The organism is Massilia eburnea (assembly GCF_050709955.1).
Lineage (GTDB): Bacteria > Pseudomonadota > Gammaproteobacteria > Burkholderiales > Burkholderiaceae_D > Rugamonas > Rugamonas eburnea_A.
The window spans coordinates 1-56,575 of the sequence record NZ_JBNZFX010000036.1 but is presented as its reverse complement, the minus strand read 5'-3'; the positions used below and the strand labels follow the sequence as shown (position 1 = coordinate 56,575).

General features: G+C 60.9%; 49 protein-coding genes and 5 pseudogenes (1 of these 54 cut by a window edge). 22 read left to right on the top strand and 32 right to left on the bottom strand.

The window, feature by feature from the left end:
- The 3 genes in view from ACQ4MM_RS22460 to ACQ4MM_RS22450 are tightly spaced (at most 49 nt apart) and all read right to left on the bottom strand, a layout consistent with a single transcriptional unit that may run on beyond the window.
- Positions 1–1,235, bottom strand: the 5' portion of a protein-coding gene (locus tag ACQ4MM_RS22460; protein ID WP_431479443.1) for an aspartate aminotransferase family protein. It extends 148 nt beyond the left edge of the window; 1,235 of the gene's 1,383 nt are visible here — the first part of the coding sequence; it begins with the start codon at positions 1,233–1,235; the stop codon falls past the left edge of the window.
- 10 nt (positions 1,236–1,245) lie between these two features.
- Positions 1,246–2,616, bottom strand: a complete 1,371-nt coding sequence (locus ACQ4MM_RS22455; RefSeq protein WP_431479442.1) for a glutamine synthetase family protein — start codon at positions 2,614–2,616, stop codon at positions 1,246–1,248.
- 49 nt (positions 2,617–2,665) lie between these two features.
- Positions 2,666–3,421: a gamma-glutamyl-gamma-aminobutyrate hydrolase family protein gene (locus ACQ4MM_RS22450; RefSeq protein ID WP_431479441.1), complete on the bottom strand. Its 756-nt coding sequence runs from the start codon at positions 3,419–3,421 to the stop codon at positions 2,666–2,668.
- Positions 3,422–3,536: 115 nt separating this feature from the next.
- Here ACQ4MM_RS22450 and gabD point away from each other — a divergent pair, with 115 nt between their 5' ends.
- Positions 3,537–4,991: an NADP-dependent succinate-semialdehyde dehydrogenase gene (gene gabD, locus ACQ4MM_RS22445; protein ID WP_431479440.1), complete on the top strand. Its 1,455-nt coding sequence runs from the start codon at positions 3,537–3,539 to the stop codon at positions 4,989–4,991.
- 12 nt (positions 4,992–5,003) lie between these two features.
- Here the strand turns inward: gabD and ACQ4MM_RS22440 are convergent, their stop codons facing one another.
- The 12 genes and pseudogenes from ACQ4MM_RS22440 to ACQ4MM_RS22385 form a co-directional block, all read right to left on the bottom strand.
- On the bottom strand, positions 5,004–5,570 hold the full coding sequence (locus tag ACQ4MM_RS22440) for a hypothetical protein (protein ID WP_431479439.1): 567 nt from the start codon (positions 5,568–5,570) through the stop codon (positions 5,004–5,006).
- Between the two features lie 53 nt (positions 5,571–5,623).
- Complete coding sequence (locus tag ACQ4MM_RS22435; RefSeq protein ID WP_431479438.1) at positions 5,624–7,162, bottom strand: FAD-dependent monooxygenase; 1,539 nt, start codon at positions 7,160–7,162, stop codon at positions 5,624–5,626.
- A gap of 223 nt (positions 7,163–7,385) precedes the next feature.
- A complete protein-coding gene (locus ACQ4MM_RS22430) occupies positions 7,386–7,757 on the bottom strand; it encodes an Imm10 family immunity protein (RefSeq protein ID WP_431479437.1) in 372 nt (123 codons plus the stop codon).
- A 5-nt stretch (positions 7,758–7,762) separates the two neighbouring features.
- Positions 7,763–8,626 carry a hypothetical protein gene (locus tag ACQ4MM_RS22425; RefSeq protein ID WP_431479436.1) on the bottom strand — a complete coding sequence of 288 codons (864 nt, stop codon included), beginning with the start codon at positions 8,624–8,626 and terminating at the stop codon, positions 7,763–7,765.
- 81 nt (positions 8,627–8,707) lie between these two features.
- Positions 8,708–11,393: pseudogene (locus ACQ4MM_RS22420) on the bottom strand (molybdopterin-dependent oxidoreductase).
- A 4-nt stretch (positions 11,394–11,397) separates the two neighbouring features.
- Positions 11,398–12,615: pseudogene (locus ACQ4MM_RS22415) on the bottom strand (NAD(P)/FAD-dependent oxidoreductase).
- Positions 12,612–12,964 (bottom strand): annotated as a pseudogene (nirD, locus tag ACQ4MM_RS22410) (nitrite reductase small subunit NirD). The pseudogenes ACQ4MM_RS22415 and nirD overlap by 4 nt, the downstream one beginning before the upstream one ends.
- 27 nt (positions 12,965–12,991) lie before the next feature.
- Positions 12,992–15,504: pseudogene (nirB, locus tag ACQ4MM_RS22405) on the bottom strand (nitrite reductase large subunit NirB); the annotation flags it as partial.
- On the bottom strand, positions 15,501–16,802 hold the full coding sequence (locus ACQ4MM_RS22400; protein ID WP_431479435.1) for an MFS transporter: 1,302 nt from the start codon (positions 16,800–16,802) through the stop codon (positions 15,501–15,503). The pseudogene nirB and the gene ACQ4MM_RS22400, both read right to left, overlap by 4 nt.
- A 230-nt stretch (positions 16,803–17,032) precedes the next feature.
- Positions 17,033–18,157: a CmpA/NrtA family ABC transporter substrate-binding protein gene (locus tag ACQ4MM_RS22395; protein ID WP_431479434.1), complete on the bottom strand. Its 1,125-nt coding sequence runs from the start codon at positions 18,155–18,157 to the stop codon at positions 17,033–17,035.
- 36 nt (positions 18,158–18,193) lie between these two features.
- Positions 18,194–18,787 (bottom strand): ANTAR domain-containing response regulator, encoded by a 594-nt coding sequence (locus tag ACQ4MM_RS22390; RefSeq protein WP_431479433.1) that lies wholly within the window; start codon positions 18,785–18,787, stop codon positions 18,194–18,196.
- 30 nt (positions 18,788–18,817) lie between these two features.
- A complete protein-coding gene (locus ACQ4MM_RS22385; RefSeq protein WP_431479432.1) occupies positions 18,818–19,372 on the bottom strand; it encodes a TauD/TfdA dioxygenase family protein in 555 nt (184 codons plus the stop codon).
- 85 nt (positions 19,373–19,457) lie between these two features.
- On the opposite strand from ACQ4MM_RS22385, the gene ACQ4MM_RS22380 reads away from it, so the two are divergent.
- Positions 19,458–20,069, top strand: coding sequence for a DUF2238 domain-containing protein (locus ACQ4MM_RS22380; protein ID WP_431479431.1), 612 nt, complete (start codon positions 19,458–19,460; stop codon positions 20,067–20,069).
- 1 nt (position 20,070) lies between these two features.
- Positions 20,071–20,976: an AEC family transporter gene (locus ACQ4MM_RS22375; RefSeq protein ID WP_431479430.1), complete on the top strand. Its 906-nt coding sequence runs from the start codon at positions 20,071–20,073 to the stop codon at positions 20,974–20,976.
- A 19-nt stretch (positions 20,977–20,995) separates the two neighbouring features.
- Here ACQ4MM_RS22375 and ACQ4MM_RS22370 read toward each other — a convergent pair whose 3' ends face one another.
- A complete protein-coding gene (locus tag ACQ4MM_RS22370; RefSeq protein WP_431479429.1) occupies positions 20,996–22,450 on the bottom strand; it encodes a flavin-containing monooxygenase in 1,455 nt (484 codons plus the stop codon).
- Between the two features lie 69 nt (positions 22,451–22,519).
- On the opposite strand from ACQ4MM_RS22370, the gene ACQ4MM_RS22365 reads away from it, so the two are divergent.
- Positions 22,520–23,446, top strand: a complete 927-nt coding sequence (locus tag ACQ4MM_RS22365) for an alpha/beta fold hydrolase (protein ID WP_431479428.1) — start codon at positions 22,520–22,522, stop codon at positions 23,444–23,446.
- On the opposite strand, the gene ACQ4MM_RS22360 is transcribed toward ACQ4MM_RS22365, so the two are convergent.
- The 8 genes from ACQ4MM_RS22360 to ACQ4MM_RS22325 form a co-directional block, all read right to left on the bottom strand.
- Positions 23,403–24,020, bottom strand: a complete 618-nt coding sequence (locus tag ACQ4MM_RS22360; RefSeq protein WP_431479427.1) for a tetratricopeptide repeat protein — start codon at positions 24,018–24,020, stop codon at positions 23,403–23,405. The genes ACQ4MM_RS22365 and ACQ4MM_RS22360 overlap by 44 nt on opposite strands.
- Before the next feature lie 194 nt (positions 24,021–24,214).
- A complete protein-coding gene (locus ACQ4MM_RS22355) occupies positions 24,215–24,871 on the bottom strand; it encodes a carbonic anhydrase (RefSeq protein ID WP_431479426.1) in 657 nt (218 codons plus the stop codon).
- A gap of 4 nt (positions 24,872–24,875) precedes the next feature.
- On the bottom strand, positions 24,876–26,000 hold the full coding sequence (gene dnaJ / locus ACQ4MM_RS22350) for a molecular chaperone DnaJ (RefSeq protein ID WP_431479425.1): 1,125 nt from the start codon (positions 25,998–26,000) through the stop codon (positions 24,876–24,878).
- A gap of 85 nt (positions 26,001–26,085) precedes the next feature.
- Entirely contained in the window at positions 26,086–28,026 is a 1,941-nt protein-coding gene (gene dnaK / locus ACQ4MM_RS22345; protein ID WP_431479424.1) for a molecular chaperone DnaK, read from the bottom strand.
- Positions 28,027–28,096: 70 nt separating this feature from the next.
- Positions 28,097–28,642 carry a nucleotide exchange factor GrpE gene (grpE, locus tag ACQ4MM_RS22340; protein WP_431479423.1) on the bottom strand — a complete coding sequence of 182 codons (546 nt, stop codon included), beginning with the start codon at positions 28,640–28,642 and terminating at the stop codon, positions 28,097–28,099.
- Between the two features lie 385 nt (positions 28,643–29,027).
- Complete coding sequence (gene hemH, locus ACQ4MM_RS22335; RefSeq protein WP_431479422.1) at positions 29,028–30,080, bottom strand: ferrochelatase; 1,053 nt, start codon at positions 30,078–30,080, stop codon at positions 29,028–29,030.
- A gap of 208 nt (positions 30,081–30,288) precedes the next feature.
- A complete protein-coding gene (gene recN / locus ACQ4MM_RS22330; RefSeq protein WP_431479421.1) occupies positions 30,289–31,935 on the bottom strand; it encodes a DNA repair protein RecN in 1,647 nt (548 codons plus the stop codon).
- Positions 31,935–32,834: an NAD kinase gene (locus ACQ4MM_RS22325; protein ID WP_431479420.1), complete on the bottom strand. Its 900-nt coding sequence runs from the start codon at positions 32,832–32,834 to the stop codon at positions 31,935–31,937. The genes recN and ACQ4MM_RS22325 overlap by 1 nt, the downstream gene beginning before the upstream one ends.
- A gap of 139 nt (positions 32,835–32,973) precedes the next feature.
- Here ACQ4MM_RS22325 and ACQ4MM_RS22320 point away from each other — a divergent pair, with 139 nt between their 5' ends.
- The 4 genes from ACQ4MM_RS22320 (at position 32,974) to ACQ4MM_RS22305 (ending at position 35,048) form a co-directional block, all read left to right on the top strand.
- Positions 32,974–33,351 carry a VOC family protein gene (locus ACQ4MM_RS22320; protein ID WP_431479419.1) on the top strand — a complete coding sequence of 126 codons (378 nt, stop codon included), beginning with the start codon at positions 32,974–32,976 and terminating at the stop codon, positions 33,349–33,351.
- 179 nt (positions 33,352–33,530) lie between these two features.
- Positions 33,531–33,965, top strand: coding sequence for a hypothetical protein (locus ACQ4MM_RS22315; protein ID WP_431479418.1), 435 nt, complete (start codon positions 33,531–33,533; stop codon positions 33,963–33,965).
- Between the two features lie 9 nt (positions 33,966–33,974).
- Entirely contained in the window at positions 33,975–34,313 is a 339-nt protein-coding gene (locus ACQ4MM_RS22310) for a hypothetical protein (RefSeq protein ID WP_431479417.1), read from the top strand.
- A 60-nt stretch (positions 34,314–34,373) separates the two neighbouring features.
- A complete protein-coding gene (locus tag ACQ4MM_RS22305; RefSeq protein ID WP_431479416.1) occupies positions 34,374–35,048 on the top strand; it encodes an alpha/beta fold hydrolase in 675 nt (224 codons plus the stop codon).
- Here ACQ4MM_RS22305 and ACQ4MM_RS22300 read toward each other — a convergent pair.
- On the bottom strand, positions 35,032–35,889 hold the full coding sequence (locus ACQ4MM_RS22300; protein ID WP_431479415.1) for a DUF3667 domain-containing protein: 858 nt from the start codon (positions 35,887–35,889) through the stop codon (positions 35,032–35,034). The genes ACQ4MM_RS22305 and ACQ4MM_RS22300 overlap by 17 nt on opposite strands.
- A gap of 89 nt (positions 35,890–35,978) precedes the next feature.
- Between ACQ4MM_RS22300 and ACQ4MM_RS22295 the strand changes: the two genes are divergently transcribed.
- Genes ACQ4MM_RS22295 through gloA form a run of 3 tightly spaced genes read left to right on the top strand, consistent with a single transcriptional unit; the run spans position 35,979 to position 37,981 of the window.
- A complete protein-coding gene (locus ACQ4MM_RS22295; RefSeq protein ID WP_431479414.1) occupies positions 35,979–36,239 on the top strand; it encodes a hypothetical protein in 261 nt (86 codons plus the stop codon).
- An 8-nt stretch (positions 36,240–36,247) separates the two neighbouring features.
- On the top strand, positions 36,248–37,549 hold the full coding sequence (locus ACQ4MM_RS22290) for a PQQ-dependent sugar dehydrogenase (RefSeq protein ID WP_431479413.1): 1,302 nt from the start codon (positions 36,248–36,250) through the stop codon (positions 37,547–37,549).
- A gap of 21 nt (positions 37,550–37,570) precedes the next feature.
- Entirely contained in the window at positions 37,571–37,981 is a 411-nt protein-coding gene (gloA, locus tag ACQ4MM_RS22285; RefSeq protein ID WP_431479412.1) for a lactoylglutathione lyase, read from the top strand.
- A gap of 46 nt (positions 37,982–38,027) precedes the next feature.
- Here gloA and ACQ4MM_RS22280 read toward each other — a convergent pair whose 3' ends face one another.
- From ACQ4MM_RS22280 to ACQ4MM_RS22265, 4 genes are all read right to left on the bottom strand, one after another.
- Positions 38,028–39,335, bottom strand: coding sequence for a TolC family outer membrane protein (locus tag ACQ4MM_RS22280; protein ID WP_431479411.1), 1,308 nt, complete (start codon positions 39,333–39,335; stop codon positions 38,028–38,030).
- A gap of 43 nt (positions 39,336–39,378) precedes the next feature.
- Complete coding sequence (locus tag ACQ4MM_RS22275; RefSeq protein WP_431479410.1) at positions 39,379–39,702, bottom strand: rhodanese-like domain-containing protein; 324 nt, start codon at positions 39,700–39,702, stop codon at positions 39,379–39,381.
- A 10-nt stretch (positions 39,703–39,712) separates the two neighbouring features.
- Entirely contained in the window at positions 39,713–40,366 is a 654-nt protein-coding gene (locus ACQ4MM_RS22270; RefSeq protein WP_431479409.1) for a protein-L-isoaspartate O-methyltransferase family protein, read from the bottom strand.
- Positions 40,367–40,510: 144 nt separating this feature from the next.
- Positions 40,511–41,161 carry a TetR/AcrR family transcriptional regulator gene (locus ACQ4MM_RS22265; RefSeq protein ID WP_431479408.1) on the bottom strand — a complete coding sequence of 217 codons (651 nt, stop codon included), beginning with the start codon at positions 41,159–41,161 and terminating at the stop codon, positions 40,511–40,513.
- Between the two features lie 377 nt (positions 41,162–41,538).
- Here ACQ4MM_RS22265 and ACQ4MM_RS22260 point away from each other — a divergent pair, with 377 nt between their 5' ends.
- The 6 genes and pseudogenes from ACQ4MM_RS22260 (at position 41,539) to ACQ4MM_RS22235 (ending at position 48,248) form a co-directional block, all read left to right on the top strand.
- Complete coding sequence (locus ACQ4MM_RS22260; RefSeq protein WP_431479407.1) at positions 41,539–43,329, top strand: type VI secretion system Vgr family protein; 1,791 nt, start codon at positions 41,539–41,541, stop codon at positions 43,327–43,329.
- A 34-nt stretch (positions 43,330–43,363) separates the two neighbouring features.
- Positions 43,364–43,462, top strand: a pseudogene (locus ACQ4MM_RS22255) (hypothetical protein); the annotation flags it as partial.
- Between the two features lie 15 nt (positions 43,463–43,477).
- Entirely contained in the window at positions 43,478–44,278 is an 801-nt protein-coding gene (locus ACQ4MM_RS22250; RefSeq protein ID WP_431479406.1) for a DUF2345 domain-containing protein, read from the top strand.
- A 33-nt stretch (positions 44,279–44,311) separates the two neighbouring features.
- Entirely contained in the window at positions 44,312–46,486 is a 2,175-nt protein-coding gene (locus ACQ4MM_RS22245; RefSeq protein WP_431479405.1) for a T6SS effector phospholipase Tle3 domain-containing protein, read from the top strand.
- Complete coding sequence (locus ACQ4MM_RS22240; RefSeq protein ID WP_431479404.1) at positions 46,483–47,961, top strand: virulence factor; 1,479 nt, start codon at positions 46,483–46,485, stop codon at positions 47,959–47,961. The genes ACQ4MM_RS22245 and ACQ4MM_RS22240 overlap by 4 nt, the downstream gene beginning before the upstream one ends.
- A gap of 23 nt (positions 47,962–47,984) precedes the next feature.
- Entirely contained in the window at positions 47,985–48,248 is a 264-nt protein-coding gene (locus ACQ4MM_RS22235; RefSeq protein WP_431479403.1) for a PAAR domain-containing protein, read from the top strand.
- A 178-nt stretch (positions 48,249–48,426) separates the two neighbouring features.
- On the opposite strand, the gene ACQ4MM_RS22230 is transcribed toward ACQ4MM_RS22235, so the two are convergent.
- Complete coding sequence (locus tag ACQ4MM_RS22230) at positions 48,427–48,651, bottom strand: GNAT family N-acetyltransferase (protein WP_431479549.1); 225 nt, start codon at positions 48,649–48,651, stop codon at positions 48,427–48,429.
- A 567-nt stretch (positions 48,652–49,218) separates the two neighbouring features.
- Positions 49,219–50,202, bottom strand: a complete 984-nt coding sequence (locus ACQ4MM_RS22225) for a M28 family peptidase (protein ID WP_431479402.1) — start codon at positions 50,200–50,202, stop codon at positions 49,219–49,221.
- A 251-nt stretch (positions 50,203–50,453) separates the two neighbouring features.
- Here ACQ4MM_RS22225 and ACQ4MM_RS22220 point away from each other — a divergent pair, with 251 nt between their 5' ends.
- From ACQ4MM_RS22220 to ACQ4MM_RS22200, 5 genes are all read left to right on the top strand, one after another.
- Positions 50,454–51,320, top strand: a complete 867-nt coding sequence (locus ACQ4MM_RS22220; protein ID WP_431479401.1) for a hypothetical protein — start codon at positions 50,454–50,456, stop codon at positions 51,318–51,320.
- Between the two features lie 36 nt (positions 51,321–51,356).
- Positions 51,357–52,667: an NAD(P)/FAD-dependent oxidoreductase gene (locus ACQ4MM_RS22215; RefSeq protein ID WP_431479400.1), complete on the top strand. Its 1,311-nt coding sequence runs from the start codon at positions 51,357–51,359 to the stop codon at positions 52,665–52,667.
- Between the two features lie 73 nt (positions 52,668–52,740).
- Positions 52,741–53,643, top strand: a complete 903-nt coding sequence (locus tag ACQ4MM_RS22210) for a hypothetical protein (RefSeq protein WP_431479399.1) — start codon at positions 52,741–52,743, stop codon at positions 53,641–53,643.
- Positions 53,633–54,751, top strand: coding sequence for a pyridoxal phosphate-dependent aminotransferase (locus ACQ4MM_RS22205; protein ID WP_431479398.1), 1,119 nt, complete (start codon positions 53,633–53,635; stop codon positions 54,749–54,751). The genes ACQ4MM_RS22210 and ACQ4MM_RS22205 overlap by 11 nt, the downstream gene beginning before the upstream one ends.
- The gene (locus ACQ4MM_RS22200; RefSeq protein WP_431479397.1) at positions 54,751–55,725 is read left to right on the top strand and encodes a PDR/VanB family oxidoreductase; all 975 of its coding nucleotides are present in this window, start codon (positions 54,751–54,753) and stop codon (positions 55,723–55,725) included. Before ACQ4MM_RS22205 ends, ACQ4MM_RS22200 begins: the two co-directional genes overlap by 1 nt.
- A gap of 68 nt (positions 55,726–55,793) precedes the next feature.
- Here ACQ4MM_RS22200 and ACQ4MM_RS22195 read toward each other — a convergent pair whose 3' ends face one another.
- Positions 55,794–56,396: an SDR family oxidoreductase gene (locus ACQ4MM_RS22195; protein ID WP_431479396.1), complete on the bottom strand. Its 603-nt coding sequence runs from the start codon at positions 56,394–56,396 to the stop codon at positions 55,794–55,796.
- Between the last annotated feature and the right edge of the window lie 179 nt (positions 56,397–56,575).

Sequence of the window (56,575 nt, the reverse complement as noted above, 5' to 3'; positions counted from 1 at the left end):
TTGTTGAACATATAGCCGCGGCACACCATGCCGACTTCCAGTTTCGGATCAAAGTACTCGTGGCCATGGATGGTAGGGCCCTTGCGCCGCACAAGATTCAGGCCCGCGACGAAGCCGCAGCTATTGGCATAGCCGACCAGCGGGTGTTCGCCCAGCGTGGCGAGGCGTTGCGCCAGGTAGGGCCCGGTGTCTTCCGCCACGCGCTGCACCAGCTTTTCGTCCTCAATGATCCGGATCGTCTCCAGCGCCGCCGCGCAAGCGACTGGATGGCCGGAATACGTGAAGCCGTGCGCGAACTCACCGCCCTGCCCGATCAGCACCTCCGCCACACGTTCGCCAACCAACACGCCGCCAAGCGGGATATAACCCGACGTGACGCCCTTGGCGAAAGTGATCAAGTCCGGTTTGAAGTCGAAGTACTCGCAGGCGAACATGCGCCCGGTGCGGCCAAAGCCGGTGATCACCTCATCCGCGATCAGGAGAATGCCGTACTTGTCGCAAATGCGCTGGATCTCCGGCCAGTAGGTGCGAGGCGGGATCACAACGCCGCCCGCGCCCTGGATCGGCTCGCCGATGAAGGCCGCCACCTTCTCGGGGCCAACATCGAGGATCTTCTGTTCCAGCCACGACGCAGCCTCGATGCCGAATTCGTCCTCCGTCATGCCGCGCCCGGATTCGAGGTAATTCGGTTGGCGGATATGCACGATGCCCGGAATCGGCAAGCCGCCCTGCGCGTGCATGCCTTCCATGCCGCCCAGCGAAGCCCCCGCTATGGTGCTGCCGTGGTAAGCGTTGAAGCGGCTGATGATGGTGTGCCGCTGCGGCTGGCCTTTCAAGTCCCAATAACGGCGCACCATGCGCACATTGGTGTCGTTCGCCTCCGAGCCGGAGCCGGTGAAGAACACATGCTTGAAACCCGGCGGGGCAATCTCCGCCAGCTTGGCGGCCAGCGTCACCGCCGGCACGTTGGTCGTGTTGAAGAAGCTGTTGTAGAAAGGCAGCGTCTCCATCTGGTCGTACACCGCCTTCGAGATGCTGTGCCGGCCGTAGCCGACATTCACGCACCACAAACCGGACATGCCATCCAAAATCTTCTTGCCTTCCGAATCCCACAGGTAGATGCCTTCGCCGCGCACCATCACGCGCACGCCGCGTTCGCCAAGTGCCTTGTGGTCGGTGAAGGGGTGCATGTAATGCGCATGATCGCGCGCCTGGATCGTCCTGGTATCGTCCATGATCGCCTCCTCATACGTGCAGCAGCAGGTGCTCGCGCTCCCACGGACTGATGACGGTCATGAACTCCTGGTGTTCCAGGTCCTTGATGGCGGCGTACACGTCGATAAAGCGTTCGCCCAACACAACGCGCAGCTTGTCCTCAGCGCGCAGGATGCCCAGCGCTTCCGGCAAGCCTTGCGGCAGCTCATACTTCATTTCATAAGCGCTGCCCATGGTCGGCGCAGTCGGCTCCAGCTGTTCGGTCATGCCGAGGTAGCCGCAGGCCAGCGTCACTGCCAGTGCAAGGTATGGATTGGCATCGGCACCGATAATGCGGTTCTCAACGCGCCGGTCCTGTACACCCGATTCCGGCACTCGGAAGCCGACGGTCCGGTTATCCATCCCCCACTGGATGTTGATCGGCGCAGCCGTGTGGCGCACCAGACGGCGATACGAGTTCACGTACGGTGCGACAATCGCCAAGGCGCTTGGCATATAACGCTGCAAGCCGCCTATGTAGGCCTTGAAAAGCTGCGAGGGCGAACCATCCTGATTGCTGAAAATATTCCAGCCGGTGCGCGCATCGATCACGCTCTGGTGGATGTGCATCGCCGATCCCGGCTCGCCCGCCATCGGTTTGGCCATGAAGGTGGCGTACATATGGTGCTTCAATGCCGCCTCGCGCAAGGTACGCTTGAAGAAAAACACTTTGTCGGCCAGGCCAAGCGGTTCACCGTGAAGGAAGTTGATCTCCATCTGGCCGGCGCCGATTTCGTGGATCAAGGTATCCACGTCGAGGCCCATCAGGTCGCAGTAATCGTAAATATCTTCGAACAGCGGATCGAACTCGTTCACCGCATCGATGCTGTACACCTGGCGGCTGGTCTCGGCGCGGCCGCTGCGTCCAATGGGCGCCTTCAACGGCAGGTCGGGATCGGAATTCTTGTCCGTCAGGTAGAACTCCAGTTCCGGTGCAACCACCGGCTTCCAGCCTTTGTCGTCAAACAGCTTCAACACGCGGCGCAGCACGGAGCGCGGCGCGAAATCGACCAGGCGGCCGTCGCTGAAGTAGCAGTCGTGGATCACTTGCGCCGTCGGGTCGGCAGCCCAGGGCACCATGGTGATGGTGGTGGGGTCGGCCTTCAGGATCATGTCGCGGTCGGTGCTCGAAATGGCACGGTCATAGGCATCATCCTCGGTCGGATAATTGCCGGTGACGGTCATGCCAAGCACCGCTTCAGGAATGCGCATGCCGCGCTCCTGGGTGAACTTGCCACGCGGGAGAATCTTCCCCCGAGCGACACCGGTCAGGTCCGGGACCAGGCATTCGATCTCGGTGACTCGCTTTTCATTGAGCCACTCGTCCATGTCGGTATAACTGAAATTTTCGCGGATTGCCATTGCTTCCTCTCAGGTAGTTTAGAAAACAGCACTACTGAAGGAAAGCCACCTAAGGAATGCGATCCCTATGCACCCGGCACGCAAGGCCGAATGCGCTGAACATGCGCATGGAGTCGTGGTTCTCTTCGACGCGCCATTCGGGATGCCATTGCACCGCCAGCGCAAACGCAGGAGAAGCCGCGATGGAAAAAGCTTCGATCAAGCCATCGTCGGAACGGGCTTCGACTTGCAAGCCGGGCGCCAGGCGATCAATGCCTTGCCCGTGCAGCGAATTCACTTGTATTTCGCTAGCACCATCGAGGATATGCGCCAGCAAGCCGCCTTTTTCAAGCTTGATGCGATGTGCCGCCGCGTATTGCTGCTCCAGCGATTGGGTCTTGTCTTCGCGATGGTCAATGTAGCCCGGCACGGTGTGCACGGCCTGGTGCAGCGTGCCGCCCAGCGCCACGTTCAACTCCTGGAAACCGCGGCAAATCGCCAAAACCGGAATGCCGTGCATTAGCGCAGCACGGATCAAAGGCAAAGTGGTTGCATCGCGCGCGGGATCCAGCGGAAGCGAGGGATCGAGCGTTTCCTGCCCATACAGGCTTGCCTGCACATTGGAGGCAGCGCCGGTCAGCATAACGCCATTGGCGATGCCGAGCAGGCTTTCAATATCGGTGTTGTCTCCCAACGGAGGGATCAACAACGGCTGGCAGCGCGCTCCCACAGCCACCGCATCAACATATTTGTTTTGAGCGGCGTAGCTGGGATGGGGGCCTTTACTATGGCTGCAGGCGGGGACCAGTACGATGGGGCGGCGCATGTTTAGTTTGTTAGGTAACTATCAGTGTGCAGCTTGATCTTATTCCCAATTTTGAGTTGTGGCAACCGTACAGTGTGATACCCGGTATACTGGATTTTTGCTTTGGAGGTGAATCATGCTGACCCTGAAAGATCCCAGCCTTCTGCGCCAACAGTGTTATATCGCTGGCCAATGGTGCGATGCCGACGGGGGGGCAACGATCAGCGTCACTAATCCTGCCACTGGCGAAACGCTTGGCAGCGTACCGAAAATGGGCGCTGCCGAGACGCGCCGCGCCATCGAAGCCGCCAATGCCGCATGGCCTGAATGGCGCAAGAAGCCGGCCAAAACGCGCGCAGCCATCCTGCGCAAGTGGAATGACCTGATCCTCGCCAATGCCGACGACCTGGCGGCATTGATGACAGCGGAGCAAGGCAAGCCGTTGAGCGAATCAAAAGGCGAAATCACCTATGCCGCATCGTTCATCGAATGGTTCGGCGAAGAGGCAAAGCGCATAGCCGGAGAAACCCTGGCATCGCCATGGCCCGACAAGCGCGTGGTGGTGACGCGCGAACCGATTGGCGTCAGCGCTGCGATCACCCCGTGGAACTTCCCTTCCGCGATGATTACGCGCAAGGCCGGTCCCGCGTTGGCAGCAGGCTGCCCGATGGTGGTCAAGCCGGCCGAACTCACGCCCTTCTCGGCATTGGCTTTGGCCGTGCTGGCGGAGCGTGCCGGCATTCCTCCAGGCGTTTTCAGTGTGATCACCGGAGCCTCGCGCGAGATCGGCGGCGAGATGACCTCCAACCCTATCGTGCGCAAGCTTAGCTTCACCGGATCGACTGCCGTCGGCCGGCTGCTGATGGAACAAAGCGCGCCAACGATCAAGAAGCTGTCGCTGGAACTAGGCGGCAATGCGCCCTTCATCGTATTCGACGATGCAGACCTGGACGCAGCAGTGGAAGGCGCTATCGCCTCCAAATACCGCAACGCCGGCCAGACTTGCGTGTGCGCGAACCGCATCTATGTGCAGGACGGCGTATATAACTCGTTCGCATCGAAGCTGGTCGAAGCGGTACGCAAGCTCAAAGTCGGCAACGGCGCCGATGACGGCGTGACGCAAGGCCCGCTGATCGAAGAGAAGGCCGTCCTCAAAGTAGAAGAACATATCGCCGATGCACTCGGCAAGGGTGCGCGCCTGCTGCTAGGCGGCAAGCGGCACGAGCTGGGCCACAGTTTCTTCCAGCCCACCGTGCTGGCAGACGTAGGCGCCGACATGCTGGTGGCACGCGAAGAAACCTTCGGTCCCCTGGCGCCACTGTTCCGCTTCAAGACCGATGAAGAAGCTGTGGCGCTGGCCAACGATACAGAGTTCGGCTTGGCGGCATACTTCTACTCGCGCGATATCGGACGCATCTGGCGCGTGGCGGAAGGACTGGAGAGCGGCATGGTAGGCGTGAACACCGGCTTGATCTCGACCGAGATTGCACCGTTCGGTGGCGTCAAACAATCAGGCCTGGGCCGCGAAGGCTCGACGCATGGCATCGACGATTACCTCGTGATCAAATACATCTGCATGGGTGGCATCTAGTAGTTCCTGGACTTACGTTGACCATGCAACGCACTGCAGAAGCTTTCGCACAGCAACTTCCGCCTCGCCACCCTGCTCCGCAGATGACGTACTGCGTACTTTGAACGTTCTCGAGTCGAAAAATACTATCAATAATTGAGAGCTAAGCTTCTGCGGGTTTTCTGCAATGCGGTCAGTGAATTCAAACGTGATTAATGTTGCGTCGTAAGCCTTACCGTTCGCTTCAAGCTTGATGGCGCGTCGATTCACGATCTGCGCGTCTTTATGCGCATTCCGCACCTCCGAGACTTCGGCTCGTAGCTGAGCGGAAGAATCCTCCTTGCGAGGATAGAAGAACAATGTGACGGTATTTCGAAGCATGCTTCCGAAACTCTGGTATGTGACTGAGTAGTCGGCGAGCGCTGGCGCATAGGCCCTGACCGTGCTACGGCGATACCCCGCACACTCTGCGGGGAATTTTTCCCATTTCTGGAAATCAGCAATTTCTGCGGGGTACTTGGTGGATTCCTGCGCGGCTACCGCCAATGAAGCAGTGACCAAGCTGAAACACACCAATAAGCGGACGAACTGTTTATGCATATGAATCTATTTCTCGGAACGTCAAAAAGTCCAAGGAAAAAATTGGCAATATATCATGGAGGTGTGGACAGAGGTTTGCCAAACCACTTGGATGCGCTGTTGGCCGCATCGATCTCGCAGCACGCCGAATCGCTGGCCCAGGCAATGACTCCGTCGGGACGTATCAGCAATGCGCTCAAACCTAATCGGTCCTTCACTTCGATCGCCAAGTAGCGAATGCGGTCACCCCAGTGAGCGGCAACCGAATTTAACGATTCGCACCCATCGAAGTCGAGCAGTAGTCCATGTCCGGTTCGAAGGTGCAGGTTAAGCCTCGTTCCGTCGATCAGTTCGAAATTCGGTGCGCTGCGACCCACCAGTGGGTGGGCGTCGCCGAGATCGTAGCGGGACTCGACACCCCAAACGCGGCCGGCAAAATATGTGGCGCCATCACGCGTCTGGAGCAGATCGCGGATGATCGCTTCCAGCGCGCGCGAACTTGGGCTGGGGCGCATCAATGCCACCTGCGCGCGGGACCAGTCAAGGATCCGTGCGCCTTCCGGATGCCGCTCGCGTTCATAGCTATCGAGCAGGTCTTCGGGAGCGGTGCCGCGTATCGTCGCTGCGATCTTCCAACCCAGATTCATTGCGTCGCCTAGACCGAGGTTCAGGCCTTGCCCGCCAAGCGGTGAGTGGACATGTGCAGCATCGCCAGCCAATAGCACGCGGCCCTTCTTGTACGCAGTCGCCTGAAATGCTCGGTCGGTCCAGGTCGTCGCGAATTCAAGCTCCGCTACCGCGACTTCAGTGCCGGAGATTTTGCGTAGCACCGCCTCGATATGCTCGCGCGTGATGGGATCGGTTCGATGAAATGCGCCGCCGTCAAAATCAACCATCCCTATCGTGCCGGGCGCTGAGTAAATGTACATTCCCGTCGCCGTGTAATGGCGACCGGGTTTGAGCACACCAGGATCCGCAAGCCGGACCTGGGCTGAATAACCGGTGAACTCGGGATCGGTGCCGCTGAAGCCTATTCCCGCCGCCTTGCGCACGGTGCTGCGCCCGCCGTCGCAGCCGACAAGCCATTGTCCCTGGAACTCCTGGCCGCCAGCGAAGACTGTTACTCCGCGCTCCGATTGCTCGATACTCTCGACGCCGCATCCGCGTAAAATCTCCACACCTGATGTCTCCGCACGCGCCGCGAGGACAGCCTCGATACTCGCCATGTCTGCGGCGACACTGCTGACTGCTCCGGGCAGGCGGTGCGACCACTGAGTATTGTCTATCTGGTCATGGAAGAACTGGATGCCGGCGAAATGGCCTGCCGGACGGCGCGTTTGTTGCATCCAGTGCGCGCTTGCTGGCGAACTGCGAGAGACTGCCCGCTCCTCGATTGGGCGCAGCAGGTCGCGACGGTCAAGGCTCTCGATGCTCGGTACTGAAAGGCCGCGCAGGCCGAACGGCAGTTCTTTGAGCGGATTGTGAGGATCATTGGCCTGCTCGAGTACAAGCACTGAGCAGCCGGCGAGCCGCAACTCACAGGCGAGCAACAACCCTACAGGGCCGGCGCCGGCGATCAATACGTCATGGGAATTGGTATGGGGGATATGCATGTCCAGGCTCCTTAGTCGATGTTCGACCGGAGCGTTCCCAAGCCTGGATTCCGCGCGGACGAACAATTGAACGCCAAATGGCGTCAAGTATTCGTCGTGGGGATCTACTGCAAGGGCCAAAGACCAGAGCTTTCGTTACCGAAAGGACTTGGGCTTACCAAACCAAGTCTGCCTTTTCCGACAGGCGGACTATAGCATCGCCGCAAAAAAGCAGTCAAGAAGCTTAAAGCACCTCGACACGACCATGCTCGACGATGTGCGCCAAGGCCTCCGACATCGCACCCAATGCCGGTTTGCTAAGCGTGAACGATACGACAATCTCCGATATGCCAATTCGATCCGCTCCAGCCTCGGAAAGGCGAAACCGCACGGCGTCGCGCAGTATCTGGATCCGTTCGATGCCGCCATAACAAGCTTTCGACTGGTCTTGAAACTCAACGTAATGGATATTGAGGCCGCTCTGCCCCATTACATTGTCGACGTCGCGCTGAACCAGTAAATAGATTTCCTGCGACGGGTCGGAAAAGCCTAAGGTCCAAATGCCGTCCACTGGAGTTGAAGAAATCTCAGAGGCGAAAAAGTTAAAGTTCGTCATAGGATTCAATCAGGAGTGGCCTCAAGGCGCAGACGGATGCGGCGATCCAGGCCCAGTGCTTTCATATCAGCGCCGAATGCCTCGTCAATCAGGCGGGCCTTAAGGCCCGATGCTTCGGCTTCCCTTAACGCGCGTTCGATGACGGCCCGGTAGCTGGCGGCTGATGCCGCCAGATAGAAACCGAAGTCGGCTCGATAATCGACCAACAAGTGCTGCTCCACTGCCAGCTCGGGATGCAAGCGAGCCTCTTCCTGCGCCTCGATCACACCGCGTGGCAGATAATCAACGTGACGGTTCCCTGCGGCTACCATCGCATAAATTGTGCCCCACGGCGCGGTGTGCTCGTAGAGCGGAAGGCCCGTCACACGCCACACCGTCACATCACCCCAGCCAGCACCGAAGCCTGCGATCATCCTGGTGCGCTTCAAATCGCCGACGGAGTGGATACGTGCAAAGACTTCCGTATCGGATCTTCGGATCAAAAACACACGCTGTCCGATCAGGCCATTTGTCAACGCATTACGCACCCGAACGATCTGTTCGTTGCCATCCTTCTCTTTCGATTGCATGCCGTAGAAAAGATTGATGTCGCCTTTGTTCAGCATCCGCCACATGCGGCGCGCGGGAACGTCCTTGGCGTAATGGATACGATACGGCTGGTGAATCAATTTCAATGACTCTTCCAGCAGGCGGATGAAGTAAGCGGCATGCCCATCGGACGACACGGCAATCCGCAATTCGAGCGGTTCGGCATTAGACGAAGGCAAAGGAGCCGAAGCGTGGGCGGCAGACTCCGCACCTGCTACCGCAGGGGACGACACCAATAAAGCGCAAACGAAAAAATGGATGAAGCGCGGCATGAGAGCCATTTCGCGACTCCAGCAAAGGTGGTGTCCTGTACCTTACCACAGGTTCAGATGGACCCAGCGGTAGCACGATTCGAGCATGCGCTACGCGGTTTCCTCCACCCTGATCTCGCTCAGAAGCTTCTTGAGTTCCGGCACACAGGAGCCGCAATTGCCGCCTGCTTTCACGCAGGCGGTGATTTGCGCCGGCGTGGTCAGGTTCTGCTCGCGGATGGCTTTGCAGATGGTGTTGCGGCCGACGCCGAAGCAGGAGCAGACCGTCGGGCCGGTGTCGGAGCCTGCTGCGATCGGACGACCGGCCAGCAAGGCTGCGCGGTCGGCCACGTCCAGTTGCGTTTTGTCGAACAGGCTGGCCAGCCATTGGCGCGCCGGCAGGTCCGGGCGGGCCGAGATGAAGATGCATTGTGCGATGCGGTCGTCAACCAGGTGCACCGCGCGGAAAACGCCGGACGTGCGGTCGGCGTACTCGAGCCAGTCGGCGTCATCGTCGCTGATTGCCGAGCAGCTGGCGTGCCCACGCACCAAAGTCTTCAATGGCATTGCGGCCGGCCAGTTCGTAGCGCTGGAAGTCTTTGCCTTGCACCTTGGTCCAGTAGGCTAGCGCGTCGAGTTGCAGCGCGTCGCGGCTCAGGATGAAACCATGCCATTTGACCGGGAAGCGGTCGATCATCACTGGCGTGTGCTTGAATTCCGGTTCGCCGGATACCGGGTCGACCACCGGATTTACCACGGCGCCAATGCGCGCATCGGAGGCGGTCTGGTTGTTCCAGTGGATAGGCACGAAAGCGCTACCGCGCGCGATGCCGCCGCCATGCTGGACGCGGGCGATCATGCTGCCCCATTGGCTGCTGACGCGCGCCAGCTCGCCCTCCTTCACGCCGCACAGCAGGGCGTCCTGCGGGTGCATGTCGATGAAGGATTCGGAAACGTGGTCGGCCAGCTTCGGTGCGCGGCCGGTGCGGGTCATGGTGTGCCAATGGTCGCGCACGCGGCCCGTGTTGAGGGCGATCGGGAATTCACCGTCGGGCAGGTTGGCCGGGGGCGCGCGGCACGGTGGCGACGAAACGCGCGCGGCCATCGGCGTGGAAGAAGCGGCCATCGGCGAACGGGCGTTCTGAAGGCGCCGCATCGGCGGCCACGATTGCCGGCCATTGCGTCGGCTGCAGCGCGTCGTAGGCGGATTCGCCCAGCGTGGCGAGAGCGCCGATGTTGAAGGCGCGCGGCAACTCTTCGGCGTTGTTGCGCCAGGCGCTCAGGCTGGCGTGTTCGGTGAAGATCTCTGCGGCGCTGGCGTAGCCGAAGCCGTCGTAGCCCATGCGCAGCGCGAACTGCGACAGGATCAGCCAATCCGCCCTCGCCTCCCCCGGCGCCGGCAAGAAGGCAACGCTGGCGCGAGATGCGGCGCTCTGAGTTGGTGACCGTGCCGTCCTTTTCGCCCCATGCCAGCGCGGGCAGCAGGACGTCGGCATAGGCGTTGGTGTCGGTGTCGCGCACCACGTCGGATACGACAACCAGCTCACAGCGCTCGAGCGCGCGGCGCACCTGGTCGGCGTTCGGCAGGCTGACGACCGGATTGGTCGCGATCACCCAAACGGCTTTCACACGGCCGGCCTCGATGGCTTCGAACAGGTCAACCGCCTTCAGGCCGGGGACGGGATGCGATGCGCGGCGACTCCCAGAACGTTTGCACGGCGTCGCGGTGCGCGGCGTTGTCCAGGTCCATGTGCGCGGCCAGCATGTTGGCCAAGCCGCCTACTTCACGGCCACCCATGGCGTTAGGCTGGCCGGTAATCGAAAACGGGCCCATGCCCTGCTTGCCGATACGGCCGCCGATCAGGTGGCAGTTGATGATGCTGTTCACCTTGTCGGTGCCGGTGCTGGACTGGTTGACGCCCATCGAGAAGCCGGTAATGACCTTCGCAGTGGCAGCGAAGGATTCGTAAAACTCCATCAGGTCCTGCAAGTTCAGGCGGCAGGCGCGCGCGACTTCTTCCGGTGTCAACGTGGCCACCGCCAATGCGTCTTCCAGGCCGCTGGTATGCGCGGAGACGAAGTCCGGATCGACTGCACCGATGCGAGACAGGTAGCCAAGCAAGCCGTTGAACAGCCAGACGTCGGTGCCGGGCTTGATCGGCAGGTGCAGGTCGGCCAGCTCGCAGGTGGCGGTGCGGCGCGGATCGACCACCACGATCTTCATGTTGGGACGTGCTTCCTTGGCGCGTGTCAGGCGCTGGAACAGGATCGGGTGGCACCAGGCCAGGTTGGAGCCGACCAGCACCACCATGTCGGCGTGGTCGAAGTCGTCATAATTGACCGGCACCACGTCTTCGCCGAACGCGCGCTTGTGGCCGGCAACGGCGGACGACATACACAGGCGTGAATTTGTGTCGATATTGGCGCTGCCGATATAGCCTTTCATCAGCTTGTTGGCGACGTAGTAGTCCTCGGTCAGCAACTGGCCGGAAACGTAGAAAGCCACGGCATCCGGGCCGTGTTGGTCGATGATGGCGCGCCATCTGTCCGCCACGTGGTCTAGCGCTTCGCCCCAGGCTACACGGTGCAGCGCGTCGTCGCCGCGCTCACGCATCATCGGGTACAGCAGGCGGCCTTCCAGGCCGATCGTTTCGCCCAGTGCGGAACCCTTCACGCACAAGCGCCCCTGGTTGGCAGGATGCGCGGCATCGCCGGCAATATCGAACCCGCCACCTTCACGCGGCGTCGCCGTGACACCGCAACCAACACCACAATAGGCGCACGTCGTCTTAATCATGAATTCACGCAGCCTGCGCGCAAAGCGCCTGGCCAAACAAGAGATGGTTGCGCATCGACGAAATGTCGGTGCGGTTCTGGATCAGGTCGAAGTACCACGGACCGTCCTGCACGTCGCCATACAGCACCGCGCCGGTGATGCGGCCGCCGTCCAGCACCAGGCGCTTGTAGACACCGCGGCGCGGGTCGCGCAGCACCAGGTCTTCGCTGCCTTCGCCGCCGATGAAGTCGCCCACCGAATACAGGTCGACGCCGGTCACCTTGAGGCGTGTCGGGGTTACCTGCTGCACGTAACGTCGGTGACCGTTGCCTGCCAGATGGGCGGCGCAGACGCGCGCCTGTTCCCAGATCGGCGCCACCAGGCCGAAGGTGGCGCGGCGATGCTGCACGCATTCGCCAACTGCGTAGATGCGCGGATCGAAGCTTTGCAAGGTGTCATCCACCACGATGGCGCGTTCGCAATGCAGGCCGCTGCGTCGCGCCAGTTCGATATTCGGGCGCACGCCGGCAGTCATCACCACCAGGTCGGCCGGGATTTCGCTGCCGTCGGCAAAGCGCACGGCGCTCACGCGTTCGGTACCGACGATTTCGCTGGTCTGGGCTTCCAGGCGGAAGACCAGGCCTTTCGCTTCTAGCGCCTTTTGCAGCAGCTGCGCGGCGGGTTTGTCCCAGTTGCTGGTTCATCAGCGCATCGGTCACGTGCACCACGGTGACGTGCATGCCCTGGCGCTGCAGGCCGTTGGCGGCTTCCAATCCGAGCAGGCCGCCGCCGATCACCACGGCGTGGACGATGGTTGCGTGCCGCGTCCAGCATCGATTCCACGTCCTGGATATCGCGGAAGGCCAGAACGCCGGGCAGTTCGTGGCCGGGCACAGGGATGATGAAAGGACGCGAACCGGTGGCCAGCAGCAGGCGGTCATAGCGTACTTCCAGGCCGCAGCGGGCGCGCACCAGGCGACGCTTGCGGTCGATGAATTCAACCGGATCGCCGGTGTGCAGGGTAATGCGATTTCTGCTGGTACCACTCGCGCGTGTTCAACATGATGTCGTCGACCGTCTTCTCGCCCGCCAATACCGGCGACAGCAGGATACGGTTGTAATTGCCATGCGGCTCGGCGCCGAAGACGGTGATGTCGTACATGTCCGGCGCCAGTTTGAGCAGCTCCTCGACCGTGCGCATGCCGGCCATGCCGTTGCCGACAACGACCAGGGCGGGCTTCATGCCCCGACCCAGACCTTTCCGCCTTCGATGCGTGCCGGCCAGGTAGGCACGGAGTGTTCCGGCGCTTCCAGGCATTCGCCGGTTTGCAGGTCGAAGTGGTGCTTGTAGATAGGCGAGGCGACGACCAGGCGTTCGCCCAGGTTGCCGACCAGGCCGCGCGACAGCACGGAGGCTTCCGAATTGGGGGTCCGTAGTTGCCAATGGCGAAAACGCGGCTGTCGTCGCCGTCGTTCATGCGGAAGACGGCGACTTGCTGGCCTTGCAGCAGTGCGCAGACGCCGGTGTGGGAACGATTTTCTTCCACGCCGCAAACGGCGGTCCAGGCGGAGGCTTGGGTATCACGATGCATGGTTTTCTCCTCAGGCGATGGGCTTTGAATCGGGATCAGCTTGCGTTCTTCCACGGTGGCCGGGGCGGATCTGGCCGCGTTCCTCCATTGAAGACCACGTTGCTGTCAGCGTCCGGGCTGTTGACGAAATGGCGGAACCGAGCGCGTGTTTCAGGGTTGTTGACGGCTTCCTTCCACTCGCAGGCGTAGGTATCGACCACGCGCTGCATGTCTGCTTCCATTTCTGCGTTGATACCACAGCTTGTCCTTGATGATCACGTCCTTCAGGTAATCCAGGCCCGCCTTCCAGGTTTTCGCGCCAGGTGCTGGTTCGCTGCAGGCGGTCGGCGGTGCGGCTGTAGAACATCAGGAAGCGGTCGATGTAGGCCACCAGGGTTGCCTTGTCGAGGTCGGACGCAATCAGCTCGGCGTGGCGCGGCTTCATGCCGCCGTTGCCGCACACATACAGGTTCCAACCCTTCTCGGTGGCGATGATGCCGACGTCCTTGCCCTGCGCTTCGGCGCACTCGCGGGTGCAGCCGGACACACCGAACTTGATCTTGTGCGGGGTACGCAGGCCCTTGTAGCGGTTTTCCAGTTCGATGGCCAGGCCGACTGAATCGTCCACGCCATAGCGGCACCAGGTGGAGCCGACGCAGGACTTCACGGTACGCAGCGACTTGCCGTAGGCGTGGCCGGTCTCAAAACCAGCAGCAATCAGCTCTTCCCAGATAGCCGGCAGCTGTTCGACGCGGGCGCCGAACAGGTCGACTCGCTGGCCGCCGGTGATCTTGGTGTACAGGCCGTACTTCCTGGCGACCTGGCCGACCGCAATCAGCCCTTCCGGCGTCACTTCGCCGCCCGGCATGCGCGGCACCACCGAGTAGGTGCCATCTTTCTGGATATTACCCAGGAAATAGTCGTTCGAATCCTGCAGGCTGGCGTGTTCCTTCTTCAACACGAAGTCGTTCCAGCAGGTGGCGAAGATGCTTGCCGCCAGCGGTTTGCAAACGTCGCAGCCAAGTCCCTTGCCGTGGCGTTCCAGCAGGTCTTCAAAGGACTTGATCTGGCCGACGCGAATCAGGTGGAAAAGTTCCTGGCGCGAATGCGGGAAGTGTTCGCAGACGTGGTTGTTCACATCCATGCCCAGCTTCTTCATTTCCGCCTTCATGATCTGCGTTACCAGTGGCACGCAGCCGCCGCAGGAAGTGCCTGCGCCGCAGCATTTCTTGATGGCGCCGATGCTGGTGGCGCCGCCGGCGACGGCGTCGCAGATCGCGCCTTTCGAAACATCATTGCAGGAGCAGATCTGCGCGCCGGCCGGCAGTGCTTCCACACCGAGGCCTGGCTTGGACGCCCCATCGGATTGCGGCAGGATCAGGAATTCCGGCGCCTCCGGCAGTTCGATCTTGTTCAGCATCATTTGCAGCAAGGTGCCGTATTCGCCGGCATCGCCCACCATTACGCCGCCCAGCAGGAACTTGCCGCAGTCGGACACCACAATCTTCTTGTACACCTGCTTGCGTTCGTCGGTGAACTGGTAGCTGCGCGCGCCTTCAGCCTTGGCATGCGGGTCGCCGATGCTGGCCACGTCCACGCCCATCAGCTTCAATTTGGTGCTCATGTCGGCGCCGGTGAATTCGGCGCTGCTGTCACCGGAGATATGGCGGGGCAGTGACGCGGGCCATGTCGTAGCCAGGCGCCACCAGGCCAAAGACCTGGCCGTTCCACAGCGCGCATTCGCCGATAGCGTACACGTCCGGGTCGCTGGTCTGGCATTGGTTGTTGATGGCGATGCCGCCGCGTGGCCCCACTTCCAGGCCGCATTCGCGGGCCAGGTAGTCGCGTGGGCGGATGCCGGCGGAAAACACGATCATGTCGGCGTCCAGGGAAGTGCCGTCGGCGAACTGCATGCGATGAGTGCCGCTTTCACCGGCTACGATGGCGGTGGTGTTCTTGCCGGTATGGACGGTCACGCCCAGGTCTTCGATCTTCTGGCGCAGCACGCGGCCGCCGCCGTCGTCAACCTGCACGGCCATCAGGCGCGGTGCAAATTCGACCACGTGGGTTTCAAGGCCCAGGTCTTTCAGCGCCTTGGCGCATTCCAGGCCGAGCAGGCCGCCTCCGATCACCACGCCGGTCTTGGAGCGCGCGCCGCATTCCTGCATGGCTTCCAGGTCTTCGATGGTGCGGTAGACGAAGCAATCCTTGCGGTCCTTGCCGTCGATCTGCGGCACGAACGGGAAGGAGCCGGTGGCGATCACCAGCTTGTCATAAGGGAGCACCTCGCCGCTGTTGGTGGTGACGGTGTGCGCTGCGCGGTCGATCGCCACGGCGCGGCCATTCAGCTTGAGCACCATGTCGTCACGGTCGAAGAAGCCTTCCTCCACCAGCGATAGCTCCTCGGCGCTCTTACCGCTGAAAAATTCCGACAGGTGCACGCGGTCGTAGGCCGGGCGCGCTTCTTCGCACAGGATGGTGACCTGGGCAGCGCCAGCAGGCAGCGATTTCAGGAACTGGTGGCCAACCATGCCGTGGCCGATGACGACGATCTTCTTCATGCTGCTGCTCCTGCGATTGCATTTTCTTTGACGGTGGATTCGCTGAAGCGTGCGGCGAGTGCGCACAGGGCGGAGACGGCGACGAACATACCAAGGATCCACAGGGTTTGCTGAGTATTGCCGATGCCTTTCAACAGGAAGCCCGCCGCGACCGCGCCGACATTGCCGCCAGCGCCGATGATGCCAGCCACACCGCCCAGGGCGCGTTTGTCGACGAAAGGCACCAGGGCGTAAGTCGCGCCGCAGGCCATGTGGGTGAACAGGCCAAACACCAGCATGGCGATCACCGCGAGGGTTACGCTGTCCGCCTTGGCGAAGAACATCAGGCCGATGCCTTCGCCGATCATCATGGCGAACAGCAGGGTGACGCGGCTATTCAGGCTGCCGCGTGCGGCGGCCTTGTCCGAGACATAGCCGCCCAGGGCACGGGCAAACAGCGCCAGCAAACCGAAGCTACCGGCTGCAAGACCGGCCTGCGGCAGCGTGAGCTTGAAGGTATCGACGTAATAAATAGCGGCGATGTTGTGAATGAAGATCTCCACACCGAAGCAGGCGCCGTAGGTCACGAACAGCAGCCACACGCGGTAGTTGACAGCAGCCAGCTTGAAGCTCGACCAGCCGCCTTTCTTGCCGCCTTCCAGCTCGATGCCGGCGGCGCGCAGGTCGGCGTAGTTGCCATCCGGGCAGTCCTGGGTGTAGCGATAGTAAACATAGGCCATGACCAGCATCAGCACGCCCGGCACCACCAGGGCGGCGCGCCAGCCCATGGTTTCGCTTACGCCCAGCATGACCATGGCAGCCATGATCATCGGCATGGTGGATTGCACCACGCCGCCTCCCGCATTGCCCCAGCCGGCGGCGGCCGCGTTGGCGGTGCCGACCACGTTCGGCGCGAACATGACCGAGGTGTGGTACTGGGTGATCACGAAGCTGGCGCCGACCGCGCCGATCAAGAGGCGGAAGAACAGGAAGCTTTCATACGTCTGCGCGGCAGCTACGCCCAGCACCGGGATGGCACCCAGGAGCAGCAGGCCGGTATATGCCTTGCGTGGGCCGTAACGGTCGCACAGCGGGCCAATCACCAGGCGCACGATGATGGTGATGGCTACCGCGGCGATATTGATGTTGGCGATCTGCGCCGGGGTCAGGCCGAATTCGCCTTTAATGACCGGCATCAGTGGCGCGCAGGCGAACCACGCGAAGAAGCAGACGAAGAAGGCCATCCAGGTGAGATGGAAGGCTCGCATCTGCGGCGTTGAGAACGAAAACAGTTTGATGCTGGTCGCTTTGCTTGCCATGGTTTTGTCCCTGAAAACAAAAAGGCGTCCGTGCAGCGCCCGCCATCGGTGGCAGTGCTGCACGGACGCCGTTGTCCGGTTAGCCGATCCTCCGTTAGACCAGCGCTTTACCTATGCTGTGCAAGACCTGTGCCAGCCGCTTTAAGGGGGGGAAACTACGCTCAGGAGGGGCTTTTCGCCATCTGGCGGTGCACCGCGCCCAACTATGGTGCACCGCAATAGGGCGTTGGCTACATATGGATGTCGAAAGATGCCGCGTAGCGCTCGGGATCGCGGCCGTCCCAGGCGACGCCGTCCATCAGCACGGAGCTGCGCAGCGGATTGGCCGGAATTGCGGTCTCCGTGAGTTCTGCCGCCTCTTTATAGAGGGCGACCTGCTGCACCTTGAGGGCCACGCCAAGGTAGTCGGGCGATGCCTTGAGCAAGCCCCAGCGCTTTTGCTGGGTCATGAACCACATGCCGTCCGACAGGTAGGGGAAGTTGGCCGCACCTTCCTGGTGGAAGCGCATGCTGTGCGCATCTTCCCAGCTGCGTCCCATGCCGTCTTCGTAGCGGCCGAGGATGCGCTGCCAGATCACGTCCTTGCCGGTATTGACGTATTGGACGGCGGAGATGATCTCGGCCATCGCCATGCGGTTGGCCGGGCTGGCGTCGATCCAGCGGCTGGCCTCCAGCACGGCGGCGACCAGGGCGCGCGCGGTATTGGGATGGTGGCGCGCGAAGTCGGCGGTCGTGGCCAGCACTTTCTCCGGATGGTCGGGCCAGATCTGCTGGCTGGTGGCGATGGTGACGCCGACGCCGTCCATCACGGCCCGGTGGTTCCACGGCTCGCCGGCGCAGAAACCGTCCATATGGCCGGCGGCCAGGTTGGTCGCCATTTGCGATGGCGGCACCGTGATCACGCGCGCCTCGCGCAAGGGATGCACGCCATGTGCGGCCAGCCAGTAATACAACCACATGGCGTGAGTCCCGGTCGGGAAGGTCTGGGCCCAGCGCAGTTCACGCTGGTGTGAAAGGGCGGCAACCGCGGCGCCATCGCGCACGCCTTCGTCGACCCAACGGCGCGACAGCGTAATGGCCTGGCCGTTGCGATTCAAATTCATCAAGATGGCCAGATCGCGCCGCACTGAACCCACGCCGAGATGGGTTGCATAGACAAGCCCATACAGCGCGTGCGCGGCATCGAGTTCGCCGGTCAGCAGTTTGTCGCGCACGCCTGCCCACGACGTCTCCTTGCTCAATACGATGCGGATGCCATGCTTGCGGTCCAGCCCAAGCACGGATGCCATTACCAGCGACGCGCAATCGGTCAGCGGGTTGAAGCCAATCCTGACGATGTCTTTTTCAATCTGCATGCTTCACTCCTGCCCGGAATGCACCACGACGGTGCATCATCCGAGCAAATCCTCTGCGTCCAGGATGCGCTGCGCCAACTCGGCCAGCTTCAGGTTCTTGTTCATGGCCATGCTGCGCAGCTTCTGGAAAGCCTGCTCTTCGGTCAGGCCCTGGCGTGCCATCAGGATCCCTTTGGCGCGGTCAATCAGCTTGCGCTCGGCCAGTTTGAGTCGGGTGCCTTCCAGCTCGTCCAGCAGCTTCTGTTCGCGCTTGAAGCGCACCAGCGCAACGTCCAGCACGGGCTTGATGCGTTCGGGCTGCAAACCCGCCACCACATAGGCGGAAACCCCCGCCGCCATTGCCGCTTCCATGGAATCGGCCTTGTCGTCTTCGGTGAACATGACGATGGGACGCCGCTCGTCGCGGGTGGCAATGACGATGTGTTCGAGCACGTCGCGCGCGTCCGATTCGGCGTCGACGATGATCATGTCGGGCTGCAGGCGGGCGATGTGTTCGGGCAGGTGGAAGTCGGCCGGCAGCGAGGCGATCAGGTCGTACCCGGCCTCCGCCAGCCCGGAATGCAGGGCATGCGCGCGTGCCTCACTTTCGTGCGGCGGGTGGATCAAAACGATGCGTAGATTGCGGCTCATGCCTCCTATGTTGCAAGAACCGCGCCAGCCTTACGTCGACGCTACCGGCATCAGGCTGTGTTGATCCCAGAATAACAGGTCGCCCGGCAGCCATTCATGCTGGTACAAGTGCTGGGCGCGGGTGGCGTGGGCATGCAATTCCTGCAGCAATTCCGCGCTTTCAGCGGCGCTGGCCCCGACCACGCGCGTGGTTTCCGGGTCGGCCACCAGGATCGCGCGTCGGCCGGTTTCGGGATGCAGTCGCACCAGGGGCAGCGCGCCTGAAGCGCCTTCCTGTGCTGCGCGCGCGTTGTGGACCAGGCGCCGCAAGCCGAGTGGTAGTGTGTCGTAGGCCATCTGCAGGTTGGAGAACAAGACCGTCTCGCCGGTGGGCGCCATGGATTGGGCGGCAAGGCGGTGACCAGCCTCGTGTTGCACACGCGAGGTGATGCGCTGGGCGCGGAATACCAGGAGGTGGTGGTCGCGCAGAGCCGATTGCAGGCGGACGGTGTTGTTGTCGTCCTGCTCATGCCCGAGGTTATAGCCGATGACTTCTGCGCCAAGCGGCGCGTCAAGGATGCGGATGTCGAAATGCTGCCAGTTCATTCGAGCAGTCTATGCGCCGCAGTTTGCGTTGGAAACGAATCGTTTTTGATATTAATATGCGCTTTTCGCAAAGCACAGGATCGGCATGAACACGACTACCTCCAGATTCCATCTCGCCCTGGCCGCCTTGGTACTGGCCGTGCTGGCATGGTCCGGCATCGCCCCTTATGACCGCACCACCTGGTGGATGGAAGTGGCGCCGGCGCTGATCGCCCTGCCGCTGATGGCAGCGACTTACCGCAGCTACCGCCTGACCGACCTGCTGTATGTGCTGATCACGGTGCATTGCGTGATCCTGATGGTGGGCGGCGCTTACACCTATGCGCGGGTGCCTTTCGGCTTCGACCTGCAGCACTGGTTCGGCCTGTCTCGCAATCCTTACGACAAAATCGGCCATTTCGCGCAGGGCTTCGTGCCGGTCATGGTGGCACGAGAAATCCTGCTGCGCGGCCGCTATCTCCCGTCCGGCAAGATGCTGGCCTTTATCGTGATCTCTATCGTGCTGGCTATCAGCGCGGCATATGAGCTGATCGAATGGGGCGCTGCCGTGGCCCTGGGCCAGGGCGCCGATGAATTCCTCGGCACCCAGGGCGACCCGTGGGATACGCAGTCCGACATGTTCATGGCCCTGATCGGCGGCGTCGCTGCGCTCTTGACGCTAACCCGCCTGCACGACCGCCAACTGGCCGCTCGCTAGAATGCTTGGCTCGATCATTCCGGTTTTCCTGCTGATCATGCTGGGAGTGGCGATCCGCCAGTCCCGCTGGATGCCGGATGACTTTTTCCCTTCGGTAGAGAAATTCTCGTATTTCATCGCCTTCCCGGCATTGCTGTTCACCGGGATTGCGCGGCTCGACTTCCATGGCCGGATGGTGGGGGAACTGGCACTGGCGACGCTGCTGCCGACTTTTATCGTAGTCGGCCTCGCCCTGCTGGTCTTGCTGTTCTGGCGCGGGCTGCCCGACCCAAGTCGCTCCTCGGTCGTGCAGGGTGCGATGCGGCCGAACAGCTATTTCGGGATTGCGGTGTCGGCGTTGTTCTTCCCGCCGCAGACCGCGGCCCTGGTGATGCTGGCGCTGGCCCTGTGCCTGCCGGTGGTGAACGTGGTTTCGATCCTGGCGCTGTCGTGGTGGAGCGGCAGCAAAGCCAACCTGGCCAAGGTCGCGAAGACGCTGGCGACCAACCCCATCATCCTGGCCACGCTGACGGGGATGATATTCAGCCTTGGCGGGCTGGCTTTGCCGGCGCCGCTGATGAACACCCTGGACATTATCGGCAAGTCTGCACTGGCCCTCGGCTTGATCAGCGTCGGCAGCGGCCTGGTGTTCTCACTGGAAGGTTTGCGGCCGGCCGCGCTGGCCTTTACCTCCGTGCTCAAGCTGCTCGTGCTACCTTTCGTCGCTGCCCGCGTGTGCGTGATGTTCGGCGTCTCCGAGCCCGTAACGCTGGCGGCCTGCTTCTACTGCGCGCTGCCAACAGCCCCCAACGCCTACATCATGGCGCGCCAGCTTGGCGGAGATGCGCGCCTGATGGCTTCCCTTATTACGCTGCAAACGCTGCTGGCGGCGGTCACGATTCCGCTCAGCCGGATGCTCTCGACCTAATTCAGAGGGGCGCTTGGCGTCAGGCCGAGTGGCGCACGACGTAGCTGTCGATATCGAAACGCCGGGTGATGTGGCGGTAGTGGAAGGTGAAGCCCGGCCATATCACCAGGTTGCGGCCGCGCGAATCGAGGTACCAGCTCTTGCAACCGCTGTGCCATACCGTTCCCTTGAGCTTCTGCTGCAGCCTGCGGTTGTAAGCGCCCTGCACTGCCGGTTGCACGTCGACGGAGTGCAGGCCTTCGCGCAGTACGCGGCGCACGCCATCCACGGCATAGCGCACGCCGGATTCAATCATGTAGATCATCGAGTTGTGTCCCAGCAGGGTGTTCGGCCCGGTGATCATGAAGAAGTTGGGGAAACCTCCCACGGTGGCGCCCTTGTAGGCGCCTGCGCCGTCCTCCAGCGCCTGGGCGAAGCTGCAGCCGCCGCGGCCGCGCAAGTCGATCGGGCCATAGGCGTGTTCGACGTCGAAGCCGGTGGCATAGATGATCACGTCGACCGGGCGTTCTTCGCCGCTGCCGGTGACGATACTATGCTCACGCACCTCGCGGATGCCGTCTTTCAGCACTGCCACGTTGGGCCGCGATAGCGCGGGATAGTAATCGTTGGTCAGCAGCACGCGCTTGCAGCCCAGCGTGTAATCCGGCACCAGCTTGGCGCGCAATTGCGGGTCGGCGACCTGGCGCTTCAGGAGGCGCAAGGCTTGCCACTGCATCACCTTGGCGAGCACCGGCAGGAAGATGAACAACACCACGCGAGACTCGAACTGCACATAGTGCTTGGCGCGATACAGCAGTTGCAGGGGACGCGCGTGGTCCAGCAGCCATCGCTCGACGCGCGTAACGGCACGGTCTGGACGCGGCAGCACCCAATGCGCGGTGCGCTGGTAGTGGTCCAGCTGCCGGACCTGCGGCTGGATCTCCGGCACGAACTGCACTGCACTGGCGCCACTGCCGATCACCGCCACGCGCTTGCCGCTTAAATCTATGCTGTGGTCCCACTGCGCGGAATGGAAGCTCTGGCCGCGAAAGCGCTCCGCGCCGGGAAAGTGCGGGACGCTCGGTCGCCCCAGCAGGCCGATTGCGAAGATCACCGTGCGCGCCGTCATTTCGCCCTTGCTGGTGGCGAGACGCCATCTGCCTGTCGCCTCGTCGAACTTCGCCGAGCGTAGCGCCGTGCCGAGGCACAGGTGCCGCTCCAGGTCGAATTCGCGCACCACGCGCTGGGTATATTCGAGCAGTTCGTCCTGGCGCGGGAACAGGCGGCTCCAATGCGCGTTCTGCGCGAAAGAGAATGAATACAGGTGGCTGGGAATATCGCAGGCTGCCCCGGGATAGGTGTTGACGCGCCAAGTGCCGCCGAACACTTCATCCTTCTCCAGCATGACGAAATGGTCGATGCCTGCTTCCTTGAGCTTGATTGCACTGCATATGCCGCCAAAGCCGCTGCCCACGATCACTACGTCGTAATCCATTGCCGCCCCCCAGGATGGTTTGGCAGACTATAATTTTGCATTAATAACAAGTCAATATGGAGACCGTATATGTTCTTCCTTTACGCCTTGGGCGGCGCAGCATTGGCACTGTTTGCTGCAGACCGGCTACTGCCAGCCCCGCTGGCACGGGCATCGCTCGCGCTGGAGCGCAAGCGTTCGGGGCTCACCCTGCGCCACGCTTCCCTGCCCTACCTCGATAGCGGCACGGGCAAGGAGGTTCTGGTGCTGGTGCACGGCTTTGCCGGCGACAAGGACAACTTCACGCGCATCGCGCGCTTGCTGGCGCCGCACTACCGCGTGATCATTCCCGACCTGCCGGGCTTTGGCGATGCGCGGCGCGATCCCGACGCAAAGCACGACATCGCGACGCAAGTCGAAAACCTGCGCGCCTTCATGGGGGAGCTGGGCGTGCAGCGTTTCCACATGGGAGGCAATTCGATGGGAGGCTTCATTGCCGCCGAATACGCGGCGCGCCACCCGGAGCAGGTTGCGAGCCTTTGGCTGCTGGCGCCCGCAGGTACCGACGCCGCGTACGACAACCCCACTTTCCATACCTATCTGGCAGGCGGTGGCATGCCGCTGCTGGTGCCCGGCCCGCGCGACTTCGAGACGCTGATGGCGAGCTGCATGGCGAAGCCGCCGTTCTTCCCCTATTCGCTGAAACACGTGATGGCCAGGCGTGCGGTGGCGGATTACGGGCTGCACTGCGCAATCATGCGCGAACTGCTCGACTCGCCGATGCTGCGCGTCGCTATCGAAACGCCTGCGCTGATCGTGTGGGGCACCGAAGACCGCATCCTCAGCCCCAAAGGTGCCGCCGCGACCAGGGCGCTGATGCCGGATGCGCGGTTGATCATGATGGAAGGTATTGGGCATCTGCCCATGCTGGAAGCGACGCGCCGCACAGCACGCGACTTCCTGGACTTCCAGCTTACGCTGGACGGCCAGTCAGGGCAAAAGCGCGAGTGCGCTTGAGGAACTCGTTAAACTGGGTGGCGTGCTCGGGGAAACGTTCCTGGCCCTCGGTGAAGATTGCCGCAGCCTCGTCGAGATGCCCCAGCTTCATCAGGCATTCACCCTTGCAGAAGAAGGCTGACATGCCTTCCGGATTAAGGTAGAGGGATTCGTCCAGGTCGCGCAGCGCCTTTTCATACAAGCCTAGTTCCATGAAGGAGAAGGCACGCTTGTCCAGCGCATCGGTGTAAGCGGGATAGAGTTCGATGGCCTTGCCATATTCGTTGATCGCTTCGATGCTGCGGCCTTCGGCGGCATGCACGCCGGCGCGCTCGAAATGTTCGGTGGCGGTGCGCATGATGGTGTCGACATCCTGTCCGGTCAGGCGCACGTATAGTTCGAAGTCCATGTACTTCAGGCCTTGCAACTCGCGCGCAGTAGCGGGCTGGTTGCCGGCCAGCTCCCAGCCCTCGGCGAGCGACGCCGCGGCACGCGGCGCATGCGCCATGCGCACAGCGGCCTGCGCCAGTGATTCCAGCGAGGGCTTGCGGGCCGTTGCATCGTAGGTCAGGCAATGGCGCAGTCGAACCTTCAACGGCGAACACCTTGAGGGCGCACCAGGATTTGCCGTCGGCGGCAGGCTGGACGAGCACATCTCCCGCCGTTACGACGAGTTGCTGGTTGGGCTGGAAATTTCCCGCCGCCCTGGCGCGCGGGGCGCCGAGGGAAGCGAAGAAGGCAGTGATGGTTTTAAGCATGCACAGGAGTGTACATGCTTTTTTGGCAGGATTACTGCTGGGCGTAGGCCGCCAGTCGGGCCTCAGTGCAAGGCTGCAGGTCGGCCTGGGAGCTGATGTTCATGCCCAGGTCGTTCAACAGGCCGTCCTTCAGGCCGTAGACGAAACCGTGCACGGTCAATTCCTGGCCGCGCTCCCACGCGTCCTGCACGATGGTGGTCGCGCAGACGTTGGTCACCTGCTCCACCACATTCAGCTCGCACAGGCGCTCGCTCTGCTTGCCGATATCGGCCAGCGCAGCGCCGAGGTAACGCTCGTGCTTTTGCGCGACGTCCTGCACATGGCGCAGCCAGTTGTCGACCAGGCCGACACGGCCGCCGGTCAGCGCGGTATGCACGCCCTTGCAGCCATAGTGGCCCACGATAATGACGTGCTTCACCTTCAGCACTTCGATAGCGAACTGCAGCACCGACAGGGAATTCAAGTCCGAATGGACCACCACGTTGGCGATATTACGATGCACGAACACTTTTCCAGGCGGCAGGCCAAGCAGTTCGTTTGCCGGTACGCGGGAATCGGAACAGCCGATCCACAGGTATTCCGGCGCTACCATCGACAGGTCGCGGAAGTAGTCAGGGTCTTGGGTGACCTTTTTCTCCGCCCATTGGCGGTTGTTTTCCAGCAGGTGCTTCAGTACGTCGTCGCTCATATACTCACTCGAAGAAGTCTTTGACCTTGTCCATGAAGGACTTGGTCTGTGGGCTATGCTTCGCACCACCTTCGTTGGTGGAACGCTCGAATTCGCGCAGCAGGTCTTTCTGCTTGTCGGTCAGCTTGACCGGGGTCTCAACGGCGACATGGCAGAACAGGTCGCCCGGATAACCGGAACGCACGCCCTTGATGCCCTTGCCCTTGAGGCGGAAGGTCTTGCCGGACTGGGTACCGTCCGGAATGGTGAACGATACTTTACCATCCAGCGTCGGCACTTCGATCTCGCCGCCCAGCGCCGCCTTGGCGAAGCTGATCGGCATCTCGCAATGCAGGTCGTCGCCTTCGCGCTGGAACACCGCGTGCGGCTTGATGTGGATCTCCACATACAGGTCGCCCGGCGGACCGCCGTTGGTGCCCGGCTCGCCGTTGCCGGTGGAGCGGATGCGCATGCCGTTGTCGATGCCGACCGGGATCTTCACTTCCAGCGTCTTGTTGCGCTTGATGCGGCCTGCGCCGGAGCACGATGGGCACGGCTCAGGAATGACCTTGCCGGTGCCGTGGCACTTAGGGCAGGTCTGCTGGATGCTGAAGAAGCCCTGCTGCATGCGCACTTGGCCGTGGCCGCCGCAGGTGCCGCAGGTGACCGGCTGGGTGCCAGGCTTGGCGCCGGAACCGTGGCAGGTGTCGCATTTGTCCCAGCTCGGCACGCGGATCGTGGTGTCGAAGCCGTGGGCGGCCTGCTCCAGGGTGATCTCCAGGTTGTAGCGCAGGTCGGCGCCGCGATACACCTGCGGGCCGGAAGAGCGGCCGCGGCCACCGCCGCCGAAGATATCGCCGAAGATGTCGCCAAAGGCGTCGCCAAAGCCGCCGAAGCCGCCACCGCCGCCCGCCCCCATATTCGGGTCAACGCCAGCGTGACCGTAACGGTCGTACGCTTCGCGCTTCTCCGGATTGGTGAGCATCTCGTAGGCCTCTTTGACCTCCTTGAACTTCTCTTCGGCCTCTTTATTATCCGGATTGCGGTCCGGATGATATTTCATCGCGAGTTTGCGATAGGCCTTCTTGATCTCGTCGTCGGACGAGTTCTTAGCGACCCCGAGGATCTCGTAAAAATCACGCTTTGCCATGGTGTACCAATTTATGCGAAAAAGCCGAGCGAGCCCCTGTTGGATGCTCGGCTCGGCAGGTCATCGAGTTGACCGGATGTGAAGCTTACTTGCTGTCTTTGACTTCCTTGAAGTCAGCGTCGACCACGTCGTCCTGTGCCGGCTTGGATTCAGCCTGTGCACCGGCGCCAGCGCCTTCAGCACCGGCCGCGCCCTGCTGCGCCTGCATGTCAGCGTACATCTTTTCGCCCAGCTTCTGCGAAGCCTCGGACAGTGCTGCCACTTTGGCGTCGATCGCTGCCTTGTCGCCATCCTTGATGGTGGCTTCCAGGGCGGTGATCGCAGCTTCGATCTTCTCTTTCTCGCCGGCGTCCAGCTTGTCGCCGTACTCGGTCAGGGATTTCTTGGTCGAGTGCACCAGTGCGTCGGCCTGGTTGCGCGATTCGGCCAGTTCCTTCAGCTTCTTGTCTTCTTCCGCGTTCAGTTCCGCGTCCTTCACCATCTTCTGGATTTCCTCTTCGGACAGGCCGGAGTTCGCCTTGATGGTGATCTTGTTTTCCTTGCCGGTGGCCTTGTCTTTCGCGCCGACGTGCAGGATGCCGTTAGCGTCGATGTCGAAGGTCACTTCGATCTGCGGAGTGCCGCGTGCTGCTGGCGGGATGCCTTCCAGGTTGAACTCGCCCAGGCCCTTGTTGCCGGCAGCGATTTCACGTTCGCCCTGGTACACCTTGATGGTCACGGCCGGCTGGTTGTCGTCGGCGGTCGAGAACACTTGCGAGAACTTGGTAGGAATCGTGGTGTTCTTGTGGATCATCTTGGTCATCACGCCACCCAGGGTTTCGATACCCAGGGACAGCGGGGTCACGTCCAGCAGCAGCAGGTCTTTACGGTCGCCCGACAGAACTGCACCCTGGATCGCGGCGCCGACGGCCACTGCTTCGTCAGGGTTCACGTCTTTACGTGGCTCCTTGCCGAAGAACTCTTTCACTTTTTCCTGCACCTTAGGCATACGGGTCATGCCGCCGACCAGGATGATGTCGTCGATGTCGGACACTTTCACGCCAGCGTCCTTGATCGCGGTGCGGCAAGGCTCGATGGTGGCGGTGATCAGTTCCTCAACCAGGGACTCCAGCTTGGCGCGGGTCATCTTCAGGTTCAGGTGGACCGGGGCGCCGTTCGCCATGGCGATGTAAGGCTCGTTGATTTCGGTCTGCTGCGAGGACGACAGTTCGATCTTCGCGCGCTCGGCCGATGCCTTGATACGCTGCAGGGCGATTGGATCCTTTTTCAGGTCCAGGCCGTTGATCTTCTTGAATTCTTCGATGATGTAGTCGATCACGCGCTGGTCGAAGTCTTCGCCGCCCAGGAAGGTGTCGCCGTTGGTCGACAGCACTTCGAACTGCTTTTCGCCGTCCACGTCAGCGATCTCGATGATCGACACGTCAAAGGTGCCGCCGCCCAAGTCATACACGGCGATCTTGCGGTCGCCCTTGTCGGTCTTGTCCAGGCCGAAGGCCAGTGCGGCTGCGGTAGGTTCGTTGATGATGCGCTTGACTTCCAGGCCAGCGATACGGCCGGCATCTTTGGTTGCCTGGCGTTGCGAGTCGTTGAAGTACGCTGGCACGGTGATGACCGCTTCGGTCACTTCTTCACCCAGGTAGTCTTCAGCGGTCTTCTTCATCTTGCGCAGGACTTCTGCGGAGATTTGCGGAGGAGCCAGTTTCTTGTCGCGCACGCCGATCCATGCATCGCCGTTGTCGGCCTTCATGATCTCGTAAGGCATCAGGGAGATGTCCTTCTGGACTTCCTTTTCCTGGAACTTACGGCCGATCAGGCGCTTGACCGCGAACAGGGTGTTCTTCGGGTTGGTGACGGCCTGGCGTTTGGCAGGTGCGCCAACCAGGATTTCGCCGTCTTCTTGGTAGGCGATGATGGAAGGGGTGGTACGCGCGCCTTCCGCATTCTCGATGACCTTCGGCGCGCCATTTTCCATGATGGCGACGCAGGAGTTGGTGGTGCCCAGGTCAATACCGATGATTTTGCCCATGATTTGTTCTTCCTTGTGTACTAAGTTTAATTACTTCTTATATGTGGAATTTGTGTTTCTTTTCAAGTGCTTACTTTGGCTGGGCAGCCGTCACGATGGCGGGACGCAGCAGGCGGTCCGCAATCATGTAACCCTTTTGCAGCACGGTCACGACAGTGTTCGCTTCCTGCTCGGAAGGCACCATGGCTACGGCCTGGTGCTTGTTCGGGTCCAGCTTTTCGCCGGCCGCCGGCATCACTTCGATCAGGCGGTTGCGCTCGAAGGCGGAATTCAGCTGTTTCAGGGTCATTTCGACGCCTTCCCTCAGCGATTCCAGGGTCGGGTTGTCGACTTTCAGCGCCATTTCAAGGCTGTCTTTCACCGGCACCATGGCTTCGGCGAAGCTTTCAACGGCAAATTTGTGGGCCTTGGCCACGTCTTCCTGGGCGCGGCGGCGGATGTTTTCGCCTTCCGCCTTGGCGCGCATGAATGCGTCATGCATTTCAGCCAGTTTTGCCTCGGTCGCGGAGAGCTGCGCTTCCAGGTCGGACATCGCAGGGGCTTCAACTGGAGTCGTTTGCTCTTCTGCCTGCTCCACTTCCGGGTTCTGGCTTGGCTGGTTTTCCTGGTCTTGCATCTAAAAGACTCCTACAAAATCATGTTTATCTGACAGTTGCTGCTTGGTGCACGAGCAAGAAATGGGGCTTGCCCCTATCTTTTCAAGGGGTATTCTGCCCTTCCGTGCAAAGGCCCGGCGCACGCCGGTGGGGTTGCTGTAACTGTAGAGTTACAAATTTTACAAAGCTCAGAGATACGTAAACCGGGGGTTTTGACTAAGATGAATCTATGCGGTGCCTGGACACCGCGTCCCCTCGGAGCGCATCATGAAGTTGCCATTTATTACAGCATCGATCATCGCGTGGAGCGTTCTTGCTACAGCAGTGATCGTCTTCAGCGAACTCTTCCCCTAACCAGTTATTTTAGCAGGTTAGCACTCACCACCCGCAAGTGCTAACAACTGGTTACCGGCGCAGCTTGCGCATGGACGACATGGTCGGCCAGCCGATCATGTGTTGCTCGGCAACCTCAGTCAGGGCAGCGATCCAGGCTGGATGGCTGTTCAGGCAAGGAATGTAGTTGAATTCCTTGCCGCCGTTGGACAGGAAGTCGTGCCGTACTTCCATTGCAATTTCTTCCAGGGTTTCCAGGCAATCGCTGGTGAAGCCCGGGCAGATCACATCCAGCTTGCGCACCCCGCCCTTGGCCAATTGCGCCACGGTCGGCGCGGTGTAGGGCTGCAGCCACTCAGCCTTGCCAAAGCGGGACTGGAAGGTAACCAGGTACTGGTTTTCATTCAGGCGCAGCTTGTCCGCCAACAGGCGGGCGGTTTCCATGCATTCGCGCTGGTAGGTGTCGCCCAGGTCGATCGTGCGTTTCGGTACGCCGTGGAAGCTCATCAGCAGTTTTTCGCCACGGCCGTTGGTTTCCCAATGGGCCAACACGGTCTTTTTCAGCGCGTCGATATAACCGTCGTGGTCGTGATAGTCGCGCACGAAACGCAGCTCGGGGATATTGCGCACCTTCTTGTAATGGTCGAACACCGCGTCGCTGACCGAAGCGGTGGTGGTGCCGGAGTATTGCGGATAGGCCGGCAGGATCAGGATGCGGTCGTGGCCGTCGGCCTTGAGCTTGCCAAGCACGTCCGGCAGGGATGGCGAACCGTAGCGCATCGCCATGGCCACCGTCACGTCGTTGTGGCCACGCTCGCCGAGCAGGCCGCACAACAGCTTGGCCTGCGCTTGCGTGTGGTATTTCAGCGGCGAGCCGTCGCTGGTCCAGATCGAGGCGTACTTTTGCGCCGACTGCTTGGAACGGAACGGCAGGATGATGCCGTTCAGGATGAACCACCAGACTGCCTTCGGTATTTCGACCACGCGCGGGTCGGACAGGAATTCCTTCAGGTAGCGGCGCACGGCGCCTGGCGTCGGTTCGTCAGGAGTGCCGAGATTGACCAGCACCACGGCGGTTCTGGAGACAGAGCCTGGCTGGAGGGCGGGTTCTTTGGCGAACGGCATCTTGGGGACTTTTTGTTATTCGTGGGCGCGCCATTATAAACCCGGCAAGGCGGGGTCTGACCCACAGGGTCAGACCCCGGTGCACAACGTTCGGGGGTGTCGGTTTAAGGCCTTTGACTTATTGCGAGAATCAAAAGCCTGGAACCAACCCCGCAGCAGTCGCCCCGAGGGGGTCTGACCCTGCGGGTCAGACCCCGGTTTACCGGTTTCAAGAGGCCAGCAACTCGCGGGCGTGCTTGCGGGTGGTGGCGGTGATTTCCAGGCCGCCCAGCATGCGCGCGACTTCTTCGATGCGCGCCTTTTGGTCCAGCACTTCGATGCGCGAGGCTGTGCGGCCGTTGTCCGAAGGTCCTTTCGCGACCTGGAAGTGCTGGTTGCCCTGGCTTGCCACTTGCGGCAAGTGGGTCACGCACAGCACCTGGCGCTCCTGGCCAAGACGTTTGAGCAAGCGGCCGACCACTTCCGCAACGCCGCCGCCGATGCCGCTGTCGACCTCATCGAAGATCAGCGTCGGCACCGTCGTCGCGTGCGAGGTGATCACGGAGATCGCCAGCGAGATACGCGCCAGTTCGCCGCCCGACGCTACTTTCGCCAGCGGGCGGGGCGCCACGCCGGCATGGCCAGCGACCAGGAATTCCACCTGCTCCACGCCGTAAGCTGTCGGCTCGCACGGACGCAGCGCGATCTCGAAGCGGCCGCCGGACATGCTCAACTCCTGCATGCCCTGCGTGACGGCTGCGCCCAGCGCTTGCGCCGCGGTCGCGCGCGCCGCCGACAGCTCCGCAGCCAAGGCAAGATATGATGTCTTCAGCTTTTCCTGCTGCTTGCGCAAGCCTTCCAGGTCCGCTGCATCGGCCAGTTGCGCCAGCTTTTCCGACAAGCGCTCATGCTCGTCCGGCAGATCATCAGCCTGCACGCGGAATTTGCGCGAGGCGGAATGCAGCGCTTCCATGCGAGCATCAATCTGGCGCAAGCGCGCTGGGTCAAGCTCCACGCGGTCCATGTAGGTATTCAGCGCATATACGGATTCCTGCAGCTGGATGCGCGCCGACTCGAGAAGGTCGACCACCGGTTGCAATTCGGCGTCCACCGAGACCAGCTTGCCGAGCCGGGTCGCAATCGTAGTGACCTGCGACAGCACCGGGTGATCCTCCGCCTCCGACAGCACGCCCAACGCTTCCTGCGCGCCTTCCAGCAGGCTGGCCGCGTGCGACAGGCGCGAATGCTCGTTGCCGATTTCCGCCCACTCGCCTTTTTTCGGCGCCAGCTTGTCCAGCTCCGTTACCTGCCACTCCAGGCGTTCACGCTCGAACTGCAGGTTGGCCGCGTTGGCCTCGTATTCTTCCAACTGTTTCGACAAAGCGCGCCAGGCGCGGTATGCCGCCGTCACTTCACGGACGTTGGACTCGCCTTGATTATCCAGCAGCTCGCGCTGCGAATCGGTTTTCAGCAGCGACTGGTGCGCGTGCTGGCCATGGATATCGACCAGCATCTCGCCCAACTCGCGCAACTGCCCCGCCGTCGCGGCTACGCCATTGATGAAGGCCTTGGAACGGCCGGCATTGTCGATCACGCGCCGCAGCAGCGCGCCGCCCTCCTCCACCGCAAATTCGTTCGCCGCCAGCCAGGCCTGCGCTTGTTCGGTCAGCGCGAAATCGGCGGTGATGTCGGCCTTGGCCGCGCCTTCGCGCACCATGCTGCCATCACCCCGGCCACCCAGCGCCAGCGTCAGTGCATCAATCAGAATGGATTTACCGGCACCGGTTTCGCCGGTGAAGACTGTGAAGCCAGGGGAAAATTCAAGCTCGATCGAATCGACAATAACGAAATCGCGGATGGACAGGGTTCGAAGCATCAGATTTTGCCGTCAGTAGAGGGGTATTCGTTCCAGTGCAGCTTTTCGCGCAGGGTGTTGTAGTAGCTCCAGCCTTCCGGGTGCAGGAAGGTGATGGTGTGGGGCGACAGGCGGATGTGGATCCGGTCACCGTTCGCCAGGCTGGCGAAGGTCTGCATGTCAAAGTTCACGGTGGTGTCTTTGCCGCGCTTGATCTCGATCACGATCTCGCTTGAATCAGGCAGCACGATCGGGCGGTTGGACAGCGCGTGCGGCGCGATCGGCACCATCACGATGCCGCCCAGAGTCGGATGCAGCAGCGGTCCGCCGGCCGACAGCGCATACGCCGTGGAACCGGTCGGGGTCGAGATGATCAAGCCGTCCGAACGCTGGTTGTACATGAACTGGTGGTCGACATCGACGCTCAGCTCCACCATGCCGGCGCCAGCACCGCGCGACACCACCACGTCGTTGACGGCGGTGCCGAAGAAGATCGCCTTCCCTTCGCGCATGACGCGGCCTTCCAGCAAGGTGCGGCGTTCGGCCTTGTGGGTGCCGCCGAGGATGCGTCCCAGCACGGGCAGCATGTCTTCCTGGCGGATGTCGGTCATGAAGCCGAGGCGGCCCTGGTTGATGCCGATCAGCGGCGTGTCGTAGGAGGCGAGCTGGCGCGCGATGCCCAGCATGGTGCCGTCGCCGCCCATCACCACCACGGCATCGGCGCGCTCGCCAATGCCCTGCACGCTCATCGAGGGGAAATCCGCGATGGCGAGGTGCTCGGCCGTGTCGGCCTCCAGCACCACGCTGTACCCACCCTGCTTCAGGAAGTCCAGCACATCGCGCACCGGCTCTTCGATGCCGGTGGTGTTGGGGCGGACAACCAGTGCAATCGTGTTGTACATCGGATGCGTAGCGGACATATCAATCTCGGTCAAAATATGGGGGTGGCAACACGCAGCAGAGTAACCCATAATGCTTGCTCATGCCATGCATTGCGACACTGGCCGATACGCTAATAAATACTGTATGTTTGCACAGTATATAACAAGGGAGACTGGAATGGCAAAAGCATTGGGCATCGGCGGGATTTTCTTCAAGTCCAAGGACCCGGTTGCGCTGATGGCCTGGTACCAGGCTTGCCTCGGCCTGCCGGACGAAGCCAAGGAGTACGCCTCGTTTGCGCCGGCCACCATGCCGTCGAATGGCGCCACGGTGTTCAGCCCCTTCAAAAGCACGACCTCCTACTTCGCCCCGTCCAAGCGCGATTTCATGATCAACTTCATTGTGGATGACCTGGACGGCGCGCTGAAACAAGTCGCCGATGGCGGTGGCACGCTGGTGGGCGATCCCCAATCTTTCGACTATGGCCGCTTTGGTTGGTTTATCGATCCGGACGGGAATAAGATCGAACTGTGGCAGCCGACTGCTGCGGCGTGAGGAACTGACCAGGCGCCAGCCTGACTACCTTGCGGCCGGCGGCGAAGTTCCGTGGTGTGCGCGGGCGGCATTGCGGATGCTGATCCATCTCAAAAGCAGGCCAGTCGCGGCTTTCCATGTGGCAAGGTGAGGTAGAATTCAAGCTATTGAGAGACCTGCCACCCCTTCTTGCCCACGCCATGGATTCCGTATCAGAAGCACAATTCGAGCTTGACCAATTGCGCCTGGAAGCCAAACGGCAGGTGCTTGGCACGGTGGTGTTGGGCGTCATGGCCGGCCTGCTGGCGTTTGTCGGCCAGAGCGCGCTGGGGCAGGCGCGTCCTCTGCTTGAACCTTCGTTTGGGACTTGGCAATCGCTCTACACTTTCGTGCTATGGGCATTGGCGATTGCATGGGTGGTTGCGCTGGCCCAGCAAGGCATCCACTTCCAGAACATCAGCGAACGCTTTGAATCGCAGCGCCGCCTGGACACCGTCTACGCTGAGCGCGCAGCCAAAGCGCAAGCGGTCGAAGGCGAACGCCAGCGCCAGCGCGCCGAATCCGAGGCTCGGCAAGAAGCCGCACGCGTCAAGCGCCAAAGCAAGAACACGCGCAGTACCAAGTTCGATTATTGATCTGATGTCATGAAAAAACCAGTCAAAGCGCTGGCCGTGACCGTGGCAGCCTTCGTGCTGCTCCTGGTGCTTGTTTCGTTAAACTATGCGCTGATCATGATTGCCCTGACGTTTTCGGTCGGGTTGGCAATTGCCGGGCCAGCAAATTGGCTGCGATGGACAGCGACCTTCGCGGCAGTCAGTGCGCTATCCGGCGCAATCGTCGAGTACGGACTTCCGAAGCTCCTTCCAGAGGGAGTCATCAGCGGCCTGGTTCTGTGCGGCCTGATGCCCCTGACACCCGCCTTCATGCTCTGGCTTGCGCACCTGATTCACAAGCATTCTGCACGCAGACCGCCTGCAACTTGAGCTGGCGCGCCACAGCACCAAGCGCAATACATTCGAAACTCAATGAGCGCCACCTGACAATTGAATCCAGTCCTCATACTATTGCCCGGCATGGATGGCACAGGCGAGCTGTTTGGGCCTTTCATCGCAGCGCTCGGAGGCGAGTTCGAAGTACGGGTGGTACGCTATCCGGGCAACCATTGCGGCGGTTATGAGGGCCTGGAGGAAATTGCGCGGGCAGCGATTCCAGACGACCGCCCGTATGTCCTGCTGGGCGAGTCATTTTCAGGGCCGATTGCGATTTCGATTGCTGCATCTGCGCCTGGCCAATTGCGCGGGATGGTGTTGTGCTGCACGTTTGCGCGCAACCCGAGGCCAGGACTGGTTGCGCTGAAGCCCTTCGTCGGCGCGATGCCGTTCAAAGCGTTGCCGGCGGGTTGGCTTGTGGCCAAGCAAATCCGGGCTGCTTTCGTGCTGGCGCTGGACCAGGTCACGGCAAAGGCACTACGTGCCCGCATGCGCGCAGTACTTGCGATCGATGTCTGCGACCGGCTGGCGCACTGCGATGTGCCGATACTGTATTTGCGTGCGACGCGCGACCGACTGGTGCCGCGTGCTGCGGCAAGCCTGATCGCCAAGATCAAGCCGGCCACCAAGGTAGCCGAAATCGATGCGCCGCACTTCCTGCTGCAAATGGCACCCATGCCGGCCGCGCAAGAAGTCGCGGCCTTTATGCGGATTAGTGAGCGGAGATAATCCCCAGCCCCATCACGGCCACAATGGCGATCGCCAGCGAAATCCCGTGCAGCACGCCAAGCAGGACCCAGCGCCAGATGGTCCCCCACTTTCCCTTCCGGTAGACGCGCTGCATCGCCCACGGCAGGTAGCCGGCCACCCAGCACAGTGCCGCAAACTTAAGGAAGCCGTCGGGCAGGTAGATGAACACGCCGAGCATGACGAACGCAAACGCATTGGTATGCAGCGCGAACAGCATATGTTCGCCGTACTTCTTGCCGGTTCCGAGGTAGAGCAGCTTGAGCCACAACGCAAAAATCGGCATCAGCAGGAAGATCGCGTATGGCGCGTACTTATAGAAGCCCGCCTGCATCACAGCGCTCTTCTCGCGGTCGTCCATCTTGTCAAAGCGGTCGATCGAGTGCGATATGCCGGGCGTCTCCTTTTCCAGCACCCGCTGCAGCCTCTCGTTGACAATCGCAGGCTGTTCTTTCGCCGGAACCACCTGCTGCGTCGCCCCCGGCGGCAATGGACGAGGATCGACGGTCGCGACGCCGGCATCGCTGAACTTCAGCACCGCGAAGAAGATGATGCTGAGCGACAGGTACAGGCGCAACGGCTCGACATAGCGCTTGCGCCGGCCCGCCAGGTATTCCGCGGTCAGCACCCCGGGACGGAACAACAGGCGTGAAATGGTGCCCCACAAGCGCCCTTCCAGCGCCACGTAGTGGCCAATGAACTCATGCATGAACTCACTGAAGCTGGGCGCATGCAAATGCGTCTCCTGCCCGCACATATGGCAGAAGTTTCCGGAAGTAGTGGCGCCGCAGTTGCGGCAAGTGTTGTCGGTGGCAATATCCATATTGCAATGCTACCGGTGGAATTGCTTCTGTTCAAGCTGGCGACCACCGCCGCGTGCCTTCGCTACCATGAATTGAGGAGGAACACACCATGGAACCGAACAGCAAGGACCGCAAGGTCAATACGCAACAGCCCGTGGAACGCAGCGGCGGCAAGCGCCTGCCGCACGAGCGCGACGAGTCGCCGCAGGGCGAGACCCAGCAAAAAACCCGCAGCGTGATCCGCCAGGCAGCGGAAGATGTCGAGCAAGGCCTGGTCGACACCGACTTGCACGGCAAGCCGGGCCTGCAAAAGCCGCAAGCCGGCAGCGAGTCGAAGGCAAATCCCCTGCCCGGCACCAAACGCGATTGAGGCCTGCCATGCGAACCGCCATCCTGTCCTTCGCGGCCTGCGTCGCCGCCGGTGCCGCACTGGCGCAGTCCTACCCGCCTGGCTGGGGCCCCAACCCCAGCCTGCCGGAGCCGAACAAGAAGCTGATCCCGACCGTCAACGTGGCGCCGGTCGAGCGCTGGAAAGGCGACGACAAGCCGCTGCCCGCTGCAGGCTTCAGCGTCGGCGCCTATGCGCGCGATCTCGATCACCCGCGCTGGCTGTACGTGCTGCCGAACGGTGACGTGCTGGTCGCCGAGACGGCAGCCCCGCCCAAGCCGGAGGACGGCAAAGGCATCAAGGGCGCGATCATGCAGCACGAAATGAAGAAGGCCGGCTCGGTCACGCCTTCCGCCAACCGCATCACCCTGCTGCGCGATATCGATGAACGCGGCGTGGCGAAAACGCGCGGCACCTTCATCAAGGATCTCAACTCGCCGTTCGGCATGGTGCTGGTCGATAAGGACCTGTACGTGGCCAATACCGATGCGGTCGTGCGCTTCCCCTACACCGAAGGCGCAACGTCAATCGGCGCGGCCGGCATCAAGGTATTGGACCTGCCGGCCGGCCCGCTCAACCACCACTGGACCAAGAACATCACGGCCAGCCCGGACGGGCGCTTCCTGTACGTCACGGTAGGCTCGAACAGCAACGTCGGCGAGAACGGCATGGACAAGGAGGAAGGCCGCGCCGCGATCTGGGAATATGAACGTGCCACCGGCAAATCGCGCCTGTTTGCAACCGGACTGCGCAATGCCAACGGCATGGCATGGGAACCCAGGTCGAAGACGCTGTGGACCGTGGTGAACGAGCGCGACGAACTGGGCGAAGACCTGGTGCCGGACTACCTGACGTCGGTCAAAGACGGCGCATTCTACGGCTGGCCTTACAGCTATTACGGCCAGCGCGTCGACACGCGCGTCAAGTCGCCGCGCCCGGACTTGGTGGCGAAGGCGGTGATGCCGGACTACGCGCTGGGCGGGCACACCGCCTCCCTCGGCCTCACCTTCTACGACGCGAAACTGTTCCCGGCAAGCTGGCAAGGCGGCGCCTTCATCGGCCAGCACGGCTCGTGGAACCGCAAGCAGTTCAGCGGCTACAAAGTGGCTTTCGTGCCGTTTGCGGAGGGACGCCCAGCCGGGCCGCCGATCGATTTCCTGTCCGGCTTCGTGACGCGCGACGGCAAGGCCAAGGGGCGCCCGGTCGGCGTGGCGCTGGACAAGGCAGGCGCCCTGCTGGTGGCGGACGACGTAGGCAACGTGGTGTGGCGCGTGGTGCCGGCGAGCCACTGAGAAAACCAATACAATGTCGTCATGCGAATCCTACACACGATGCTGCGGGTTGGTGACCTGCAGCGATCCATCGACTTCTACACCAAGGTGCTGGGCATGAAACTTCTGCGCACCAGCGACAATCCCGAATACAAGTACACGCTGGCCTTCCTCGGCTACGGGCACAACCCGGATCATGCGGAGCTGGAGCTGACGTACAACTACGGCGTCGAGAAATACGACATGGGCAATGCCTATGGCCATATCGCGATTTCCGCGAGCGACATCGTTTCCGCCTGCGAGGCAGTGCGCACCAATGGCGGCAATGTCACGCGCGAGCCGGGACCGGTCAAGGGCGGCACTACTGTGATCGCTTTTGTGACGGACCCGGACGGCTACAAGATCGAACTGATCGAACGCAGTTTCGAGGGCCAGGGGGCCGGACTGCGCTGATGGGATTCGGCGCGGCGCCTCGATGGCGCCGCGCCGGCTTTGATGCTTAGTGGTCCAGCAGGGCGTTGATCGGCTCCAGGTCTTCTTCCTTGAGCGAACCGGCCGCCGACTTCAGGCGCAGGCCATTCATGATGGTGTCGTAACGGGCCTTCGACAGGTCCTTCTGCGTGGTGTACAACTGGCGCTGCGCATTCAGCACGTCGATGTTGATACGCACGCCCACCTGGTAACCCAGCTTGTTCGATTCCAGCGCGGACTTGGACGACACTTCCGCTGCTTCCAGCGCCTTGACCTGGGCCAGGCCGCTGTTCACGCCGAGGAAAGCCTGGCGTGCGGTCTGCGCAGCCTGGCGGCGCGAAGCTTCCAGGTCGTTGCGGGCCTTGTCTTCCAGCGCGATCGATTCGCGCACCTTGCTGGTCACGGCGAAGCCGTTAAAGATCGGTACGCTCCAGGTCACGCCAATGGCATTGTTGTTGGTCTGCGAAAGGCCGGTATTCGAAACGCGGGATTTCTGCGCAACCAGGTCCAGTGTCGGCATATGGCCTGCACGCTGCTTGCTGATCTCACGCTTGGCGATTTCAACATTCAGCTTGGCGCCGGTCACGCCATAGTTCTGCTCTTCCGCCGCAGATACCCACGGCTCCAGAGTTGCCGGCTGCGGGCTGGCGATCGTCACGCCGGTGCGCAGCGGCGCCAGTGCACCTGGCGCCTGGCCAATGACCTGCTGCAACGCTGTGCGCTTCACCTCGAGGTCGTTCTGGGCTGCGAATTCCTGCGCGACCACCAGGTCATATGCCGCTTGCGCCTCGTGCGTGTCGGTGATGGTCTGGGTGCCTACTTCGAAGTTGCGCTTGGCCGATGCAAGTTGTTCGGTGGTGGCGGCTTTTTGTGCCTGGGTCGCGGTAAGGTTGTCTTGCGCGGTCAGCACGTCGAAATAAGCCTGCGACACGCGCAGGATCACGTCCTGCTGCGCTTGGGCAAATACGGCTTCCGCTGCGGCGGTGGACAGTTTGCTCTGCTGGTAGTTTTCCCAGTTGGCCCAGCGGAACAGGGGCTGGGTCAACTGCAACTGCATCGTGTGATTGTAGTTATCCAGGTCGCCCGAGGTGTGTTTGACGCGGTCCGTCTGGTCACCATTGTTTTTCGTGACGCTGCCGCTGAGGCCCACGGTTGGCAGCAATTGCGAACGCCCCTGCACCGTGCGTTCCTGGCCGGCCGCCAGCGAGGCACGGGCGCTGGCGTAGGTGGCGTCGTTGGCGAGCGCCTGTTTGTACACCTGGACCAGGTCGGCCGCCTGTGCATTCAGCGAAAACAAGGCGCTGGATACCAGCACGGCGAGGAGGGGTTTCTGCATTTGCATCTCCGTTGGAGTCGTCAAAAAGGATTAGTTTTCGTGCCTAGTACTGCGGCATTGAGCTGTCTACCTGCACAGCCCAGGCGTGAATCCCGCCTGTCAGATTGCTTACCTTGCTGAAACCATGATGCTCGAGGAAAGCTGCCACGTTGAGGCTGCGCGCCCCGTGGTGGCAGATGCAGACGATTTCTGCATCCTCGTCGAGATCGTCGATGCGGGCCGGGATGGTCTGCATCGGCATCAGGGCCGAGCCTGCGATATGGCAGGTCTCGTATTCCCAGTTCTCGCGCACGTCCAGCAGGAAAGGCTTGGCGCGGCTTTCATCATTCAGCCAGCCAGCCAGTTCCGGTGCGGTTAAGTGCTGCATTGGCGTTCCCTTAGAAAGTGAACGCCGAAGGTTTCACCGCCAGGTCGAGCGGCTTGACATCGGTTTCAAACAGTTTGACGGTGTCGTAGCCGTGCTCGCCGGTGCGGGTGATGCGGTGCGCGGTCATCACCGGCGAATCGCCGATGATGGCCACGATACGGCCGCCTACCTTCACTTGCTGCAGCACTGCCTCCGGCAGTACCGGCAGCGAGCCGGAGAACACGATCACGTCGAACGGCGCGCCGTTGGACCAGCCCTGGGCGCCATTGCCCAGTTCCACGGTCACATTGGAGATGCCGTTTGCCGTCAGGTTCTTTTCCGCCAGCGCCTTCAGTTCAGGGGCGATTTCGACGGCGGTAACGTGGCGTGCACGGTGGGCCAGCAGGGCGGCCAGGTAGCCGGTGCCCGCGCCAACCAGCAGCACGTTTTCATGTTTTTTGATCTGCGCATCTTGCGCGATGCGCGCTTCCAGCTTCGGGGTCAGCATTTGCTCGCCACCCTGCAGCGGGATGAAAGTGTCGACAAAAGCCAGGTTCTTGTAGGCTTCTGGCACGAAATTCTCGCGTTTTACGACCAGCAAGAGATCGAGGATGTCCGTATCCAGCACATCCCAAGGGCGGATTTGCTGTTCGATCATATTGAAACGGGCTTGTTCGATATTCATCTTTGTTGACTCGGTGAGGGATAAATAATCCGTCATTTTATCGTTTGTCTGGTCAGGTGGGCATATTAACGATTAAGACAACGGATCGCGGGAAATTGCGACAGTCTGCAGATTTGGGGGGGGTGAACGACCAAAATCGGCAATTTAAGCTGATTTTTGCGGGGCCAGCCCCTGCTGTACCAGGCCGAGGAAGGTTTCCATGAAGGTGTCGGCATCGATGCCTTCGTGGGTCTCGCAGGGGAAGAAGCTGTGCTTCCACATCATCAGCGTCAGCACCGGGGCGATCAGGACGTTGGTCATCATCACCGGGTCGAGCGGGCGGAACTCGCCGCGGGTCACGCCGCGTTCGAGGATGCGGGTCAGCAAAGCGCTGCCGCGTTCGATGACTTCTTCGTTATAGAACGCGGCCAGTTCGGGGAAATTGCCGGATTCGGCCATCATCAGCTTGGTCAGGCCGGCGGCCTTGGTGGCGCCGACCTGGGTCCACCAGCGGCGCAGCATCTGGCGCAGCAATTCGTCGCTTGGCGTATCGCGCGCGGCGGCCGCATCGCTCTCCGCCTGGCCGATGGTTTGCACGATGGTTTCGCGCACCACGGCCTTGAACAGTTCCTGCTTGTTGTCGAAATACAGGTAGAGCGTGCCCTTGGAGACGCCGGCAGCGCGCGCCACGTCTTCCAGGCGGGTGGCGGCAAATCCACGGTCGACGAACAGCTCCAGCGCGGCCGCCAGCAGTTCCTGCGGACGCGCGTCCTTGCGCCGCTCCCAGCGGGGCTTGGTATCAGTCGGGGCTTGCATACTAAATAAAAGTTGGTTCCGGGTAACTTACTCGTGAGTCATTTATCTTAATTCCCCGCCTGCTGGACGTCAAGTTTCAGGCCTACGGACGACAGATATGCTTGCATTCGCGCCAGATATGTTTGCATGCTGCGCCACATAAACTTGCACGCGACTCCAGAGCTTGAAACAAGAACCATCGCACGATCGATGTATTTGTCCCACTAGCCGAGGCATAGCGAACCCTTTCGCCAGTGAGACTCCCCCGCTTCCCAGCTTCAGCACTGATTGACTCTGGTGCGCTCTGACAATGTAAAAAATGTCAATCGTGCATCAATGAAGTGTTAAATAAAATATAATTTCGCCTCCGAAATTTCCGATTTTCAGGAGTGCACCGCATGGCCCCACGTCTCCCCGGCCTTGACTTGACAGGACTCACCGAAGCCAATCGTCCGATCCGCCTGCGCCTGTTCCGAGGAGAAGGCAGCGCCGATGACAAATTGCTGGTCAAGCACGTCAGCGGTGTGGAAACCATCTGCGGTGGCATCGAATACAGCCTGCTTTGCGTTTCGCCTGAAGCCGGCTTACCGCTCAAGCAGTTCATGGCAAATCCTGTTGAACTGCAGTTCGTAACCGACACCGGTGGCATGCGTTCTGTGTGCGGTATCGTCGCCTCGGCTATTGAAGGACAGGGCGATGGCGGCCTGGCCACCTACCAATTGATCGTGCGCGACGCGCTGTCCCTGCTCGATAAAACCAGCAATACGCGCGTCTTCCGCAACGCCAGCGAAATCGATATCACCAACACGATCTTGCGCGAGTGGCGCGAAGCTAACCCCGTTGTGGCCCGCGCATTCCAGTTCGACCTGGGACAACTGAAGACTTACCCGGCGCGCGAATTCACCATGCAGTACAACGAATCGAACGCCGACTTTCTGCGACGCCTCTGGAAGCGTCGCGGCATTGCCTGGTTTATCCGCCCCGGCGCATCCAGTGAACAAGGCAGTGGCGACGCGCCGGCTCACACGCTGGTTCTGTTTGATGATGCGATGTCACTGGCAGAGAACGCGGCCGGCACCATTCGCTTCCACCGCGATGATGGCACCGAGCGGCGCGATACCATTACGACTTGGCACGCCGTACGGCAACTGATGCCAGGCAGCGTCAGCCGCCGCAGCTGGGATTATGCGCAGGCCTGGTCCATGGGCAGCCAGAACCTCAACGAGGTAGACCAGGGAAAATTAGGCAACCAGTTCGCCGCCGGCCTCGATGACTACCTAGTTGATGTGCCGCATGCCGGGGACAATGATGCTGACTACCGCAGTCTGGGCACGTTGCGCATGCAGCGGCACGAATACGAGTCAAAGTTCTTCCAAGGCGAGGGCAGCGACCGTAATATGTGCGTCGGTCAGTGGAACCGCGTCAGCGGCCACCCGGAGCTCGACTCCCATTCGGAAGAAGAGCGGGAGTTCATCATTACTGAACTGCGCGTGGAGGCCGAAAACAACCTTCCTAAGGCTTTTGATGATCGCGTGCGTCGGCTGTTTGCGCTCAACCACTGGCGCAATGACAGCAACGGCCTGGAGCAGGCCAGCGCCGAACGCGGCGTGCGCTATACCAACCGCTTCACTTGCGTGCGGCGCGGCATTCCGATCGTGCCACGCTACGACCCACGCATCGACTTGCCGCGTACCGAGGCGCAAAGCGTTACCGTGGTCGGTCCCGTCAACGAGGAAATCCATTGCGATGCTCTGGGGCGCGTCAAGGTCCGCTTTGCCGGCTGCCGCGATGAGGATCATGAACACGCAAGCGGTGCAGGAGCCTCCGACAGCGAGCGCGATTCAGCCTGGGTACGCGTGGCCAGCGGCTGGGCGAGCGCCCAGTATGGTGCGATATCCCTGCCGCGCGCGGGCGATGAAGTCATCTGCGTCTTCCTTGGCGGTGACCCTGACAAGCCGCTCATTATTGGCCGCGTACACGGCGGCAAGACAATTCCGCCGTCGTTCAGTCATCGTAGCCGGCTAACTGGTGACAAGTACCTGTCCGGAATCAAGAGTAAGGAAGTCAAGGCGCAGCGTTATAACCAGCTGCGCATGGATGATACGCCCGGCCAGATCAGCGCCCAACTGGCCAGCGAGCATGGATCCAGCCAACTGAACCTCGGTTTCCTGACGCACCCCGCGCTGTGACGGTGAGGGCGACCCGCGCGGCGAAGGCTTCGAGCTGGCCACCAACGACAGCGGCGCGATTCGTACTGCCAAATCCCTGCTGATTTCGGCCTGGAAGCGGCTGGACGCCTGCGGCAACCAGCTTAGCAGCGACGAGCATCTGGCCCTGATGCAGGACTGCCTGGACCTGTTCAAGTCACTTGGCCAATACGCCGCCGAACACCAGGGCCTGGCGCTGGATGCGGAACCGCAAGCAGAACTCAAGGATCACGTGGATGCTGCCGCCGGCGGCAGCAATACCGACCGCCAGCGTGACGGCGGCAAGCCGACGCTCAGCATGACAGCCCCGGCCGGCATCGCACTCAGTACGCCGAAAACCATGGTCAGCTATGCCGGAGTGAACGTCGACACGGTGGCCCAGCAGCACATGCAGTTCACCAGCGGCCAGCGCTTCAACCTCAATGCGGGCAAGGGTATATCGCTGTTCTCGCATATGGACGGCATTACCCAGGTGGCGCACAAGGGGAAGTTCCTACTGCAAAGCCAACTCGATGATATGCAGTTCAATTCCGCCAAGGACATCAAGGTCACCGCCGCCAAGCGCCTGATCATCATGGCCGAAGACGAAGTAACCCTAATGGTGAGCGGCGGTGCCTACCTCACGCTGAAAGGCGGCAACGCCGAGATCGGCGGCCCGGGTCCGCTCACGGTGAAGACCGATGGCCACCACTGGAACGGCCCGGCCAGCGCGGCGACGGAGCTGCCGAAGTTCGAATCGGGCGACTTTGGCCGCGTACCGCGCCTGCTGCGTGCAACCGACGGCAAGCCGGTGGAAGGCATGCAGTTGCACGTCGAACGCGCAGGCGACAGCCCGATGGCAGGCGTCAGCGATGGCGCCGGCACAGGAGAAAAGATCGTCACCGACCGCCTGCAGCAGATCAAGGCCATTTTCTATCGTCCGCGCAAATAAAGCGCTCTCTGTATTCGCCTGGAAATCGCATCAATGACGAAGCCATTAACCTTCGATAGTCCGTTCGAAGACCCATGTAACCTGATTGTCGGCGCCAAGAGTGGCGTCTGCCTGGTCGATCCGAAACACCTCGACGTCATCGCACAGATGCCGCTGCCGGGTATCACCATCTTCGTCCACGGAGTGAACTCCGATGGCGAGTGGTATACGCAAACGGAAGAAGGCATCTGCAACGGCCTGAACGACCGCCTCAAACGCAACAAGGGGCAGATTGTTCATGCCACGCCAGAGGGTGGCCAATTGACTCCAGCCAAATACATGGAGGAGCTCACGCCGGATGGGTTTATCAATCCCGAGATGAATCCAAACTCGTTTGTTGACAGTACAGGCAGCTTCTCACCTGTAATTCATTTCCGCTGGGGCTACAAGGCAAGCAGCAAGGAGTTGCAGCTATTTGGCGACCAAATCTACCTGAACGAGGAGAATTATTGGGGCGGTGGTCCTTTCGCTAATGGCTGCACCTCTCTTCCCGATTTGTGGGGCGATGGCATCGATGACACTTTGTTTTTGTGGCTGCATGTCCAGCACATGAATCCGACCAACGACCGTGTGGTCTATTCCTGCCCGCCACGGCCCTATTACGTACTGGCGGCATTGCGTTTGGCGAAATTGGTTGAATCGATTCGTAAAAAGCAAGCCGATACACCAATCACCATCGTCTGCCATAGTCAGGGCAATATGATTGGTATTGCCGCAGCATTTCTCGGTGACCGCCTCGACCCGGTAACCGATGCAACCGGCAAGACCGGCAACTGTGTAGCCGATACCTATGTATTGTGCAACCCTCCGTACAGCCTGCTGCAAAAGAACGCGACTCAAACTTGGGCCGAGCGGGGCATGGAAGATCCGGAGGGCCGTAATGGCCGCACCAGCGGCGAAGCGCGCTACAAGACGCTCGCCGCATTCTTCGACATCATCCGCAAGCAATCGGCTTTCGAACAACCGGCCGCCACTATCGATGAACTGATGAAGAACGAATCGTACGGCTTCGATGCGCGCAGCGACCGTAATAAGCATGGCTATGGCGACAAGCTCTCCACGCTTGGCCGTGTGACGCTGTATTTCAACCCGCATGACCAGGTCATCTCGTCCTCCACAATCCAAGGCATCGGTTGGCGAGGTTTGAGTCAGCAGGAAATCAATGCCACAAATGGCCATGGCGTTTTCAGTCAGCGCGTCTTCGCGCAAGGCTTCAAAGTTGGTGAGCAAGGCCAATACGGTTTTGCACAGGCAATGAAGGATCGCAACCTCAAGGAATTCTGGCATCCGCCTTCACCTGTTGCAAAGTATTCCCTCTCTAAGGGTTTGGCCGCAAACACAAACATCTTCGGAAAGGTGATGACGATCGTAAGTGCGCCGGTGATGATTGTGGCAACGACCGCAGCGCGCACGCGTATCAATGGCGATCCACCCAAAGACTGGAAAACCCCGCTCACTGCGCCGAACTTACCCGAATCCTTCTTACCGGAAGTAATACGCTTCGGTCAAAAATGTGCCGATTTTGATCAAGGATACGACGCACCAGGCGAGTCACGTGATAAAGAACGTGTCCGCGATGCAGATGATCCCTATTCCGGAGACCGAACTATTCCTCGAGGTGGCGCCGAGAGCGCAGCGCGGAGACGCAATGATGCTGCAGAAGGCAACGCAGCTTCGGAGGCCAGCCTGCGCTATGAACATCACGCCATGCTGCGAATGGAAGCGAAACGTGAGGGAATGTATGCGAATGGACAGCAAGTGACGGAAGAGGACAAACCAACGACCGCAAGTGCAGAATACAATGTTTGGCGAAATAAGAAGATCAAAGAAAACCTAGCTAAGAGCATTGATACTCATGCGACAGACCACTCGACAATCATGACAAATGGCATGCACGCGCAAAAGGCGCTAGCGTACGACGTCGCTGTTGGCGCATGCTTCATTAAGGACGAAGATTTTAATGACTTGAGAATGGCTGCAGATTGGCGATTCCTGGCAGGGCTAGGCAAGAACGATCCCAATAAAGTGTTCGAAGAATATTTCAAATCCGGACTGTTTAGAGAGCAGCCAGTAAACAAGTGGGCGAACGAAACGCCAGAAGGAAAAATGCCAGTCAAGATTGTTAATCAACGGGGCTTTTTTGCCAAAGTTCCTAAGGGGGCGCAATGAACTTCCTAATTGAGACGAGGCCGCGCCGGTTTGCCTTTGCTTTCCTCGCATTCGCTTTCGCAGTCTTCGTAGCGTTTATCGTTACTAAGACCTCAAATCAAACGTCACCACACTTGCTAACGGATCGTGAAATTATGAATCGCTTCCTGCTCCTACCTTCTATGTTCGCGGCCGGCGTGTTGGCTCTGCTTAGCTTCGCTGCCCCGGCATCCGCACAAACCACGACTACCGTTGCGGCGCCAACGAGTCCCGAGGCAGTTAAGCCGTTTCAGGCCCAAGTAGTCGGACTGCAATGGCTGAATCCTCTGCAGCGACGCGACTACCCGACGGAATGGCAATTGCTTTGGACGCTAGGGCTAGTTCAGCCTAACAAAGACGATGACATGGTCAAATTGAAACCAATGAAGTACTCAAAGCTTCAGGCAATTGGAATTATTGCGAGTGGCAACAACGGCAGGGAGAGCTTTGAGGGATATCACGAAAAGTATGTAAGTGCCCTGACCGTACATTTTCACGACGTTTACTTTTCCAGTTCCACGTATTTCTATAACGCGCATTCGTTGAAAGACAAGAAAACATGGCGCGAGCTGGCGGGTATCCATATCGAATATGCTTTGCCTGAAGGACGTTTGGACCCGACTGCGGCGGCACGTTTTACGCAAGATGAGATTCGTAGGACGTTCTCAATCGGCAACCCCAACTTTCCGGAAGCGTGGAGTCGTTCCACATTACCCGATGTGCGCGTAACAATGGGCGGTGCAAACGCCGGCTTCGCATCGTTGGCAGCCGGCCTCGACTACTTACAAGCACACCCAAACGAGACCGTATGGGTAATGAATTGGGATGCACCTACCTTCCCACCAAAAGACGCGCAGATCAACGAGAACATGGTGCTGCTGGTGCTCGCCGGCCCGAACTACAATACGGAGCGTGCGCCGCTGGCCTGGATCGGCTATCCGTCTACCAAAAAAGTGCAGGACTTCGAAGCACGGAAGGGGCAGCCGCCCCGCCAAATCCAGGCATGGAAGGCCGCTGTAGAAAACGCTGCAAGCAATGCCGGCAAGCAGGACAGCGACATCGGCTACGTCATCCACGATGCCAACAACACGCATGCTGCTTCGTCTGAACGTATCGGCGCTTTGGCGCAAACGTTGACCACCGAGTTAGTGGACTTCGATTTCAAGAAGCAAACCTTCAATACACCAGCCCTGTTGGGCGAGATGGGGGCCGGCACAGCGCTGACCAACGTTGCGCTTGGCATCGCCTACGCCAATCACCTAGGCAAGAATGTGCTGGTGGCAGGCACCACCAACGCCGAACAGCCAACGGCAGTCGTGGTGAGTCCACCCGCAAAGGTAAGGCCGATCGATCCAGACTTGCCGTGGTTCCGTGCTCGTGGTGGCGGCAGCGCGTTCCTGCCATGGTGGGGGCTGCGCCATGATGCAGGACGCGAGCCGCAAGGCTATTCCGATTGAGACAGGATGCGTAAGGAATACACATGCACGGCGTAATTCGCCTGAACGACCCCACGAGCCATGGTGGAATCGTCATCAGCGCATCGGCTAGCTCCAAAGTCCTCGGTATAGCCGTCGCCCGTAAGGGTGACAGCTGCACTTGCCCTGTGCCTGGTCATGGAATTTGCGTAATCGTTGAAGGAGACCCCAAGGTGCTGATCAATGGCATCCCTGTGGCATTCGACGGTCACAAGACCAGTTGCGGAGCGACCCTCATCACCACCGCCCCGAAGAGTACACGCGGATAACGATGCCAATGCGTTCCCTACCATCGATTTGCATGTTGGGTCATGTGATCCATTGTGAAATGGCTACGGTTTCTCGTACAGTCTTTTGCAAAGAATGCTGGGCTAAGTCCCAGAAAACGAAAGGAATCTATCCCTATCGCAGGGCCCATTCGGATGAAATGGACCCATGCATGGACCGTTAAATCGGCGAGATGGGGATAGTGATTTTGTTGTAATCCGTCTGAGTGAAGGTGCGGCCACTGACAAACTTTTCCCAAAAAGGATGACTTTGTTCAGTCATTTCTACGAGAAGCTCATCGAAACCGCCTTCTCTCAATAGCTCAATGACCTTGTTAACTAAAGCAGTGCCAACACCTCGGCCTTTGTGCCCAGGTGCCACGTAGAGCTTCCAAAGCTCGCCAATGTCCGAATCAACCGAGGCAATTGCCCGTTATGGGGTGCGGAAGCGGCCGCCCAACTGACACTTTACAGATCCCCAATCAATGACGACCGCACTTTCGCCGGTCTGCACTGTTACGCTGAAACTCAGGGCCTGTCAGCACTCGTAACACAACGTCGTTCGAAATCCCGCATCCATGCATATATTCGATTGCAGGTCCGACACCCTCGTGTGAGGCGAGCCAGATACCCTTCTCCACCATGATCGCTTCATTGAATGCGTTTCGTCTGTCTTGATTGGCCATCGCGCAAAGGGACCGAATTTCAATACAAAAATTTCGGTCTTATCAGTAGTGTTAAATAGACGATACCTCCCCATGCGCAAAATTTTCCGTACGCTAAGTCACTTTTCATTTGGGTCTCTATCCCCCTGGCCCCTTCCAGATTGTGACCAGATAGTTTCGCGCGATTGTGGTTTCTTCCTGCGAGAGGTCGCACCTCGAGAATGCCCTTCGTCGCGCATCGACCGTAACCGTGTATGCAGCGTGGAAGACGCATCAGTCAAAGTAAGCAGACGCCTTATTGGGGCCTGCTAGTTTTTTGCCACAGCGTAGACAGCCTGCACCACCATCGCCATGCGTTTGTAATCGAGCTTGTCAAACGTATCGCCGGCGCGGTGATAGTTCGGATTACGCATGAATGCGGTATCGGTCACCATCAGCGCCGGATAACCCTGCGCCCAATAGCTGCGATGGTCGGAGAAATCGACCCCTTGCACCATGCTGGGCGCGTTGAGCGAATAGACCGGCAACTCCGACGCGCCCGACATTGCAGCCTTTACCGAACGGCTTACGCCGAAATCGCCGAACTGCCCGACCAGCGCGATGAAATTGCCACGATCCGGATAGCCAAGTTTCAGCGCAGCCAGCGGGTAGGCCTGGCTACCTGGGCTGTCGCTGAAATAGCCGATCATCTCCAGTGACAGCATCAACTCCACCTCACGCCCCGCCGCCTTCAACGCGCGGGCATGCCAAACACTGCCCATATGGGGTGAGCGGAAGTGTGGCGGCTCTTCGAGGGTATACGCCACCAATTCGACCGGGCGCGCGGGTCCGGATTGGCCCAGCAAGTACGCCAACTCCAGCAAGCCCGCAATGCCGCTGGCGTTGTCGTCGGCTCCTCGCGTGGCGCCGTGGCTGTCGTAATGTGCACCAATCACCAGCAGGCGCCCACTCTCAGGCCCGAAGCGCGCGACGACATTCTTGTAGCGCTCACCTTCGACCACCACTTCCTGGATGGATACCTGCGCGCCAGCTTTCTTGAATTGCTCTGTGATGTATTCCGCTGTTTGCTCCAGTTTTGCCGGCTGCTCGAATGAGCGCGGATAAAAATCGACGGACAGTTTTTTGACATGCGCCTCGAGCTTGGCTGGATCGACCGGTGGTGGCGTCGATGGCACCGCTGTGACCAAGGGCTGGCAAACCAAGGCAGCCAGCATCAGAATTCCCGCAATGATGACTGCCAATGCTGCATAGAAGCGGCGGGGCTTGCGCGCGGGCGACTGCGAAAAATCCATTCCTGTTCCTTGTCGTCAAATCAGAGGACGCAGTATGCCACGTGCCAACTTCCATCTTCTCATCAGACAATTCTTACGTTGATAGGACGACTCGCACATTCTTTTAATTTGCAACCATTCGTAGCACAACTACTAGCCCGGGTGGGCTATGGTGGTCGCGATCCTGTTTTGTCACCATAACCTCGATTTCAAAAAACGATGCCGCGACCAGGTCGTGGCCAGTGACCAACAGACCAAAACAGGATCGACACATGAAACTCAAACCTACCGCCATCGCGCTTGCCCTGCTCGCAGCCACCCTGAACGTGCAAGCACACGAAGACGACGAAGCACCCGTCAAATACAAGCCAGGCATGCGCTACGGCGACAGCGCTTCGATGGGCAACGGCCGCTTCACGGCGTACACCAAGATCAGCCCTAAAGGCAAGCCGGAAGCGGTCGGCGTGGAATTCCACGAGTCGACCCTGAAGAACCTGCCGCATCATCCGCTCAACGACGGCAAGACCTGCCTGGACCTGAACCGCGACGACAAGATCGATGATCACGATGAGTGCGTCGGCGGCCATTCGCGCACCCTGTACTTCGATCCCAACCCAAGCCAGTTCAAGAACATCACCATCAACTGGGAAGCGCATGGCCACGTGCCGGACCAGGTGTATGACCGCCCGCACTTCGACTTCCACTTCTACACCATTCCCGACACCGAACGCCTGGCCGTATTTACCGGCGACTGCCCGGGCCTGACCAATTGCGCCGTCGAGGCCAAGGCCAAGAATCCGGTTGCGCCTCAGTACGTCCACGCCGATATGTTCAACACCAACCTGGTGTATGCGCACATGGGCAACCACTACGCCGATTCCACCGCGCCGGAATTCAACGGCGGCACCTTCACCAATACCTTCATCCTTGGCACTTTCGACGGCCGCATCACCTTCTACGAGCCGATGATGAGCAAGGACTACCTGGACTCCAAACCGGACGACTGCCTGCCGGTCAAGCAGCCAGCAGCAGTACAAACCGATGGCTGGTATCCAACCCAGTACTGCACCCGTTTTAACGAGCACACCAAGACCTACCGCGTGTCGTTCGAAGCCTTCAGCTATCGCAAAGCCAGCTGAATCCTGCTAGCTAATTTCACTTACTGAGGAATCACCATGGAACAGTTCGACGCAATCGTCGTGGGCGGCAGCGTGTCCGGCGCGCCCACCGCCACCTGGCTGGCCCGCAAAGGATATAAAGTACTGATGGTCGAGCGCGACACCTTCCCGCGCGACACCAACTCGACCCACTTCATCTGGCCGCGCGGCATGTCCTACCTGAACCGCCTCGGCGTGGCGGGCAAGGTGCTGGAGCAGACTCCCAGCTTCAAGCAGCTGGAAGTCTCGATCGAGGGCATCAGCCTGCATGGCGGCGTGCCGGTGCAGGCGGTCAAGGACCGCTTCATCAAGCTGCACGGCAATGACGACGGCGTGGTCGACTACTATTCCGGCCCGCGCCGCTTCTACCTGGACAAGGTCCTGCTGGATGAAGCGCGTGCTTCCGGCGTCGACGTGCGCGAAGCCACCACCGTCCAGTCGCTGATCGTCGAAGAAGGCCAGGTGGTCGGCGTGCGCGGCAACGGCCCGAACGGCGCCCTGTTGGCGCGTGCCCGCGTGGTGGTCGGGGCCGATGGCCGCATGTCGCAATTTGCCGGCATGGTCGGCGCCGAGAAAACCGTGGTGCGCGAGAAATCGACTTTCGCCTACTACGGCTACTTCAGCGGCATCGACAAGCCCGAACTGTGCATCCACAAGCGCGGCCGCTTCGGCACCGCCATCTTCCCGACCATGGAAGACCGCCACCTGGTGCTGGTGTACGGCCCGACCGCATGGTGGAGTGACTTCAGCAAGGATCCGGAAGCGAACTTCCACAAGACCTACCGCTATGTGGCGCCGGAAGTGGCAGACATCGTCGCCAAGGGCAAGCGCGTGGAGGATTTCAAGGCCATGGGTCGCATGGTGGCGTATCACCGCCAGACCTATGGCAAGGGCTGGGTGCTGGTGGGCGACGCCTGCAGCTTCAAGGACCAGTGGACCGCGATGGGCATCACGCACTCGCTGCGCGACGCCGAACTGGTAACGGGCTACCTGGACCGCGTGCTGAAGAACGAAGTCCCATTCGAGGAAGCGATGGCGCAGTACCACGAGGCACGCCTGGCCGACTACGAGGACTACTGGGGCTTCGTGTGCGACGGCGCCGAGTGCAACCCGTACACCCGCGAACACCTGGAATTCTTCCATGCGATCCAGGCCGACCAGGCCAAGGTCGACCATTTCATGGGCCAGGTCGGCGACACCATCCCGTTCTCGAACGCGATCGCGCTCGATGGCGAAACCCGTGCGCTGCCTGACTTCATCAAGAACTACGACCCCGAGTCGCTGGACTACTTCGCCAACCTGTACCAGGAAGTGAAGGCCGCAGCTTAATTCCCGATCCCCTCCTGTCGCGCCGGCCCACCCGCCGGCGCGCATCTGTTGTACCTACCAGAAGGAAACCATCATGCAAGCGACATCCATTGGCGTTGACGCAGCATCCGCATTGCGCCTTAAAGCGCCTGGCACCTGCGGTGAACTGATGCAAGGCGCCATCGACGAACAGGATTTCCTGGTCAACTGCCCGGTCAACCTGTTTTCCTACGCCACCGTCGAAGAACACGAAGACGGCCTGCACCTGTCGGACCTGAACCGCTTCACCAAGATCCGCGACACCATCTCCCTGGCCGCGCACGAATACGCCTTCCGTCTCGGCCACAAGGTCGCCATCCATAGCGACATCCCGCGCGGCAAAGGCATGGCATCCAGTTCGGCCGACATCACCGCCGCCCTGGAAGCCGTGTTCCGCAGCGCCGAAGTGCGCCTGGACGCCCAGCTGTTCGCGCGCCTGGTCACCGAGATCGAGCCGTCCGACTGCGTCCACTTCCCCGGCATCGCGGAAGTCAACCACCTGACCGGCCGCCTGCTCGACTCCATGCCGGCGCCGGCCGACCTGAATGTGCTGGTGGTCGATTGCGGCGGCGAGATCGACACCATCGGCTTCGACCGCAAGAGGGCGCGCGCCATCTACCGCCAGAACCAGCCTTACCTGAAGGACGCGCTGGCCAAGCTGAAGCGCGGGTTGCGCCATGCCGATCCGCTCGCCGTGGCGGACGCGGCGACCGCCAGCGCGACGCTGAGCCAGCAGATTCACCTCAAGCCGCAGTTCGACGAAATGCTGGCCACCAGCCGCGAGCTGGGCGCGCTCGGCGTGAACTGCGCCCACAGCGGCACCGTGCTGGGCGTGATGTACCGCGCCAGCGACCGCCTGGGCGACACCCTCAAACACGCCATCACACAGCGCTTTGGCAAGAGCGTCGAGATTGTGGGCGACTTCAAGATTATCAGCGGAGGATGCTATGACTGCTAACAACCTGGATATCTTCCAGACCCGATTCCACAACCCGTCCATCTTCGCGATCCGTTCGCGCACCAAGTACCAGGGCAAGCTGACCGACTTCTGCGTGCCCGCCAATTCCTACTTCCCGCCGCCGCAGATGCTGGAGCTGATCGCGCAGAACATGGGCGACATCCTCAAGTACTACCCGGACTATTCGCCGGTGTACCAGCAATGTGTCGCCGACCTGGTCGGCACCCCGGCCGAGAACATCGTGGTGGCGAACGGCATCACCGAGATCATCACCATCCTGTGCCGTGACAGCAGCGGTCCGATCCTGACTTCGGTGCCCACCTTTGGACGCTGGACCGACCTGCCGCCGGAGTTCAACGTCCCGGTTCATTTCGTGCACCGTGAACGCTCGCGCGACTTCGTGATCGGCGCCGACGACGTGATCGCCCGCACCCGCGAAACCGGCGCCAGGACAGTCGTCATCTGCAATCCGAACAACCCGACCGGCGCATGGTTCAGCAGCGACGACATCCGCAAGATGGCATACGAGCTGTCCGACATCGACAGCCTGATCATCGACGAATCGTTCATCGAGTTTTCCGGCCTGGACAGCGCGGAAGCGCTGGCGATGGAGTCGCCTAACGTGATCATGGTCAAGAGCATGGGCAAGTCGCTCGGCTGGCATGGCATCCGCCTGGGCTACGCGGTGGCCAATACGCGCGCCGCCGCCATCCTGCGCGCCAAGGTCCCCTACTGGAACGTGAACGGCCTGGCCGGCTTCGTGCTGAAGAACATCGGCCAGTTCAAGGAGATCTATGCGCAGAGCTTCGTCAAGGTCGCCGAAGACCGAGAGTATATGTATCGCCAGCTGCAAACGGTGCCGGGCCTGAAGACTTATCCATCCAAGGGCAATTTCCTGTTCAGCGAACTGCCGGAGGGCGTCTCCGGCAAGCAGGTGCGCGACATCCTGCTGGAACAGTATGGACTGGTGATCCGCGAATGCAGCAACAAGGCCGGCTCGACCGAGCAATACCTGCGCAGCGTGGTGCGCGTGCGCGAAGACGCCGACAAGCTGGTGGCGGCACTGGCCGAAGTGCTGGCGGCCTATGCGCCGGCCGAGGCGGCGTGATGGACTCCGCCATGGCGGCACCGTCGCTGCTGGTCAGGGTGGCGCAGCGGCGCGAAGAGGCACTCGGCATCGCCAGCTTCGAGCTGCGTGCGCTGGACGGCGGCGAACTGCCGCCTTTCACCGCCGGCGCCCACATCGACGTGCTGGCGCCGAACGGCATGGTGCGCCAGTACTCGATCTGCAGCTCGCCGCTGGAACGCCGGCGCTACCTGCTCGGCATCCTGAACGAACCGGCGTCGCGCGGCGCTTCGCGCGCCCTGCACGAGGAGGTCGGCACGGACGACGTGCTGTGCATCAGCGAGCCGCGCAACCACTTCGCCCTGGTGCCCGCCAAACGCAGCTTGCTGCTGGGCGGCGGCATCGGCATTACGCCGATGCTGGCGATGGCGGCGGAGCTGGCTGCGCAAGGCCGGCAATTCGAACTGCACTACTGTGTCCGTTCGCGCGAACACGCCGCCTTCCTCGACCTGGTCGCCCAGTCGCCGTGGGCCGACCGCACCAGCCTGCACATCGACGATGAGGGACCGTACCAGCATTTCAATGCCGATGCGCTGCTGGCGGTGCCGGATGCCGATAGCCATGTGTACATCTGCGGCCCGGCAGGCTTTATCGCCCACGTGCGCCAGCGCGCGGCGGCGCATGGCTGGGCAGCGGCCCAGGTGCATGTTGAGCACTTCGCCGCACCGGCACAAGACCTGCCCGAACCGGGCGCTTTCGACGTGCGCATTGCCAGCACCGGCAAGGTGATCCGCGTCGGCGCCGACAAGACGGTGGCCGGCGTGCTGGGCGAACATGGCATTGCCATTCCGCTGTCCTGCAACGAAGGCGTGTGCGGCACCTGCATCACCGGCGTCCTGGAGGGCACGCCGGAACATCGCGATTGCTATTTCACCGAAGAAGAGAAGGCGCGCAATAACCAGTTCATGCCCTGCTGCTCACGCTCGATGGACCACACCCTGGTTCTCGACCTGTGAAAAAGGCGCCATATCGATATGGCGCCTTTCTTCATCAAGAGGCCCGCCTAAGCGGGCTTCGCTTTGCCTTACAGGGTGGCCATGCCGCCGTCGAACAGGATGTTCTCGCCGATCATGTAAGAGGAATCGTCGCTCGCCAGGAACAGCACGGCTTTTGCGACTTCATCAGGCTGGCCGAAGCGCGAGGCCGGCACTTTTGCCATCAGTTGGCTGGCCCACTCCTGCACCGCTTCCGGCGGCAGGCCAAGCTTGCCGTAGATCGGGGTTTCGATCAGGCCAGGGCTGATGACGTTGACGCGTACGCCGCGCGGGGTCAGTTCGGTCGACAGGGTACGCGCCAGCGAACGCACGGCAGCCTTGGTGGCCGAGTACACCGCCAGGCCGGCCACGCCCTGCTCGACCAGGGTGGTGCCGGTCAGCACCACGCTCGATGGGTTGTTCAGCATCGTCAGCACGCTTTGCACGGTGTAGATCACGCCCTTGAAGTTGACGTCGACCTGGTTGTCGATGTGCTTGGCATCGACGTCCGAGAACGGCATCGGCTGGGCGATGCCGGCGTTGGCGAATACCACGTCCAGGCTGCCGAAAGCCGACTTCAGCTTGGCGGCAACGCCGGCCATGTCCGATGCCGACGATACGTCCGCGCGCAGCGCCAGCACGCCTTCGCCCAACTCCTTGCCGGCCGCTTCGACGCGCTGTGCGTCCTGGCCAATGATCGCTACCGCGCGCGCCTTCTTTCAGGAACAGCTTGGCCGGTCGCCAGGCCGATGCCAGTGGTGCCGCCGGTGATCAGAGCGGTTTTGCCAGTCAGTCTACCCATCATTTTCTCCTTGAAAGGCCGCCCCAAGAG

What these genes read in the sequence shown, in the direction of transcription:
- ACQ4MM_RS22455 (WP_431479442.1), bottom strand. Translation starts at nt 2,616, where the DNA reads ATGGCAATCCGCGAAAATTTCAGTTATACCGACATGGACGAGTGGCTC.
- ACQ4MM_RS22450 (WP_431479441.1), bottom strand. Translation starts at nt 3,421, where the DNA reads ATGCGCCGCCCCATCGTACTGGTCCCCGCCTGCAGCCATAGTAAAGGC.
- gabD (WP_431479440.1), top strand. Translation starts at nt 3,537, where the DNA reads ATGCTGACCCTGAAAGATCCCAGCCTTCTGCGCCAACAGTGTTATATC.
- ACQ4MM_RS22440 (WP_431479439.1), bottom strand. Translation starts at nt 5,570, where the DNA reads ATGCATAAACAGTTCGTCCGCTTATTGGTGTGTTTCAGCTTGGTCACT.
- ACQ4MM_RS22435 (WP_431479438.1), bottom strand. Translation starts at nt 7,162, where the DNA reads ATGCATATCCCCCATACCAATTCCCATGACGTATTGATCGCCGGCGCC.
- ACQ4MM_RS22430 (WP_431479437.1), bottom strand. Translation starts at nt 7,757, where the DNA reads ATGACGAACTTTAACTTTTTCGCCTCTGAGATTTCTTCAACTCCAGTG.
- ACQ4MM_RS22425 (WP_431479436.1), bottom strand. Translation starts at nt 8,626, where the DNA reads ATGGCTCTCATGCCGCGCTTCATCCATTTTTTCGTTTGCGCTTTATTG.
- ACQ4MM_RS22400 (WP_431479435.1), bottom strand. Translation starts at nt 16,802, where the DNA reads ATGGCAAGCAAAGCGACCAGCATCAAACTGTTTTCGTTCTCAACGCCG.
- ACQ4MM_RS22395 (WP_431479434.1), bottom strand. Translation starts at nt 18,157, where the DNA reads ATGCAGATTGAAAAAGACATCGTCAGGATTGGCTTCAACCCGCTGACC.
- ACQ4MM_RS22390 (WP_431479433.1), bottom strand. Translation starts at nt 18,787, where the DNA reads ATGAGCCGCAATCTACGCATCGTTTTGATCCACCCGCCGCACGAAAGT.
- ACQ4MM_RS22385 (WP_431479432.1), bottom strand. Translation starts at nt 19,372, where the DNA reads ATGAACTGGCAGCATTTCGACATCCGCATCCTTGACGCGCCGCTTGGC.
- ACQ4MM_RS22380 (WP_431479431.1), top strand. Translation starts at nt 19,458, where the DNA reads ATGAACACGACTACCTCCAGATTCCATCTCGCCCTGGCCGCCTTGGTA.
- ACQ4MM_RS22375 (WP_431479430.1), top strand. Translation starts at nt 20,071, where the DNA reads ATGCTTGGCTCGATCATTCCGGTTTTCCTGCTGATCATGCTGGGAGTG.
- ACQ4MM_RS22370 (WP_431479429.1), bottom strand. Translation starts at nt 22,450, where the DNA reads ATGGATTACGACGTAGTGATCGTGGGCAGCGGCTTTGGCGGCATATGC.
- ACQ4MM_RS22365 (WP_431479428.1), top strand. Translation starts at nt 22,520, where the DNA reads ATGTTCTTCCTTTACGCCTTGGGCGGCGCAGCATTGGCACTGTTTGCT.
- ACQ4MM_RS22355 (WP_431479426.1), bottom strand. Translation starts at nt 24,871, where the DNA reads ATGAGCGACGACGTACTGAAGCACCTGCTGGAAAACAACCGCCAATGG.
- dnaJ (WP_431479425.1), bottom strand. Translation starts at nt 26,000, where the DNA reads ATGGCAAAGCGTGATTTTTACGAGATCCTCGGGGTCGCTAAGAACTCG.
- dnaK (WP_431479424.1), bottom strand. Translation starts at nt 28,026, where the DNA reads ATGGGCAAAATCATCGGTATTGACCTGGGCACCACCAACTCCTGCGTC.
- grpE (WP_431479423.1), bottom strand. Translation starts at nt 28,642, where the DNA reads ATGCAAGACCAGGAAAACCAGCCAAGCCAGAACCCGGAAGTGGAGCAG.
- hemH (WP_431479422.1), bottom strand. Translation starts at nt 30,080, where the DNA reads ATGCCGTTCGCCAAAGAACCCGCCCTCCAGCCAGGCTCTGTCTCCAGA.
- recN (WP_431479421.1), bottom strand. Translation starts at nt 31,935, where the DNA reads ATGCTTCGAACCCTGTCCATCCGCGATTTCGTTATTGTCGATTCGATC.
- ACQ4MM_RS22325 (WP_431479420.1), bottom strand. Translation starts at nt 32,834, where the DNA reads ATGTCCGCTACGCATCCGATGTACAACACGATTGCACTGGTTGTCCGC.
- ACQ4MM_RS22320 (WP_431479419.1), top strand. Translation starts at nt 32,974, where the DNA reads ATGGCAAAAGCATTGGGCATCGGCGGGATTTTCTTCAAGTCCAAGGAC.
- ACQ4MM_RS22315 (WP_431479418.1), top strand. Translation starts at nt 33,531, where the DNA reads ATGGATTCCGTATCAGAAGCACAATTCGAGCTTGACCAATTGCGCCTG.
- ACQ4MM_RS22310 (WP_431479417.1), top strand. Translation starts at nt 33,975, where the DNA reads ATGAAAAAACCAGTCAAAGCGCTGGCCGTGACCGTGGCAGCCTTCGTG.
- ACQ4MM_RS22300 (WP_431479415.1), bottom strand. Translation starts at nt 35,889, where the DNA reads ATGGATATTGCCACCGACAACACTTGCCGCAACTGCGGCGCCACTACT.
- ACQ4MM_RS22295 (WP_431479414.1), top strand. Translation starts at nt 35,979, where the DNA reads ATGGAACCGAACAGCAAGGACCGCAAGGTCAATACGCAACAGCCCGTG.
- ACQ4MM_RS22290 (WP_431479413.1), top strand. Translation starts at nt 36,248, where the DNA reads ATGCGAACCGCCATCCTGTCCTTCGCGGCCTGCGTCGCCGCCGGTGCC.
- gloA (WP_431479412.1), top strand. Translation starts at nt 37,571, where the DNA reads ATGCGAATCCTACACACGATGCTGCGGGTTGGTGACCTGCAGCGATCC.
- ACQ4MM_RS22280 (WP_431479411.1), bottom strand. Translation starts at nt 39,335, where the DNA reads ATGCAGAAACCCCTCCTCGCCGTGCTGGTATCCAGCGCCTTGTTTTCG.
- ACQ4MM_RS22275 (WP_431479410.1), bottom strand. Translation starts at nt 39,702, where the DNA reads ATGCAGCACTTAACCGCACCGGAACTGGCTGGCTGGCTGAATGATGAA.
- ACQ4MM_RS22270 (WP_431479409.1), bottom strand. Translation starts at nt 40,366, where the DNA reads ATGAATATCGAACAAGCCCGTTTCAATATGATCGAACAGCAAATCCGC.
- ACQ4MM_RS22265 (WP_431479408.1), bottom strand. Translation starts at nt 41,161, where the DNA reads ATGCAAGCCCCGACTGATACCAAGCCCCGCTGGGAGCGGCGCAAGGAC.
- ACQ4MM_RS22260 (WP_431479407.1), top strand. Translation starts at nt 41,539, where the DNA reads ATGGCCCCACGTCTCCCCGGCCTTGACTTGACAGGACTCACCGAAGCC.
- ACQ4MM_RS22250 (WP_431479406.1), top strand. Translation starts at nt 43,478, where the DNA reads ATGCAGGACTGCCTGGACCTGTTCAAGTCACTTGGCCAATACGCCGCC.
- ACQ4MM_RS22245 (WP_431479405.1), top strand. Translation starts at nt 44,312, where the DNA reads ATGACGAAGCCATTAACCTTCGATAGTCCGTTCGAAGACCCATGTAAC.
- ACQ4MM_RS22240 (WP_431479404.1), top strand. Translation starts at nt 46,483, where the DNA reads ATGAACTTCCTAATTGAGACGAGGCCGCGCCGGTTTGCCTTTGCTTTC.
- ACQ4MM_RS22235 (WP_431479403.1), top strand. Translation starts at nt 47,985, where the DNA reads ATGCACGGCGTAATTCGCCTGAACGACCCCACGAGCCATGGTGGAATC.
- ACQ4MM_RS22225 (WP_431479402.1), bottom strand. Translation starts at nt 50,202, where the DNA reads ATGGATTTTTCGCAGTCGCCCGCGCGCAAGCCCCGCCGCTTCTATGCA.
- ACQ4MM_RS22220 (WP_431479401.1), top strand. Translation starts at nt 50,454, where the DNA reads ATGAAACTCAAACCTACCGCCATCGCGCTTGCCCTGCTCGCAGCCACC.
- ACQ4MM_RS22215 (WP_431479400.1), top strand. Translation starts at nt 51,357, where the DNA reads ATGGAACAGTTCGACGCAATCGTCGTGGGCGGCAGCGTGTCCGGCGCG.
- ACQ4MM_RS22210 (WP_431479399.1), top strand. Translation starts at nt 52,741, where the DNA reads ATGCAAGCGACATCCATTGGCGTTGACGCAGCATCCGCATTGCGCCTT.
- ACQ4MM_RS22205 (WP_431479398.1), top strand. Translation starts at nt 53,633, where the DNA reads ATGACTGCTAACAACCTGGATATCTTCCAGACCCGATTCCACAACCCG.
- ACQ4MM_RS22200 (WP_431479397.1), top strand. Translation starts at nt 54,751, where the DNA reads ATGGACTCCGCCATGGCGGCACCGTCGCTGCTGGTCAGGGTGGCGCAG.